The organism is Acinetobacter sp. GD03645, from assembly GCF_029845285.1.
Lineage (GTDB): Bacteria > Pseudomonadota > Gammaproteobacteria > Pseudomonadales > Moraxellaceae > Acinetobacter > Acinetobacter corruptisaponis.
Window position 1 is genome coordinate 1 of the sequence record NZ_JAOCLL010000023.1, and the last position, 57,671, is coordinate 57,671.

56 protein-coding genes and 1 pseudogene (1 of these 57 running past the window's edge) are annotated in these 57,671 nt (G+C 41.1%); 27 read left to right on the forward strand and 30 right to left on the reverse strand.

Annotated elements, in window-relative coordinates; all coding sequences use genetic code 11:
- A pseudogene (locus tag N5J47_RS15740) lies at positions 1 to 236 on the forward strand (IS982 family transposase); the annotation flags it as partial.
- Here the strand turns inward: N5J47_RS15740 and N5J47_RS15745 are convergent.
- The 5 genes from N5J47_RS15745 to N5J47_RS15765 all read right to left on the reverse strand — a co-directional run bounded on the left by N5J47_RS15745 (position 233) and on the right by N5J47_RS15765 (position 6,849).
- Complete coding sequence (locus N5J47_RS15745; protein ID WP_279960822.1) at positions 233 to 1,372, reverse strand: DUF4365 domain-containing protein; 1,140 nt, start codon at positions 1,370 to 1,372, stop codon at positions 233 to 235. The pseudogene N5J47_RS15740 and the gene N5J47_RS15745 sit on opposite strands and share 4 nt — an antisense overlap.
- A gap of 73 nt (positions 1,373 to 1,445) precedes the next feature.
- Positions 1,446 to 4,076, reverse strand: a complete 2,631-nt coding sequence (acnD, locus tag N5J47_RS15750) for a Fe/S-dependent 2-methylisocitrate dehydratase AcnD (protein WP_279960823.1) — start codon at positions 4,074 to 4,076, stop codon at positions 1,446 to 1,448.
- Positions 4,076 to 5,233, reverse strand: a complete 1,158-nt coding sequence (gene prpC / locus N5J47_RS15755; RefSeq protein WP_279960824.1) for a 2-methylcitrate synthase — start codon at positions 5,231 to 5,233, stop codon at positions 4,076 to 4,078. Before prpC ends, acnD begins: the two co-directional genes overlap by 1 nt.
- Positions 5,234 to 5,264: 31 nt before the next feature.
- The gene (prpB, locus tag N5J47_RS15760) at positions 5,265 to 6,146 is read right to left on the reverse strand and encodes a methylisocitrate lyase (protein ID WP_279960825.1); all 882 of its coding nucleotides are present in this window, start codon (positions 6,144 to 6,146) and stop codon (positions 5,265 to 5,267) included.
- Positions 6,139 to 6,849, reverse strand: a complete 711-nt coding sequence (locus N5J47_RS15765; RefSeq protein ID WP_279960869.1) for a GntR family transcriptional regulator — start codon at positions 6,847 to 6,849, stop codon at positions 6,139 to 6,141. The genes prpB and N5J47_RS15765 overlap by 8 nt, the downstream gene beginning before the upstream one ends.
- Positions 6,850 to 7,290: 441 nt before the next feature.
- On the opposite strand from N5J47_RS15765, the gene N5J47_RS15770 reads away from it, so the two are divergent.
- Positions 7,291 to 8,496: an aspartate/tyrosine/aromatic aminotransferase gene (locus N5J47_RS15770; RefSeq protein WP_279960826.1), complete on the forward strand. Its 1,206-nt coding sequence runs from the start codon at positions 7,291 to 7,293 to the stop codon at positions 8,494 to 8,496.
- 189 nt (positions 8,497 to 8,685) lie between these two features.
- A complete protein-coding gene (locus N5J47_RS15775) occupies positions 8,686 to 10,056 on the forward strand; it encodes a phosphomannomutase CpsG (RefSeq protein ID WP_279960827.1) in 1,371 nt (456 codons plus the stop codon).
- A 56-nt stretch (positions 10,057 to 10,112) separates the two neighbouring features.
- Here N5J47_RS15775 and galE read toward each other — a convergent pair whose 3' ends face one another.
- Genes galE through rfbB form a run of 15 tightly spaced genes read right to left on the reverse strand, consistent with a single transcriptional unit; the run spans position 10,113 to position 25,376 of the window.
- On the reverse strand, positions 10,113 to 11,132 hold the full coding sequence (gene galE / locus N5J47_RS15780; protein WP_279960828.1) for a UDP-glucose 4-epimerase GalE: 1,020 nt from the start codon (positions 11,130 to 11,132) through the stop codon (positions 10,113 to 10,115).
- Entirely contained in the window at positions 11,125 to 12,798 is a 1,674-nt protein-coding gene (gene pgi, locus N5J47_RS15785; RefSeq protein ID WP_279960829.1) for a glucose-6-phosphate isomerase, read from the reverse strand. The genes galE and pgi overlap by 8 nt, the downstream gene beginning before the upstream one ends.
- A gap of 2 nt (positions 12,799 to 12,800) precedes the next feature.
- The gene (locus N5J47_RS15790; protein WP_279960830.1) at positions 12,801 to 14,060 is read right to left on the reverse strand and encodes a nucleotide sugar dehydrogenase; all 1,260 of its coding nucleotides are present in this window, start codon (positions 14,058 to 14,060) and stop codon (positions 12,801 to 12,803) included.
- Positions 14,061 to 14,080: 20 nt separating this feature from the next.
- Positions 14,081 to 14,956: a UTP--glucose-1-phosphate uridylyltransferase GalU gene (gene galU / locus N5J47_RS15795; RefSeq protein ID WP_279960831.1), complete on the reverse strand. Its 876-nt coding sequence runs from the start codon at positions 14,954 to 14,956 to the stop codon at positions 14,081 to 14,083.
- Between the two features lie 32 nt (positions 14,957 to 14,988).
- Positions 14,989 to 15,606, reverse strand: coding sequence for a sugar transferase (locus N5J47_RS15800; protein WP_279960832.1), 618 nt, complete (start codon positions 15,604 to 15,606; stop codon positions 14,989 to 14,991).
- A 28-nt stretch (positions 15,607 to 15,634) separates the two neighbouring features.
- Entirely contained in the window at positions 15,635 to 16,462 is an 828-nt protein-coding gene (locus tag N5J47_RS15805; protein WP_279960833.1) for a glycosyltransferase, read from the reverse strand.
- Complete coding sequence (locus N5J47_RS15810) at positions 16,462 to 17,508, reverse strand: glycosyltransferase family 4 protein (protein WP_279960834.1); 1,047 nt, start codon at positions 17,506 to 17,508, stop codon at positions 16,462 to 16,464. Before N5J47_RS15810 ends, N5J47_RS15805 begins: the two co-directional genes overlap by 1 nt.
- Positions 17,483 to 18,712, reverse strand: coding sequence for a hypothetical protein (locus N5J47_RS15815; protein ID WP_279960835.1), 1,230 nt, complete (start codon positions 18,710 to 18,712; stop codon positions 17,483 to 17,485). The genes N5J47_RS15810 and N5J47_RS15815 overlap by 26 nt, the downstream gene beginning before the upstream one ends.
- Positions 18,713 to 18,714: 2 nt before the next feature.
- Entirely contained in the window at positions 18,715 to 19,371 is a 657-nt protein-coding gene (locus N5J47_RS15820; protein ID WP_279960836.1) for a glycosyltransferase, read from the reverse strand.
- Positions 19,368 to 20,213: a glycosyltransferase gene (locus N5J47_RS15825; protein WP_279960837.1), complete on the reverse strand. Its 846-nt coding sequence runs from the start codon at positions 20,211 to 20,213 to the stop codon at positions 19,368 to 19,370. The genes N5J47_RS15820 and N5J47_RS15825 overlap by 4 nt, the downstream gene beginning before the upstream one ends.
- 2 nt (positions 20,214 to 20,215) lie before the next feature.
- Entirely contained in the window at positions 20,216 to 21,472 is a 1,257-nt protein-coding gene (locus N5J47_RS15830) for an O-antigen translocase (protein ID WP_279960838.1), read from the reverse strand.
- A 1-nt stretch (position 21,473) separates the two neighbouring features.
- Positions 21,474 to 22,589, reverse strand: coding sequence for a DegT/DnrJ/EryC1/StrS family aminotransferase (locus tag N5J47_RS15835; protein ID WP_279960839.1), 1,116 nt, complete (start codon positions 22,587 to 22,589; stop codon positions 21,474 to 21,476).
- Positions 22,586 to 23,446, reverse strand: a complete 861-nt coding sequence (locus tag N5J47_RS15840) for a WxcM-like domain-containing protein (protein ID WP_279960840.1) — start codon at positions 23,444 to 23,446, stop codon at positions 22,586 to 22,588. Before N5J47_RS15840 ends, N5J47_RS15835 begins: the two co-directional genes overlap by 4 nt.
- The gene (gene rfbA / locus N5J47_RS15845) at positions 23,443 to 24,318 is read right to left on the reverse strand and encodes a glucose-1-phosphate thymidylyltransferase RfbA (RefSeq protein ID WP_279960841.1); all 876 of its coding nucleotides are present in this window, start codon (positions 24,316 to 24,318) and stop codon (positions 23,443 to 23,445) included. Before rfbA ends, N5J47_RS15840 begins: the two co-directional genes overlap by 4 nt.
- A complete protein-coding gene (rfbB, locus tag N5J47_RS15850) occupies positions 24,318 to 25,376 on the reverse strand; it encodes a dTDP-glucose 4,6-dehydratase (protein WP_279960842.1) in 1,059 nt (352 codons plus the stop codon). Before rfbB ends, rfbA begins: the two co-directional genes overlap by 1 nt.
- Positions 25,377 to 25,866: 490 nt before the next feature.
- On the opposite strand from rfbB, the gene N5J47_RS15855 reads away from it, so the two are divergent.
- From N5J47_RS15855 to N5J47_RS15870, 4 genes are all read left to right on the forward strand, one after another.
- A complete protein-coding gene (locus tag N5J47_RS15855; RefSeq protein WP_279960843.1) occupies positions 25,867 to 26,964 on the forward strand; it encodes a polysaccharide biosynthesis/export family protein in 1,098 nt (365 codons plus the stop codon).
- A gap of 83 nt (positions 26,965 to 27,047) precedes the next feature.
- The gene (locus tag N5J47_RS15860; RefSeq protein WP_279960844.1) at positions 27,048 to 29,171 is read left to right on the forward strand and encodes a GNVR domain-containing protein; all 2,124 of its coding nucleotides are present in this window, start codon (positions 27,048 to 27,050) and stop codon (positions 29,169 to 29,171) included.
- 184 nt (positions 29,172 to 29,355) lie between these two features.
- Positions 29,356 to 30,063, forward strand: coding sequence for an FKBP-type peptidyl-prolyl cis-trans isomerase (locus tag N5J47_RS15865; RefSeq protein WP_267981869.1), 708 nt, complete (start codon positions 29,356 to 29,358; stop codon positions 30,061 to 30,063).
- A 47-nt stretch (positions 30,064 to 30,110) separates the two neighbouring features.
- Positions 30,111 to 30,794: an FKBP-type peptidyl-prolyl cis-trans isomerase gene (locus N5J47_RS15870; RefSeq protein WP_267981870.1), complete on the forward strand. Its 684-nt coding sequence runs from the start codon at positions 30,111 to 30,113 to the stop codon at positions 30,792 to 30,794.
- A 46-nt stretch (positions 30,795 to 30,840) separates the two neighbouring features.
- Here the strand turns inward: N5J47_RS15870 and murJ are convergent, their stop codons facing one another.
- Together murJ and ampD are read right to left on the reverse strand one after the other, a co-directional pair.
- The gene (murJ, locus tag N5J47_RS15875) at positions 30,841 to 32,391 is read right to left on the reverse strand and encodes a murein biosynthesis integral membrane protein MurJ (RefSeq protein WP_279960845.1); all 1,551 of its coding nucleotides are present in this window, start codon (positions 32,389 to 32,391) and stop codon (positions 30,841 to 30,843) included.
- A 61-nt stretch (positions 32,392 to 32,452) separates the two neighbouring features.
- The gene (gene ampD / locus N5J47_RS15880) at positions 32,453 to 33,031 is read right to left on the reverse strand and encodes a 1,6-anhydro-N-acetylmuramyl-L-alanine amidase AmpD (protein WP_279960846.1); all 579 of its coding nucleotides are present in this window, start codon (positions 33,029 to 33,031) and stop codon (positions 32,453 to 32,455) included.
- 144 nt (positions 33,032 to 33,175) lie between these two features.
- On the opposite strand from ampD, the gene nadC reads away from it, so the two are divergent.
- Positions 33,176 to 34,021: a carboxylating nicotinate-nucleotide diphosphorylase gene (nadC, locus tag N5J47_RS15885; RefSeq protein ID WP_279960847.1), complete on the forward strand. Its 846-nt coding sequence runs from the start codon at positions 33,176 to 33,178 to the stop codon at positions 34,019 to 34,021.
- Here nadC and N5J47_RS15890 read toward each other — a convergent pair.
- Complete coding sequence (locus N5J47_RS15890; protein WP_279960848.1) at positions 34,018 to 34,212, reverse strand: hypothetical protein; 195 nt, start codon at positions 34,210 to 34,212, stop codon at positions 34,018 to 34,020. The two genes, nadC and N5J47_RS15890, sit on opposite strands and share 4 nt — an antisense overlap.
- A gap of 198 nt (positions 34,213 to 34,410) precedes the next feature.
- Here N5J47_RS15890 and N5J47_RS15895 point away from each other — a divergent pair, with 198 nt between their 5' ends.
- Positions 34,411 to 34,650 (forward strand): hypothetical protein, encoded by a 240-nt coding sequence (locus N5J47_RS15895; RefSeq protein WP_279960849.1) that lies wholly within the window; start codon positions 34,411 to 34,413, stop codon positions 34,648 to 34,650.
- Positions 34,651 to 34,717: 67 nt separating this feature from the next.
- Here the strand turns inward: N5J47_RS15895 and rph are convergent, their stop codons facing one another.
- The 3 genes from rph to N5J47_RS15910 all read right to left on the reverse strand — a co-directional run bounded on the left by rph (position 34,718) and on the right by N5J47_RS15910 (position 37,717).
- On the reverse strand, positions 34,718 to 35,434 hold the full coding sequence (rph, locus tag N5J47_RS15900; RefSeq protein WP_279960850.1) for a ribonuclease PH: 717 nt from the start codon (positions 35,432 to 35,434) through the stop codon (positions 34,718 to 34,720).
- Between the two features lie 74 nt (positions 35,435 to 35,508).
- Positions 35,509 to 36,651 (reverse strand): acyl-CoA desaturase, encoded by a 1,143-nt coding sequence (locus N5J47_RS15905; protein ID WP_279960870.1) that lies wholly within the window; start codon positions 36,649 to 36,651, stop codon positions 35,509 to 35,511.
- 40 nt (positions 36,652 to 36,691) lie between these two features.
- Positions 36,692 to 37,717 carry a ferredoxin reductase gene (locus N5J47_RS15910; RefSeq protein ID WP_279960851.1) on the reverse strand — a complete coding sequence of 342 codons (1,026 nt, stop codon included), beginning with the start codon at positions 37,715 to 37,717 and terminating at the stop codon, positions 36,692 to 36,694.
- A gap of 312 nt (positions 37,718 to 38,029) precedes the next feature.
- On the opposite strand from N5J47_RS15910, the gene N5J47_RS15915 reads away from it, so the two are divergent.
- Positions 38,030 to 38,680, forward strand: a complete 651-nt coding sequence (locus N5J47_RS15915) for a TetR family transcriptional regulator (protein WP_267981879.1) — start codon at positions 38,030 to 38,032, stop codon at positions 38,678 to 38,680.
- Between the two features lie 105 nt (positions 38,681 to 38,785).
- Complete coding sequence (locus tag N5J47_RS15920) at positions 38,786 to 39,421, forward strand: TetR/AcrR family transcriptional regulator (protein WP_279960852.1); 636 nt, start codon at positions 38,786 to 38,788, stop codon at positions 39,419 to 39,421.
- A gap of 51 nt (positions 39,422 to 39,472) precedes the next feature.
- On the opposite strand, the gene N5J47_RS15925 is transcribed toward N5J47_RS15920, so the two are convergent.
- Complete coding sequence (locus N5J47_RS15925; protein WP_267981881.1) at positions 39,473 to 40,096, reverse strand: thiol:disulfide interchange protein DsbA/DsbL; 624 nt, start codon at positions 40,094 to 40,096, stop codon at positions 39,473 to 39,475.
- 181 nt (positions 40,097 to 40,277) lie between these two features.
- Between N5J47_RS15925 and ubiG the strand changes: the two genes are divergently transcribed.
- The 11 genes from ubiG to N5J47_RS15980 all read left to right on the forward strand — a co-directional run bounded on the left by ubiG (position 40,278) and on the right by N5J47_RS15980 (position 50,477).
- On the forward strand, positions 40,278 to 40,991 hold the full coding sequence (ubiG, locus tag N5J47_RS15930; protein WP_279960854.1) for a bifunctional 2-polyprenyl-6-hydroxyphenol methylase/3-demethylubiquinol 3-O-methyltransferase UbiG: 714 nt from the start codon (positions 40,278 to 40,280) through the stop codon (positions 40,989 to 40,991).
- Complete coding sequence (locus tag N5J47_RS15935) at positions 40,991 to 41,689, forward strand: HAD-IA family hydrolase (protein ID WP_279960855.1); 699 nt, start codon at positions 40,991 to 40,993, stop codon at positions 41,687 to 41,689. Before ubiG ends, N5J47_RS15935 begins: the two co-directional genes overlap by 1 nt.
- A gap of 30 nt (positions 41,690 to 41,719) precedes the next feature.
- Entirely contained in the window at positions 41,720 to 42,466 is a 747-nt protein-coding gene (locus N5J47_RS15940) for a YciK family oxidoreductase (protein ID WP_267981884.1), read from the forward strand.
- Positions 42,467 to 42,633: 167 nt separating this feature from the next.
- The gene (locus tag N5J47_RS15945; protein ID WP_279960856.1) at positions 42,634 to 43,047 is read left to right on the forward strand and encodes an RcnB family protein; all 414 of its coding nucleotides are present in this window, start codon (positions 42,634 to 42,636) and stop codon (positions 43,045 to 43,047) included.
- A 111-nt stretch (positions 43,048 to 43,158) separates the two neighbouring features.
- A complete protein-coding gene (argA, locus tag N5J47_RS15950; protein ID WP_279960857.1) occupies positions 43,159 to 44,514 on the forward strand; it encodes an amino-acid N-acetyltransferase in 1,356 nt (451 codons plus the stop codon).
- 291 nt (positions 44,515 to 44,805) lie between these two features.
- Positions 44,806 to 45,798 (forward strand): sulfonate ABC transporter substrate-binding protein, encoded by a 993-nt coding sequence (locus tag N5J47_RS15955; RefSeq protein ID WP_279960858.1) that lies wholly within the window; start codon positions 44,806 to 44,808, stop codon positions 45,796 to 45,798.
- A 14-nt stretch (positions 45,799 to 45,812) separates the two neighbouring features.
- On the forward strand, positions 45,813 to 46,799 hold the full coding sequence (locus N5J47_RS15960; protein ID WP_279960859.1) for an aliphatic sulfonate ABC transporter substrate-binding protein: 987 nt from the start codon (positions 45,813 to 45,815) through the stop codon (positions 46,797 to 46,799).
- Between the two features lie 30 nt (positions 46,800 to 46,829).
- Positions 46,830 to 48,005: an FMNH2-dependent alkanesulfonate monooxygenase gene (ssuD, locus tag N5J47_RS15965; RefSeq protein WP_279960860.1), complete on the forward strand. Its 1,176-nt coding sequence runs from the start codon at positions 46,830 to 46,832 to the stop codon at positions 48,003 to 48,005.
- A complete protein-coding gene (gene ssuC, locus N5J47_RS15970; RefSeq protein WP_279960861.1) occupies positions 48,002 to 48,805 on the forward strand; it encodes an aliphatic sulfonate ABC transporter permease SsuC in 804 nt (267 codons plus the stop codon). The genes ssuD and ssuC overlap by 4 nt, the downstream gene beginning before the upstream one ends.
- A 15-nt stretch (positions 48,806 to 48,820) precedes the next feature.
- On the forward strand, positions 48,821 to 49,621 hold the full coding sequence (locus tag N5J47_RS15975) for an ATP-binding cassette domain-containing protein (protein ID WP_279960862.1): 801 nt from the start codon (positions 48,821 to 48,823) through the stop codon (positions 49,619 to 49,621).
- Between the two features lie 244 nt (positions 49,622 to 49,865).
- Positions 49,866 to 50,477, forward strand: a complete 612-nt coding sequence (locus N5J47_RS15980; RefSeq protein ID WP_267981892.1) for a TetR/AcrR family transcriptional regulator — start codon at positions 49,866 to 49,868, stop codon at positions 50,475 to 50,477.
- A gap of 48 nt (positions 50,478 to 50,525) precedes the next feature.
- Here N5J47_RS15980 and N5J47_RS15985 read toward each other — a convergent pair whose 3' ends face one another.
- The gene (locus tag N5J47_RS15985; protein ID WP_279960863.1) at positions 50,526 to 51,092 is read right to left on the reverse strand and encodes a 5'-nucleosidase; all 567 of its coding nucleotides are present in this window, start codon (positions 51,090 to 51,092) and stop codon (positions 50,526 to 50,528) included.
- A 184-nt stretch (positions 51,093 to 51,276) separates the two neighbouring features.
- Here N5J47_RS15985 and ribF point away from each other — a divergent pair, with 184 nt between their 5' ends.
- The 5 genes from ribF to N5J47_RS16010 all read left to right on the forward strand — a co-directional run bounded on the left by ribF (position 51,277) and on the right by N5J47_RS16010 (position 56,851).
- On the forward strand, positions 51,277 to 52,278 hold the full coding sequence (gene ribF, locus N5J47_RS15990; RefSeq protein ID WP_279960864.1) for a bifunctional riboflavin kinase/FAD synthetase: 1,002 nt from the start codon (positions 51,277 to 51,279) through the stop codon (positions 52,276 to 52,278).
- 60 nt (positions 52,279 to 52,338) lie between these two features.
- The gene (ileS, locus tag N5J47_RS15995) at positions 52,339 to 55,176 is read left to right on the forward strand and encodes an isoleucine--tRNA ligase (protein ID WP_279960865.1); all 2,838 of its coding nucleotides are present in this window, start codon (positions 52,339 to 52,341) and stop codon (positions 55,174 to 55,176) included.
- Positions 55,177 to 55,180: 4 nt separating this feature from the next.
- Positions 55,181 to 55,711, forward strand: a complete 531-nt coding sequence (gene lspA, locus N5J47_RS16000; protein ID WP_267981906.1) for a signal peptidase II — start codon at positions 55,181 to 55,183, stop codon at positions 55,709 to 55,711.
- A gap of 1 nt (position 55,712) precedes the next feature.
- Complete coding sequence (locus tag N5J47_RS16005; protein ID WP_004758661.1) at positions 55,713 to 56,195, forward strand: peptidylprolyl isomerase; 483 nt, start codon at positions 55,713 to 55,715, stop codon at positions 56,193 to 56,195.
- 113 nt (positions 56,196 to 56,308) lie between these two features.
- Positions 56,309 to 56,851 carry an NAD(P)H-dependent oxidoreductase gene (locus tag N5J47_RS16010; protein WP_279960866.1) on the forward strand — a complete coding sequence of 181 codons (543 nt, stop codon included), beginning with the start codon at positions 56,309 to 56,311 and terminating at the stop codon, positions 56,849 to 56,851.
- 220 nt (positions 56,852 to 57,071) lie between these two features.
- Here N5J47_RS16010 and N5J47_RS16015 read toward each other — a convergent pair whose 3' ends face one another.
- Together N5J47_RS16015 and N5J47_RS16020 are read right to left on the reverse strand one after the other, a co-directional pair.
- Positions 57,072 to 57,383, reverse strand: a complete 312-nt coding sequence (locus tag N5J47_RS16015; RefSeq protein ID WP_279960867.1) for an ankyrin repeat domain-containing protein — start codon at positions 57,381 to 57,383, stop codon at positions 57,072 to 57,074.
- A gap of 240 nt (positions 57,384 to 57,623) precedes the next feature.
- Positions 57,624 to 57,671 carry the 3' end of a hypothetical protein gene (locus N5J47_RS16020; protein WP_279960868.1) on the reverse strand. The gene runs 282 nt beyond the window's last position, so only the last 48 of its 330 coding nucleotides appear in the window; its start codon lies off the right edge, out of view — the gene reads right to left on this strand; its stop codon occupies positions 57,624 to 57,626.

The following is a 57,671-nucleotide window of genomic DNA, read 5'->3' on the forward strand; positions in this document are numbered from 1 at the left end:
CTTATCACCGTAAAAATATGCAGGCAGTTCAATTATCAGAAGAAGATGAATATCATCTCAAACAACGCAACAAGATTGAAACTTTATTCAGCTTGCTTAAGGGAACATACCATTTAGTAACGACTAAAGCCCGAAGTGTTGCAGGCTATTTAGCAGGTATCTATGCTTCTTTATGTGCTTATCAACTCTGTCATCAAAATAAGCCAACGATTCAGGTTTATGAATCGAGGGCTTAAACAGGATTGGGGTTATCTAACAATTCATCAAATATTTTCAAATCTCTTTTACAAAATTGGCTTTTAAAATCAAACTTTAAAAGATCAAACCCCTCTATTTCCAACTCAATAATAGCCTTTTGATTATCTCTACTCATTAGATTTATTAGAGCAATAGCATCTTTTAATTTTTTTAGTTCAAACCGTCTATTGTCACCTAAAGTAAAACTATAATTGGCTTTACTCACATATGGCTCAAAGGTCATATCAAAGAAATCACAAACAAGTCTAAACTTTGCAAATTTCCTAAATTCCTTAAAGCTAAAAGGCGAATTATAAAAATCTATATCAAAAACTAAACCACTTGATAAATGGTCTTCTTTAAATCTGATTTTTCCCTTTTTAGGGGATAACCTCCCCAAACTTAGTTTTGCATTAGGTATTTCAAAATTAGACTTTTTAGATGGGATACCAAATCGCTTTTCAATATTAGTTAAATTTTGGACATCTAAATCTTCTTCCAATCCTAATGAAACATCAATAATCTTCCTGATACCATCTTCACCACCAATAGAGAATTGGACTGTTCCATATCCATCTTCAAAACCACACTCTTTTAAGTACTTATTTTTATTAACTATGTAATCAGAATAGTTTTCACCAATATATTTCAACAAAGTTTTTTTAAGATTTTCACCATCTAATTTTTCAAGCCTGTGCTTCTCGCTATAATCAAGAGTAATTGTTCTTTTATTTAAATCTTTTTTATTTTCACTTTGTTCTATTTGATGGACTCTTTTAAGAATTTTATAAACCAATTCATTATCTATATGTAAAACAAATGCATTCTGTGCTTCATTTTTACCATCAAATTCTAGAAAAATGTAAAACGCTGGCATTTGTAAAGTTGCCATCCGTCTAAGATTTGAAACAGTAACAGGGAGTTTTCTATCTTGCTTATCCGTTGCTTTAACTTGGACTTTACATTCAAAAGCTGATTTATGTAATTCATGAGTAGTTATATTGGGAGATATTGGGAATTCTACATAGTAATCCCATCCAGTTTTATCAATTGCTGAACCATTCGCAATTAAACCAACTTGAGCACACCACATTGCAAAAGTGCTTTCACCTAACTGCCCTAAATAATCTCGCATATATACTCAAAAAATAAAACCCCACTCTAAAGTAGGGCTTTTATTAAAGATAATCAACAAAATTAGTACATTATCAAGCCACTTGACCTTCTAAAAAGTCTTGCGCAAAACGCTGCAATACACCGCCAGCTTCATATACAGAAACTTCTTCTTCTGTATCTAAACGACATGTTACAGGCACTTCAAGAATTTCTTCTTTACCATCCGCTGTGGCGCGTTCAATTACTAAAGTTAAAGTCGAACGAGGTGAGATATTACCAATCACGCTATAAAGCTCGGTACCATCTAACTTCAACGTCTTACGATTCACACCTGGTTTAAACTCAAGCGGTAACACGCCCATACCCACCAAGTTAGTACGGTGAATACGCTCAAAACCTTCAGCCACAATCGCTTCAACGCCTGCAAGACGAACACCTTTGGCAGCCCAGTCACGACTTGAACCCTGACCATAATCCGCACCCGCCACAATGATCAACGGTTGCTTACGGTTCATATAGGTTTCAATCGCTTCCCACATGCGCATCACTTCGCCTTCTGGCTCTACACGCGCTTTTGAACCTTGTTTAATAGTGCCGTCTGAACGAACCACCATTTCATTAAACAATTTCGGGTTGGCAAATGTTGCACGTTGTGCAGTCAAATGATCGCCACGGTGCGTTGCATATGAGTTGAAGTCTTCTTCAGGTACACCCATTTTGTGTAGATATTCACCCGCAGCCGAATCCATCATAATCGCATTGGATGGTGACAAATGGTCAGTGGTGATGTTATCACCCAAGATTGCAAGCGGACGCATGTTCGACAAAGTACGCGGTGCAGCCAACGCCCCTTCCCAATACGGCGGACGGCGGATATAGGTACTCATTGGTCGCCAATCGTACAATGGGCTTTCCGCTTCTTCGGTCACACCCAAGTCAAACATTGGAATATAGACTTTACGGAATTGTTCAGGCTTAACCGCTTCTTTTACCAGCGCATCAATTTCGGCATCAGACGGCCAGATGTCTTTCAGGTAAATCGGGTTACCGTCTTTGTCTGTACCCAGTGCATCTTTTTCGATGTCAAAACGAATGGTTCCTGCAATCGCATAGGCCACAACGAGTGGCGGAGATGCCAAGAATGCCTGTTTTGCATATGGATGGATACGACCATCGAAGTTACGGTTACCTGAAAGTACCGCAGTGGCATACAAGTCACGATCAATGATTTCTTGTTGAATCACTGGGTCTAGCGCACCCGACATACCGTTACAGGTGGTACATGCATACGCCACGATACCAAAGCCAAGTTGCTCAAGGTCTTTGAGTACGCCTGCTTCTTCAAGATACAATGCAGCCGCTTTAGAACCAGGTGCAAAAGACGATTTCACCCAAGGTTTACGCACTAAACCAAGTTCATTGGCTTTACGTGCCAATAAACCTGCCGCAACGGTATTACGTGGGTTTGAGGTATTGGTACAAGACGTAATCGCCGCGATAATGATCGCACCATCAGGCATTAAGCCTTCTGCTTCTTGTGCTTTAGCCGCTTCTAAATTTCCTGCAATACCTTTTGCCGCCAAATCAGCCGTAGATACACGTGCATGTGGGTTTGATGGGCCAGCAATATTACGGGTTACAGTTGAAAGATCGAAACGTAGTACACGTGGGTACTCAGCCTTGATCATATCAGATGCCCAAAGACCGATTTCTTTCGCGTATTGCTCAACCAATGCCACTTGTGCATCTTCACGACCTGTGAGGCGTAAATAGTCAATGGTGTTCTGGTCGATATAGAACATGGCTGCGGTTGCGCCATATTCAGGGGTCATATTGGAGATGGTTGCACGGTCACCAATTGACATGGTGTCTGCACCTTCACCGAAGAACTCAAGGTATGCGCCAACTACACGCTCTTTACGCAAAAATTCGGTTAAGGCTAACACGATGTCGGTTGCAGTAATCCCTGCTTGACGCTGACCCACTAGCTCAACACCAATGATGTCTGGAAGACGCATCCACGATGCGCGACCAAGCATTACGTTTTCAGCTTCTAAACCACCTACACCCACAGAAATCACGCCAAGCGCATCGGTATGGGGGGTATGTGAATCTGTACCAACACAGGTATCAGGGAACGCCAAGCCATCACGGTTTTGAATCACTGGAGACATTTTCTCCAAGTTGATTTGGTGCATGATGCCGTTGCCCGCAGGAATCACATCAACATTCTTAAAAGCGGTCTTGGTCCATTCAATGAAATGGAAACGGTCTTCGTTACGACGGTCTTCCACTGCACGGTTTTTCTCAAACGCGTCAGGATCAAAACCGCCATATTCCACTGCCAATGAGTGGTCTACGATCAACTGTGTTGGAACCACTGGGTTGACTTTAGATGGATCACCGCCTTTATCGGCAATCGCATCACGTAGGCCAGCAAGGTCAACCAATGCGGTTTGACCCAAGATGTCGTGACACACCACACGTGCAGGATACCAAGGAAAATCCATGTCCTGACGGCGTTCGATCAGTTGTTTTAAATAATCAGTTAAGTTTTCTGCATCAGCTTTACGCACAAGCTGCTCAGCTAACACTTTAGAGGTGTATGGCAAAGTTGCATATGCGCCTGGCTGAATATCTTCAACAGCTTGACGCACGTCATAGTATTCGAGCTGGGTATTGCCATTATAATTTGGCAGCGGTTTACGGTATTGATTTGTCATTAACCACGCTCCGCCAATGGTTTAAATTCCAGGTTTTCAGGACCTGTGTAGTTTGCACTTGGACGAATGATCTTGCCATCCTGACGTTGTTCAATCACGTGCGCAGACCAACCCGCAGTACGTGCAATCACGAATAATGGTGTAAACATTGCAGTTGGAACACCCATCAAGTGATAGCTTACAGCACTAAACCAATCGAGGTTCGGAAACATATTCTTCACTTCTTTCATCACTGCTTCTAAACGCTCAGCGATCAAGTACATCTTGGTATTTTCTTGTGCATTGGCAAGATCACGCGCTACTTTCTTGATCACTTCATTACGTGGATCAGAGATGGTGTAAACAGGGTGACCAAAACCGATAATCACTTCTTTCTTCTCTACACGGCTACGAATGTCTGCTTCTGCTTCGTCAGCATTGTCATAACGTTGTTGAATCACAAACGCCACTTCGTTTGCGCCACCATGCTTTGGACCACGCAGTGCACCGATACCGCCAGTGATGGCTGAGTACATATCTGAACCTGTACCTGCAACAACACGTGAAGTAAATGTCGATGCGTTGAACTCATGCTCAGCATACAGAATCAAAGACGTATGCATTGCTTGAATCCATTCTTCAGATGGCGCTTCGCCATGAAGTAAATGGAGGAAATGCGCAGCAATTGAATCATCATTGGTTTCAACTTCGATACGACGACCATTGTTGCTAAAGTGGTACCAATACAACAACATTGAGCCTAAGCTTGCCATCAACTTATCAGCAATATCTTTTGCACCTGCCTCATTATGGTCTTCATGTTCAGGCGTTAAACAACCGAGAACTGAAACACCAGTACGCATCACATCCATTGGATGTGCAGATGGTGGAAGTTGTTCTAATGCAGTTTTCAATGCTGCTGGTAAACCACGAAGCGCTTTAAGTTTAGCTTTATAGGCTTTGAGTTCTGCTTTGTTTGGCAGTTTGCCATGTACCAGCAAGTGTGCAACTTCTTCAAATTCGCTGCCGACTGCAAGGTCAAGAATGTCATAACCACGGTAGTGCAAGTCATTACCGCTACGACCCACTGTACATAGCGCAGTGTTCCCTGCAACTTGACCGCTGAGTGCAACTGATTTCTTTGGCTTAAAGCCTACTGGGGTTTCATTAGAGCTCATAAGATTGTCCTTTTCTATCTATTAAGTTGGGTTATTTATTTTTTTCAAACGATGCGTCAAGATACTGTTCAAACGCATGGTAATTAATGCGCTCATACAACTCCTGACGGGTTTGCATGGTGTCAACAACGTTCTTTTGTGTGCCTTCCTGACGTAAAGTCACATATACATTTTCAGCCGCCTTATTCATAGCACGGAATGCTGAAAGTGGGTACAACGCAATGCTCACATCCGCAGAAGCCAGTTCTTCAGTGGTAAATAATGGCGTAGAACCAAATTCTGTGATGTTTGCTAAAACTGGAACTTTGGTCAGGTCAGCAAATTGCTTATACATTGCCAATTCAGTGATAGCTTCAGGGAACAGCATATCTGCACCCGCTTCAATGTATGCACCCGCACGGTCAATGGCAGCCTGTAAACCCTCAACCGCAAGTGCATCGGTACGCGCCATGATCACAAAGTTTTCATCGGTACGCGCATCGACTGCCGCTTTAATACGATCGACCATTTCTTGTTGTGTTACGATGGCTTTATTCGGACGATGACCACAACGCTTTGCACCAACCTGATCTTCGATGTGCATCGCAGCAGCACCAAACTTAATCATCGACTTGGTGGTACGTGCAATATTGAATGCTGACGCACCAAAACCTGTATCCACATCAACTAATAATGGTAAGTCACAGACATCGGTAATACGGCGCACATCAGTCAACACATCATCAAGGTTACTAATACCCAAATCAGGTAAACCTAACGAACCTGCGGCAACCCCACCACCTGACAAATAAATGGCTTTATAGCCTGCACGTTTTGCCAATAAGGCATGGTTGGCATTGATCGCCCCCACCACCTGTAATGGTTTTTCATTTGCGACCGCGTCGCGGAATAGCTGACCAGCAGATTTAGCCATGTTGATATTCTCCTTGAGTTTGCAGCAATGTTTGCTCAACAATTTTGTAGGATGCATTGATGTGACGATGCATCAGCATTTCGGCAAGCTCACCGTCACCATCAGCAATCGCATCTAAAATGCGGATATGTTCGTCCCAAGCCTTGCTTGGTCGATCTGGAGTATTTGAAAACTGGATTCGATACATACGGATGAGGTGATACAACTCATCACATAACATTTTTTCTAGGGTTTTATTGCCACTGCTTTTAATAATGCAGTAATGAAAATCGTCTTGACCTTCTTGTAGGTAATAACCCTTACCTGCTTTAAAATTTTCATCTTCGGCATGCATCCGCAACACGTCACGCAAGGCCAGAATTTGTTTTTTATCAATATGATGTGCCGCCAATTTACAGGCCAGACCCTCTAATGAAGCCCGAATCTGATACAACTCTTTAAACTGTTGTAATGAAAGCGAAACCACCCTAGCACCGACATGGGCAGTACGTTCAACCAGCTTCTGCCCTTCCAGACGATGAATCGCTTCCCGTAGTGGACCGCGACTAATACCATAAATCCGTGCCAACTCAGGTTCTGAAATCTTGCTACCTGCGGGAATTTGCCCCAATACAATCGCAGACTGAATTTGCTTAAATACGTGTTCCGTCAGTGTTCTTCCCTGACTTGCGCTGATGGCCTGTGGAACAAGGGTATCTTGCATATTGTCGACAATCTCTACCATTTTGATGATTTTATAACGATATAAAACAAAAATTGCAATAGAATTGTCGACAATAAACAAGACTAATCTGGTCAACCATATTCCCTTGAGGCACCATGAAAGCTAATTAAAACCAAATAGAAATTCACATTAAAACAATATAAAACAAATATTTATAATAATAAGTTTACTGTTTTCCATTTTAACTTATCTCTCTTTTTCATTATTTAGGCTTTCTATCTTACGACGATGGTATGACAGCCTGATTGTAAAAAATCCTTATCATGAGTCCATTCTCCACAAAATTTGTAAGTAAATACTGCACTAGAAATGCAAATAACAGCGTGCTTCATATTGGCTTTATTGGTACATTATTGGGCATCTGGAGCAACGCTCCTCAAGACACATCCATGCCCCTTGTTGAATAAAAGGACATTGTTAATGTTTCAACATATCCCACCTTATGCAGGCGATCCAATCCTCTCATTAATGGAACAGTTCAATGCTGATCCACGCACTGAAAAGGTTAATTTAAGTATTGGTTTGTACTACAACGAAGATAGTATCGTTCCACAACTTGATACCATTATCGAAGCACAGAAACGTATTGCGCCAAAAAATGATAAAACCAAGCTTTATCTTCCAATGGAGGGTTTCAAACCTTACCGTGAGGCGATTCAGGCGTTGTTGTTTGGTGCAAATAGTCCAGCAGTTCAGCAGGATCGTGCTGTAACAATTCAGACATTGGGTGGTTCAGGTGCATTAAAGGTCGGTGCTGACTTCTTAAAAACCTATTTTCCAAATTCAGAAGTTTGGGTCAGTCAGCCAACTTGGGATAACCACGTTGCTATTTTCAATGGTGCGGGAATCAAGAGCAATTTCTATCCGTACTTTGATGCTGAAACACGTGGTGTTGATTTTGATGGTATGTTGTCGACACTGAAAACATTGCCTGAGCAAAGCATTGTGTTATTGCACCCTTGCTGCCATAACCCAACAGGTGCAGATCTCAATCCAGCCCAATGGGATCAGGTCATCGCGGTATTAAAAGAACGCAACTTAATTCCATTCCTCGACATTGCCTACCAAGGTTTTGGTGATGGTATGGAGCAAGATGCCTATGCAATCCGTGCTTTAGACCAGGCAGGCTTAAACTTTATTGTCAGCAACTCATTCTCAAAAATCTTCTCACTTTACGGTGAGCGTGTAGGCGGCTTAACCTTTGTGTGTGACAATGCTGAAGCAGCACAGTGCACGTTCGGTCAGTTAAAGGCAACTGTACGCCGCAACTATTCTAGCCCACCAACCACTGGTGCATGGTTGGTTGATCAAGTCTTAAATGACACCGATTTAAACCAACAATGGCAAGGCGAAGTCAAAGAGATGCGTGAACGTATTATTAAAATGCGTAGTATCCTCAAAGATGAGTTGACTAAAGCATTACCAGATCGCGACTTTAGCTACCTTGTCAATCAAAAAGGTATGTTCAGCTACACAGGTTTGACTGGTGAGCAAGTGGATACATTACGTGAAGACTATGCGATTTACTTGGTACGCAGTGGTCGTATCTGTGTTGCGGGTTTAAACATGAATAATGTTTATAAAGTTGCGAAAGCTGTAGCAGAAGTTTTAGCAAAATCAGCTTAATACGATCCATCCCATAAACTCAAAAAGGTTGTTTCACGTGAAACAACCTTTTTCTATGATACCGAAGATATAAGTGCTTGAACTTATTGAGTCAGTTAAAAATGATGAAATCTGTATCTATGATTGTTCAATCCAGTCGAGTCTTTGTATACTGCAAAACATTTATAAACAACAACAGTGCTTTTAAATATGACTCAACTGACTTGCTTTAAAGCCTATGATATCCGCGGCAAATTAAGTACTGAACTTAACGAAGAAATTGCCTATAAGATCGGTCGTGCCTATGGACAAATCTATCAACCTAAAAAGGTCGTGATTGGTTGTGATATCCGTTTGAGTAGTGAGGGCTTAAAACAAGCAACGATTCGTGGTTTAAATGATGCAGGTGTCAATGTTTTAGATTTGGGTATGACTGGCACTGAAGAAGTCTATTTCGGGGCGTTCCATCTCGATGTACAAGGTGGGATTGAAGTGACCGCGAGCCATAATCCGATGGATTACAATGGTATGAAATTGGTACGTGAAAATGCCCGCCCAATTAGTGCAGATACAGGCTTAAAAGAAATACAAGCACTCGCTGAATCTGGTGAGTTTGCAGAGGTTGAGCAAAAAGGCTCAACTGAAAACTATAATATCTTGCCTGAGTTTGTTGAGCACCTACTGACTTATATTGATCCACAAAAAATTAAGCCCCTTAAACTGGTGGTGAATGCAGGCAATGGTGCAGCAGGTCATGTCATTGATGCGATTGAACACAAGTTCCAACAACTGAATATTCCTGTTGAGTTTATTAAAATTCATCACGAAGCGGATGGAACTTTCCCAAATGGGATTCCGAACCCAATCTTGATCGAAAATCGTGATAGTACTCGTAAGGCTGTGCTTGAGCACAACGCGGATATGGGTATTGCTTGGGATGGAGACTTCGACCGTTGCTTCCTGTTTGATGAAAAAGGACAATTCATTGAAGGTTATTACATTGTAGGTTTATTGGCACAGGCATTCCTGATCAAGCAATCAGGCGAAAAAATCGTACATGATCCGCGTCTCGTCTGGAATACCTTTGATATTGTTGAGCAATATCAGGGTATCGCGGTACAGTCAAAATCAGGACATGCCTTTATTAAGGATGTGATGCGTGAACATAATGCTGTTTACGGTGGAGAGATGAGCGCACATCACTATTTCCGTGATTTCGCTTATTGCGACAGCGGCATGATTCCTTGGTTGCTGACCATTGCTTTATTGTCAGAGACAGATCAAACACTTTCAACATTGGTTGAAAATATGATTGCCAAATTCCCATGTAGTGGTGAAATCAATTTTAAAGTAGAGAACACCCAAGCAACTGTACAAAAGATTTTTGATCATTATGCAGACCAGAATCCACAGATTGATCGTACTGATGGGGTTAGTCTTGATTTTGGTGCATGGCGTTTAAATGTACGGGCCTCGAATACCGAGCCTTTATTGCGTTTAAATATTGAAAGCCGTGCTGATCAGAATCCACAACCAATGCAACATTATGTAGATAAATTAACAGCTTTGATTCAAGCTTAATGCTCATCAATAAAAAAGGAGCATAAAGCTCCTTTTTTTATTCATATAAATTTAGTTTAACTGTTATATCCATTCGGGTTTTGCTTCTGCCAATTCCAGCTATCCGTCAACATATCTTCTAAGGTATATTGAGGTTTCCAGCCTAACTCACTCACTGCACGAACATTGTCTGCAAACGAAGTTGCAACATCACCCGCACGACGTGGTGCAAATTCAAAAGCAACAGGCACACCATTCACCTGTTCAAAGGTGTTTTTCACTTGTAGAACCGATGATCCATTGCCTGTCCCAATATTCCAGGCACGGCAGCCTTGTGCAGCAAGGCGATTATTCAACGCACATAAATGTGCATTGGCTAAATCTACGACATGAATATAATCACGTACACCTGTCCCATCTATCGTGTCATAGTCATTGCCATAAATGGATAATTTCTCACGACGACCAACAGCCACTTGTGTCACATATGGCATGAGATTGTTTGGAATCCCTTGAGGATCTTCCCCAATCTGACCACTTTTATGTGCGCCCACTGGATTAAAATAACGCAGTAATGCAATCGACCAGCGAGCATCTGCTTGCGCCAACTTTTGTAGCATCTGCTCAATAATCAGCTTGGTATAACCATAGTTATTACTTGGCATTCCTGTCGGCATATCTTCATTGAGTGGCGAAGTATTCGCTTCATCATAAACCGTTGCCGATGAACTAAACACCAGTGTAAATACACCTGCTTTTTCCATCGACTTCATTAACTGAATACTGCCAGCAATATTATGATCAAAATAAGTCAATGGAATCTGTTGACTCTCACCAACTGCTTTTAAACCTGCAAAATGAATCACGGCATCAATGTGATGATCCTGAAAGACTTGGTCTAATTCATCTTCATAACGAATATCACCTTGTACAAAAACCAAAGTTTTGTTGGTTAATTGCTGGACACGGTTTAATGACTCTTCAGAACTATTCGATAAATTATCAAATACAATGACTTCGTGTCCTGCATTCAGTAATTCGACACAAGTATGAGAACCGATATAGCCAGCACCACCTGCAACTAAAATCTTAGCCATCTGTTTTTCCTAATAATATTCGAAGTAGACCTTGCGTTGAGGTATCAAATGCAGATAAATCACCCTGTTCACCATTTAGAATTGGTAATAGTTGATTGGCGATTTCTTTACCTTTTTCAACGCCCCATTGGTCAAAGGGATTGATGTTCCATAAAACAGATTGCACAAAAACTTTATGTTCATACAATGCAATCAACATTCCTAAGCTATAGGGATTCAGCTCTTTTAATAGAATGGTTGAACTCGGTTGATTACCTTCATATTGCTTATAAGCTGGCAAATCTTCAAGCTCATCGGCTGCAAGTGCCTGATTACCAAATGCAAGCAAACGCGATTGTGCTAAACAATTTGATAATGCCAAATGATGTTGCTCAACTAAGGCCTCTGCATTTTCAGCATAGGTAAATTGGTTAGCATTATAACGTTTCACTGGTGCAATAAAATCGCAGCTGACTGAGTGCGTGCCTTGATGTAACAGTTGATAAAAGGCATGTTGTGCATTTGGACCCACTTCACCCCACACAATCGGACAAGTCGCCAAATTAACCTTTTCCCCATTACGCTGAATAGATTTGCCATTGGATTCCATTTCCAACTGTTGTAAATACGCGGCAAAATACTTTAATCGACCATCATAAGGTAAGATTGCGTGTGTCTGGATATCAAGAAAATTATTATTCCATGCACCTAATAAGCCCATGAGTACAGGAATATTCTGAGCAAATGGTGCGGTCTGGAAATGCTGATCAATCGCATAAGCGCCAGCCAATAATTGCTTAAAGCCCTCTACTCCAATACTCAGTGCAATCGGTAAGCCAATACAGGACCATAAGGAATAGCGACCACCGACCCAATCCCATAATAATAATTGGTTATCAGATGCAATACCCCACGCGGCCATCTTGTCTGGTTTCGTAGAAACCCCAATAAAATGATGTTTGAGAATATTATTGTCTACACCTAATGTCTTCTCTAACCATTGACGTGCTGTCTGGGCATTAGAAAGCGTATCAATCGTACCAAAAGACTTGGACGAAATAATAAATAAGGTGGTTTCTGGCCGTAATTGATGCAGCAAATCAGAAAGCTGACTGCCATCCATGGTCGAAACAAAGTGAATACCTAAAGGTTTACTTGTGGTTGTTTTATAGTCTGAGAGCGCATGAGTGACCATTAATGGACCTAAATCGGAACCACCCACACCAATATTTACCACATCATGAATGACTTCACCCGTCACGCCACGGTATTGTCCCGCATGAATTTTCTCAACCAAAGCATACATACGCTCTAACTGTGTATGCACCTGTTGGTTAATTTCAGAGCAACCCTGTTCAGATTTGGGCAAACGCAATGCCCAATGCATAGCAGCCCGATGTTCAGTGTAATTAATCTGCTCAATTGAAAACAGCTTTCTAATCCATTGCGCCAAATCTCGGGTCTGTGCTAGATCAACTAACCCATCTAAAATCTGCTGACTAATTCGATGCTTACTAAAATCTAAAACAAGTTGATCATATTCAACTGAAAATTTCTGGAAACGCAAAGGATCGGCTGCAAATAATTGATTAAGATGCGTCTCTTTAGATTGTTCCTGTAAAACGGACAAGTTTTCGATCACCGCTTGCTGATCTTTTAACAAAAATGGCTGGGTATTCTTGACCATAATTAACGCCCCACCCCCATATATGCAAAGCCCTGAGCTTTCACATAATACGGATCATAAATATTACGACCATCCAGAATCAAAGGGTGTGACATCAACTGTATTAGTTGCTTAAAGTCAGGGCTCCAGTACTGTTTCCATGCCGTCAAAATACATAAGCCATGTACACCTTGTACGGCTACATATTGGTCTTTACATAGAATAAGATCATCACGTTGTCCATACATCGCTTCGATTTCATCTAAAGCTTGTGGATCATGTAAACGTACTGTGACACCTTGAGCCCATAAAGCTGCCAACATGAGATGAATCGGTGACTGCTGAATACTTGAGGTATTTTCTTTAAATGAAGCTCCCCAGATCGCAACTGTCTTACCATGTAAGTCACCATGGTAATAATTCCACAGTTTGCGAAATAAGATTTCTTTCTGCTGTTCGTTAATGTCCCAAACTTGCGCCAGCAACTGACTTTTAACCCCTGTATTTGCCACAGTATTGGCAAGGGTTAAAATATCATGTGAGAAATTCTCACCGCCAAAACCTGCACCAGGAGATAAATAAGCAGTGCCAATACGGCTATCAGCAGCCATTCCCTGACGTACAGAAGCAATATCTATTCCTAGCTTCTCTGCAACCACAGCCAGATCATTAATATAGCTAATACGTGTCGCCAACATGCCAGAAATACTCAGCTTGGTAAATTCAGCATCCAGAATTGGCATAAACAAATAATGTTGTTCTAAAGGAAAGAAAGGCCGTAGCAATTCTTTAATTTTTGCTTGAACTTCAACTTGTGTACATCCAACAATGAGTTGCTTTGCCTGTGTCAAACTTTGTAGTGCATTACCTTCCTGAATCGTATCGGGTAAATACACCCAATCATCTTCAGATAATATCTGTTGAAGTTTTTCAGTCCCTTGTAAACCCAAAGTAGAAGCATTAATCATCAACTTAGGGTGAATGATTGGACGTTGCTTTAAATCATGTAGCAACTGAAAAACTTGCTGGTGCTGAGTCTGATTAAAACTAAAAAAATAGGCATCAATATCCAAGGGAATATTGGGAAAATCACAATAATGAAGAAAACCACTTTCTCGTTGTTTATCTAATAAACGACTGACATTTTCATCATGAAATGAGTATTGAAATGCACCTGGCTCAGCATTGAAATGAGAACACCAATATACAAAATGCCCAGACTCCGACAGTAGGGCAGACATTACCCCTGCATATAAGGTATTGCCAAAAATTGCAATTTTCATAACCGTTTGCCCTAACTTAACTATAGGGCTAATTCTTGAATTAAACCCTTAAACGCTTCACCCAGTTTTGGATGTTCAATACCATAGTGTAATACAGCTTTGAGATAACCAATTTTGCTACCACAATCAAAGGTTTGTCCTTTCATGCGATATGCTTCAACTGTTTCAGTTTGCTGTAAAGCTGCAATTGCATCGGTTAACTGAATTTCATTTCCTGCACCACGAGGCGTATTCTCCAATAGGCTCATAATCTCAGCAGGTAGAATATAACGTCCTACTACAGATAAATTCGAAGGTGCGGTTCCAACAGTTGGCTTTTCAACAATACCCTGCATCGCAATACTTTCACCCTCTTGTGGTGAAATGGTTACATCAACAATACCATATTGATCGACTAAATGATCAGGCACAGCTTCCACCATAATTTGTGCAGCTTGAGACTGCTCAAAACGCTGGATCATGAGGGATAAGTCATTTTCAGTAGATTGATTTTTTACCAGAACATCAGGGAGTAACACTGCAAATGCTTCATTACCCACAATATTTTTGGCACATAACACTGCATGACCTAAGCCTAAAGGTTGAGGTTGGCGTACACTCACCACACTCACATACTTAGGTAAAATATCAGTAATTTCCTTGAGTAAATCAAATTTCTTTTTTTGTTCTAAAGTTGTTTCTAGCTCAAAATTACGATCAAAATAATTCTCAATTGATGCTTTAGATGAATGAGTCACCAAAATAATTTGTTCGATACCAGCTTCAACCGCTTCTCGTACCACATATTCAATTGCAGGGCGATCCACAACTGTTACCATTTCCTTTGGAATAGATTTGCTTGCAGGTAAAAAACGCGTGCCTAAGCCAGCAACAGGTAAAATTGCTTTTTTGATCATGACATTACTCAATTATTTAGATAATAGGTAGATCAGGAATTAACCTTATCTTGTTCCTGCCGCATATTTCCCTTAAAAAGAGAAGGTCCCACATGCCCTGGTGCATTGATTCCCTCTCTTTTCAGCATCACCCCAACTGTCTGAAACATAATTTTAAAATCAACAAGCGTATTATGATGGTCGACATACCAAACATCACATTTAAAGCGCTCTTCATAGTCCAGTTCATTACGACCGCTCACTTGTGCCAAACCCGTCATTCCAGGTTTTACTTCCAGACGACGTGCCTGCTCGGGTGAGTATAGCTCAACAAACTCTTTCAGCATTGGTCGTGGACCAACAATACTCATATCACCTTTAAGCACATTAAATAGTTGTGGCATTTCATCTAGGCTAGTTGAACGTAATTTTTGCCCAAAAGGAGTAATTCTTAATTCATCAGGCAAGGGATTTCCATATTGGTCAATTCCATCTTTCATTGACCTAAATTTAATCATTTTAAATAACTTACCATTTTCTCCAGGTCTTTCTTGATAAAAAAAGATTGGTGATCCCAAGTTTTTTCTAACCTTATAAGCCACTAAAACAAATATTGGTGAAAGTAATAGAATTGCTATAGATGCAACAACAATGTCCACAAGCCTTTTCATCGTTTGAAAACCCATATATCAAAATAATTTAGACTTTCTTCCTAAGAAAATTATTATAAATTTTCCCCAACATCGTGGATGGTAGTAGTCGAAATATTGACCGTATTAAAAAGAGTATATTAGCATGAATTGGATGTTGTAACTTCAATTCTTTTTTTAAATCAAGTAATTTTTTTTCACTTTTAATATATTCCAATCCCTTACGTCTTGCATGCATACCATTTCCCACCCGAGCATACAAAATAACATCAGGTAAATTTGCAACTTCATACCCAGCAGCGATTACACGCAACCATAAATTATAGTCTTCCATAAATAAATGATGCTGATAACCGCCAAGCTCAATAATTACATCACGCCGATAAGCAACAGTCATGTGATTAAATGGACAACGTTTTTGAGCAAAAACCTTAATATTATCATGTTTCTCAGGTACAGCTTTTAATACCTGAGCATCTGAAATATCTTGGTTAAACTCTAAAACTTGTCCACCAAATAAGATAATGTTAGGATTATTTTCTATAAAATCAAATTGTTTAGCAAAACGATCTTCTGTACAAACATCATCTGTGTCCATACGAAAAACCCACTCATTCGTGCAGTGCTTTAAACCTTCATTTAAGGCTTTACCTAAACCTACATTTTCAGTGAGCGGAACTACTTTTAAAATATTACCTATTTTTTGTTGCCACTCTTCTACACATTTCGTAAGCTCTTTTCCAATAGGACCATCTAATACCAAGATAATTTCAGACGGTTTTAAAGTCTGGTGATCCCAGATACTTTCGAAGCATTGTGATAAATATATTGGATTCTCTTTATCATATAAGGATAACAATATAGAAGAGTTTATCATTAGTTTTCAACTACCTTTATCCATGCTTCTATAACTGTACGTTTTGAATAAACGATAGCATGCTCTTTCGCTCGCTTAGAAAACTGTTCACGTAATACGCTTGATTCTATTAAATTAAGCATTGCTCGTGCTAGTTCTTGAATATTATGATTTTCAACCAAATAACCTGTAACATTATTTTCTATAACTTCAGATGGTCCATGTGGGCAATCATAAGAGACTATTGGCAACCCTAAAGATTGGGCTTCTATTAACACCATAGGAAGCCCTTCAAAACGTGAAGACATAACATAAAATGCAGCCGAACAATAAATCTCTTCAACATTAGTTATTTCCCCTCTCAAATAGACATTCTTTAAGTTTCTTTCCCTAATGATATGTTCTAATTTATTCCTATCTTCTCCTTTACCATAAATAGATAAAGTCCATTCTTCTTTCTGATTTAAAACTAAATCCCAAGCTTTCAAGAGATCTTCAAAATTTTTTTGATACGTAAGCCTACCTATTGCAATAATATTTTTCGATTCAGAGTTATATACTGAATTAAAATCTTCAACATCAAAAGGAGAAATATTATTAATTTTTACAACATTATTATGAAATCTCTTATATGATAACGCATCATTATTTGTAAGTGTAACGACTTGACTAATGTTTTTATATAGTTTTTTAGATAGAAATTTTACCCATTGCGGTCTAATAGAAAAAGCAACGTGCTCCAGTGAAACCAATCTTAAACCTTTAATATCTAACATACTACATAAAAGAGAAAGCCTTCCCATATTATGAACAATAATTGTATCTGGTTTACTATTTTTAATATAGCTATTTAGTCCCATAAAAAAATCTAAATAACCACCACCAATAGCTAACACATTAACATCGTCGTTTAAAAAATATGCACTATCATCCTTTTTTGCATCTCTATTTATTATGCAAACAGAATAATACAATTCCTCAGAAAAAATATTAGCCATTAAGCAGGCTACTCGCTCCACCCCAGACTTGTTTTTTAAAGAGTTAATAATAAACAGTATTTTTTTCACTCTCACACCTTTTTATAGAATTACATGCATATACCAATAACATCAACAAAGAAATAAAAACAGTAATACCTTTAGCTAACAAAGCCAACAATAAAAATAAAAGTGCTATTTTAAATTTAAGATCAACAAATGAAGATTTTATTTCAAATATCAAATATATATTAAAAATCAAAAAAACACTAAGACCTAGCAAACCATTAGCAAAGATCACCCTAAAATAACCAACATCAGTATTCATATAATAACCATTTTTCAAGTTATACATATTATCCCCAACAATCCAAGTTTTATAACTTTCAGGAAATATTGAAAACATATTTAATAAAGTATTAAATGAGTTATTAGCATCCGAATTCCCATCATTCAAAAATAAACCAAAACCGAATTTAATCAATTGAAAATCAACAAATTTCTCTCCGTAAACAAAATATAAAATTACAGCAATAGATAGCAAGAATAACCCTGAAAAAAATATTTTGATTTGATTTATAGAAAAACTAGAAAATAACAATAAACATCCTATAGCAAATCCGACTAAAGTTGTTCTCGCACTCATCATTCCAACAATTGCTATCATAAAGTAAACAAACAACCAAAATATTATATGCTTTTTTTCATATTTTATAATTTGACTTAAACAAACCAGTATAAAACAATTAATAATTCCTGATGCAAAAAAGGAACGACCAACCCCGACAATTCGCTCAAGCTTCAAGTCATCAAGCCTAGATAAATCCGACAAATTGTTATAAATAATTGAATAAAATATTTTCTCAAAAGCAGGATAAAAGCTAATCAATGCAGACAACATAAGTTGAATTAACACAGCAATTGCACTAAGTTTAATTACTCTAACAAAATCCAAATGAGCATTACCTACCCTAAAAACACTAATTAAAGCTAAAAGCTGAAAATAAACAAACAAATAAACCTCATAATAGTAACTATAATCCAGATTATTATTAAACAAAGCAGACAGAGCATTTACAAAAAGCCCAAAAATTAAAAACAAAAAAATATGTAAATCAATTTTTCTAAATTTATTAAGTGAATTAAAAACAAAAAACAGGCCAAAAAGAGAGAATAAAAAAACCAAGAACCCAAATTTAAAAAAGACAGCTATATTAAATATATATATAAATAAAAAAAACACCCACATAAAACCAGCAAGGTACTTTCTATTCAGTTGAAGCAAAGCACTCAAAACTATAACCCCCTTATTATTCTTTTTAATTTATTCATTATTCTTTCGAAATAATTAAATTTCCACGAATATCCCCAGTGATGTATACCATAAGTATCTTCCTTAATATGCACATACATCAACTGCTTTACAGGTTTCTCTTCATCAAATGGATTATATGGATAAAATGATGTAGAAGGTAATATAATACAATCAGCACACGATAAAGATGTATATACCTTACCCAATATTTGAGGCATTGCAATATACAAATTGGGTTGATTATCATAATATTCTAGTATTTTCTTAACAATTAAGTGCTCTTTCTCACATCCTATTGCACCACAACTCACTTTACTATAATCAGAGTCTTCATATGCAGAAAAAAAACTATATGAAAGTAATAATGTAATATCTTTTATAATTTCCATATCTGTATCCAAATATACTCCACCATATTCATATAAGGCATAACAACGAACATAATCAGCAACAAAAGCATATTTCTTATCTTTTAATGCTTTTTTCACAAAAGCATGTTCTAAAGGTGAATTTTCCTCATTCCAGAGAATAAACTCCCAATCAGGTAGATACCTATGCCAACTTTTAATACATTCCTGTATCAAAGGAGACATCTCATTTCCACCAAACCAGCAATAATGAACAATTTTAGGGATCATAACATACCATTCAATTTTCTAATTAATTTTCTACTTAAGGTTTTTAAAACCATAATAGGATTAAAAAAGAACATATTTATTATTGCAAACAAATATATCTCTACCAAAAGCTGATTATATTCTCTCTCATGTGATTTAAAATAATCGGCAATTTGTAACTTACCAATAATCATTATATTTTTTTTCTTTGAAAGATTGTCCTCATGCAACCTATACTTCGTAAAAGTATAATTTAAATGTATACAATACCCGCCTTTCTCTAGGATTTTCAAATAAATATACCAGTCTTCAATTATAAATTTTTCATTAAAACCATTCACATCCTTTATATCTTTTAGTCTAAGTATCTGTGTAGGAGCTGGTAGGTATTCTGTATACTTGAACAAGTCTTTAAAAAAATATTTTTTTTCTTTTTTTATTATTTCCCCACATTTTTCATTCTGATCATTAATTAAAATCATATTACCAAAAACACCTTTACAAGCGTCATCAGCTTCAAGAATAGGAACTTGCACCATTAACTTTTCAGGTAACAGCATATCATCTGAAGCAATGGCTGAAAAATACTCACCATGACACCATTCCAACGCTTCATTTAACGTCGCACTTAAACCACGATTTGCTCGGTACCTGAACTCAAATCTAGTAAACCGCTCTTCGCAAACAGACAACATCTCTTCTATTTTTTCTATAGAATTATCTTTTGAACCATCATCAATAATAATCAACTCAATATTTTTATAAGTCTGATTAATCACACTTTGAATACAATCCTGAACATACTGTGAATGGTTATAGCATGGAATTACAATAGAAACTAAAGGCTGACTTTTTGATTGCATCTTTATACAACTCTCATTCGCAAATATTTAAAAACAAAAATACTTATCATACCCCAATATATTGCATAGTTTACTAAATGTGCAATCGAAACTCCTTCAAAACCAAACATCTGGGTACAGATATAAGTTAAAAGAATTGAGCTTATTGAAAATATAATTTCTGTCGTTACAAACAGTTTGGTCATTGCCTTACTCAACATTAAATAAGCAAGTATCCAACTACCAATTTTTAAAGTATCTCCAATTATTTGCCACAGAAATAGATCAGCCATAGGAAGAAATTTCTTACTAAAAAGTACAACAATAATCCAATCTTTCAATAAATAAGCAAATCCTCCTCCTAAAATAGCAAGTGGGAAGATAAACTTATAACCTAAATAGACTTCTTTTTTAATTTCAACTAGGCTTTTTAATTCAGATAATCTTGGTAAATAATAAACACCCAGCGTTGTGGTTACTAACATGAGATAGGCTGCACTTAAACGAATCATGGCTTCCCAATAACCTGCGTAATTTACACCAAATGCTTGACCTATATAAGTTCGTATCACGATTTGTGATAGAGGTACACAGACTGCGCTGACCAATGCCATCAAGGCAAACGCCATAAATTTTTTAGCAACCTCCTGATCTATTTTCCCCAAAAGGTAAGAAAATCTAAACCAGTCGGCTTTATAACACAGATATAACGTTACAAAGAAAGCCAATGACTGATAAATAGAAAGTGCAACCAATGCACCATATAAATGATATTTAATAGCAAGTATACTTGTGATAACTAAAGAAACGATGCTACCTGCTATATTGGCGAATACTAATTTTAAAATTTCTTTTTTGCCATTCAGTATCGCCAAGAACAACGTATTGAAGTTAAAGAAAATCAAAAATATAGCAAACCAAACAAAAATCGACTGATAGTCTAAACTATGAAAAATGTACAGTGAAAGCTGTTGTTGAAAAAGAATGATTAATAATGAAAAAAACAGACTTAAAACAAAAACCATGCTGCCTGCATTACGCCAGATATTGATCTGTTTCTTTTCATCTTCATAATACTCTGCTGTATATTTGGTGACAGCCGTATTAATCATACTTCCAGAAAAAGTGGTAATCATTTGAATAAAATTCTGAAATTGACCGATGACAGCATAACCTGCTGGCCCAACATAAACTGCCAAAATCTTATTTAAAATAAATAAAGTAGCTGTTTTAATTAAAACAGCTACTCCATTTAAAGCACTGGTTTTGAATAGGTTCATATCACAAACTGAATCGATTACATACATCAACGATGTGTTGAGCATCTTCAAGGCTTAATACAGGACTAATAGGTAAGCTCATCACTGTAGTATGAATTTTTTCAGAAATTGGCAAACTCAAATCTTTCCATTCTTGATATGCTTGTTGGTGATGTGGCGGTATAGGATAGTGAATTAAAGTTTGTATCCCTTGCTCTGTCAGATACTGTTGTAAAGCCTCACGATGTTCAGTACAAATGACAAATAAATGCCAAACATGTTGTTGGTTATCAATGGCTTCACCCTGTATTTTTGGGAGCTCAATCAATGGATTATTGATACCGTTGAAATAAACTTGGGCAATCTGACGGCGATGTTGCGTTTCTTGAGCTAAAAATTGAAGTTTCACATCAAGCATAGCTGCTTGTATTTCATCTAAACGACTATTGAAACCTTTCACGAGATTTTTATATTTTTCATGTGAACCATAATTACGTAATGCTTTCAGCATATTGGCAAGTTCAGAATCATTTGTCGTGATTGCGCCTGCATCCCCTAAAGCACCTAAGTTTTTACCAGGGTAGAAACTAAAACCTGATGCATCGCCCCAATTTCCTGCTTTTTTACCCTCAATTTCAGCACCATGACTTTGTGCAGAATCTTCTAAAACCAATAGGTCATATTTTTTTGCAATCGCCATAATTTCAGGCATTGCTGCAAGCTGTCCATATAAATGTACGGGTAAAATCACTTTAGTTTTATCTGTAATCACGGCTTCAATTTTTGCAGGATCAAGATTAAAAGTATCTGGATTTGGCTCAACAAGTACAGGTTTGAGCTGGTTAGCGCTAATGGCTAGAATACTCGCAATATAAGTATTAGAAGGCACAATAACTTCATCACCATCCTGTAACTTTCCAAGCTCTTTCCAAGCTCTTAAAGTCAGAATCAAGGCATCTAAACCATTTGCTACACCAATTGCATATTGTGTACCACAATACTTTGCAAAATTCTGTTCGAATTGTTCAAGTTCAGTACCACCAATATACCAACCTGAGTCAATTACTCGTGTGCAGGCTTCAATCAGTTGTTGACGGTATTGTTGATTAATATTTTTAAGATCAAGAAAAGGAATCATTGTTCAATATAACCTTTAATTTTAGCTGGATTACCAACCACAATTGCATTTTCTGGAACATCCTTGGTTACCACTGCACCTGCACCAATCAATGCATTCTTTCCAATACGGATACCAGGTAAAATCGTAGCATTAGCGCCTATACTAGCACCTTGTTCTACAATGGTTTTCGCAAAAATTTCAGGATACTGCTTAGAGCGTGGCTTTTTATCATTGGTAAAAGCCACACAAGGACCAATAAATACATTATCTTCTAAAGTAATACCATCCCAGATATAAACCCCCGATTTAACAGTAACATTATTGCCAATACATACATCATTTTCGATTAAAGTATGAGCACAAATATTACATCCAGTACCAATCACTGCATCTTTTAATATGACACTATATTGCCAAACTCGAGTATTTTGACCAATATTCTTAGATTGCACATCAGATAGTGGATGAATAAAAGGACGATTCACGACAGTTAAAAACTCGTCATAATCTCGAATATAGTCACTTTCATCATAGTGCTCACTGGCTAATACCAACAATACGCAATCTTCTGAAAAATCGTGCATTTCATGCCAAACCAGTGGAGGAATGATTAACCCTTTATTGGCTTGATTTATCCATACTTCTTGTTTTTCAGTGCCATTCTCCATAATCATCCTACATTTCCCTTTTATGCAGAATGCAATCTGATGTAATGCTTTATGTGCATGAAAACCACGTGGAATATCTGGCTTTGCATCAAAAATATAGTAGATACGATTTACTTTAAAAGGAATATTTTTGCTTACCTCAGCAACAACTAGACTGCCTCGCTCATCACCTAAATTTGGTAAGTCAATCCAATCAATTAGTTTCATACTTCATTCACCAAAGAAATCAAATATTGACCATAATCATTTTTATTCATGCTTTGACCAATTTTCAGTACTTGCGCTTTGGTTAGCCAACCATTATTAAAGGCAATTTCTTCTAAACAAGCGACTTTATAGCCCTGTCGTTTCTCAATTGTTTCAACGAATTGTGCTGCTTCCAGCAAGCTCGCATGTGTACCTGTATCTAACCAAGCAAAACCGCGTCCAAGCAATTCAACATTTAAATCGCCACGCTCAAGATACATCTGGTTCACCGTCGTAATTTCTAGTTCACCGCGTTCAGATGGTTTGACTTGTTTAGCGATCTCGACAACATCATTGTCATAAAAATAAAGACCCGTTACCGCAAAATGCGATTTTGGATGCTTTGGTTTTTCTTCCAATGAAACAGCACGTTTTTGTTCATCGAATTCTACCACACCAAATCGCTCTGGGTCTTTTACCTGATATCCAAACACCGTTGCACCTTTTTGACGGGCCACTGCCTGACGTAACATCGGTGTAAAGCCTTGACCATAAAATATATTATCACCAAGCACCAGACACACATTACTATTGCCAATAAACGCTTCACCAATAATAAAGGCTTGTGCCAATCCATCTGGGCTGGGTTGAATGGCGTAGTTCAACTCAACGCCAAATTGTGAACCATCACCCAGTAGACGCTGAAAACCATCAATATCATCAGGCGTACTGATAATTAAGACTTCACGAATGCCTGCCAACATGAGAACAGATAAGGGATAATACACCATTGGTTTATCATAGATTGGCAGTAACTGCTTAGATACACCTTTAGTAATGGGGTATAAACGTGTGCCAGAACCACCAGCAAGAATAATACCTTTTGTTGACATTAAACATTTACCCCTAATCTTTCACGTTGATAGCTGCCATCTTGTACTCGACGACACCAATCCAAATTATTTAAGTACCATTCAACCGTTTTACGGATACCTGTTTCAAACGTTTCCTGAGGTTTCCAGCCAAGCTCTCGTTCAATTTTCGCAGCATCAATTGCATAGCGCAAATCATGGCCAGGACGATCTTTCACAAAAGTAATTAAACTTTCATAGGTTTGAGAATTGGTTTGCGGTCTTAGCTCATCCAAAATCCTGCAAATTGTTTTGACCACTTCAATATTCTGTTTCTCATTATGCCCGCCAATATTATAGGTTTCGCCAACCGCACCTTGAGTGACGACCTGATACAATGCTCGCGCGTGGTCTTCAACGAATAGCCAATCTCGAATCTGGTCACCTTTACCATAAATTGGTAAAGCTTTACCATCCAAAGCATTTAAAATTACTAAAGGAATCAGCTTTTCAGGGAAGTGGTAAGGGCCATAATTATTTGAGCAGTTGGTCACGATTGTTGGTAGACCATAAGTACGTTGCCAAGCGCGAACCAAGTGATCTGAACTCGCCTTACTTGCTGAATAAGGTGAACTTGGTGCATAGGAGGTTGTCTCAGTAAATAATTCGGTTGTCCCCTCAAGGTCACCATAGACTTCATCAGTTGAGATATGGTGAAAACGGAAAGCCTCTTTTTTAGTGTTATCCAGACTCTGCCAATATTTACGTGCAACTTCTAATAAAGTGTATGTGCCCACAATATTAGTTTGAATAAATGCAGCAGGACCATCAATAGAACGGTCAACATGCGACTCGGCAGCCAAGTGCATGACCACGTCTGGTTGAAACTGCTCAAAAGCCTGTTCCAGTTTTAAGGCGTCACAAATATCAACCTGTTGAAATTGATATCGAGGGTTTTGATCAACCTCTTTTAATGATTCCAAGTTACCCGCATAGGTTAATTTATCTATGTTTAAAACAATATCATTTGTTGTCTGTATAATGTGGCGAACCACAGCAGAACCAATAAATCCAGCACCACCAGTTAATAATATTTTCATATTTTTACCACACTTATTCATTCAACCATTTTGCTTACTCCAATACATGCTCATTGAACTTAAAAAACAATAAAAGCTATGAAAACTTAATTAAAGTTTTATAGTTTATTGAAAACAAAGATAAATCGAACTAATTATGAATACATTCCATCATCACAGCACGACCTAGCTTAAAATGTTCAATAAGCTTGAAGCATTCAATTTTTCAGCGAATTGGGAGATTACGATGCGGCATAATATAACAAAACCCATCAATTTGTTAGTATGTTTTCATTTCTAAAGACTTAGCTATGATTTAAAAGTTTTAAACTATTTTTTACACAATCTAACCTATCGTTATAAAATACATAGGCTAAAAGAAGTTATGTTTTTCTTGGTTTTTAGGATAAAATCACTACAATTTAGCTTTCTGTCTGTTTTTTCATTCATGAAGATATCAGAAAAATATGACGAAAGATTGAGTTTCAATACCACTGAATAAGGTTTCTTTGTGAAGTATTACCAACTTTTTTCTATTCTTACAATAAGTATCAGTGCTGCAAGCTGTGCAATCACTTCAGGGCTTCAAACACATGATTTACCTGCGGAAGGAAGTTTTCGTACTGAACAAGGTGCAGATATTACGGTTATGCAACTTACCCAGGAAAATTTACCTGTCCTTAACTTAATGTTAGCCTCAACAATAAATAGTAATTTAAATAATTTATTTAATACCTCACACCATCAATATCGCTTAAGCTCAGGAGATATCCTGTCGATCCAGTTATGGGCTTATCCAGAAATAACGCCTCCACTTCAGGATGGAAACAATACAAAAGGCATTGGATATCCAATTGACAGTAATGGCAATATACAACTCCCGCTAATAGGTCAAGTCCATATTGCAGGTAAAACCCTTGCAGAAACCAACCGTTATTTGCGTAATCAATTTGCCAAATATTTAAAAACACCAGATGTCATTGTTCGCATCTTATCCTATGAAGGAAACCGCTACTTTGTAAACGGTCAAGTTATGAAGAGTGGGCAATATACACTTAACGATCAACCTGTGAGTCTATACACAGCTTTAAGTATGGCTGGTGGCATTAATCCTGAGAATGGCGACAACACCTCTGTACAATTAATTCGCAGAGGAATCACCTATGATCTGAACCTAGTAGCTTTAGAAAAAAGTGGCTTGTCACCCCATAAATTGTTGATCCAGCCCAACGATACTGTTTTCGTAAATACCAAACAAAATCAAAAAATTTATATTCTTGGTGAATCCAGTAAAAATCTGGCGCTTGCTTTACGTGACCAAGGAATGACCTTAAGTGATGTACTAGGTGAAAGTGAAGGCATTAATCCTTATACAGCAAGCGCGGCACGTATTTATGTGATGCGTACTAATCTAAATGATCGTCATTCAACCATTTATCAACTCAACCTTAGTAGTTTGGGCAATCTTGCTTTAGCCAACCAGTTTGCTATGCAAAAAAATGACATTGTTTATATTGATGCAACTGGCCTGACTCGCTGGCAACGTATGATTAATCAGATTATACCATTCTCGAATGCACTTTATAGCTTTGACCAATTAGGTAAATAGACATAGATTGGTCTATTGAATAGTTTAAATACCGCGCAAAGCGACAAGTAATTTCTTTAAAGTTTAAGATAGTTGTTTCCCTTATGAATCAAAATACACAACTGACCGATGATACAATTGATCTCAGAGAATTATTGTTTACACTGCTGACCCAATGGAAACTTATTGTTTTTTGCACAGTGCTCGCCCTCGTGTGTGCAGCGACCTATCTTAAAGTAGCAAAAAAGACATATTCTGTTGATGCAAAAGTTCAGATGATTGATAACAAACAAAATGGACTTGCTGGACTAAACTCTCAACTTGCTGCTTTGGGTAGTTTAGCTGGCATGAGTCTTGGTAGTTTAGGTAACCAGCAATCCATCCAAACTGAGATTGAAATTTTACAGTCTCGTTCGATCTTGGCAAAAACCATTCAGGACTTAAATTTGGATATTCAAATTCAGCCTGAACAATCATTACTTAATAAATTACTCAGTACAGATCAATTTCAAACGAATTATACGATTGATGAAGTACAAGTTAAAAATCATAAAGCTAAATTTTCTATTCATCAATTTAATATTCCAAAACAGTATCTCGACCATAACCTGATTTTAAATTTTCATGGACAAAGCTTTAGTCTTATTTCAGAAAAAACTGGACTAGAAGTATTTAAAGGGACGGTGAATCAAAAAGCGAAACCTACCACTCTCCAAACCACATGGGCAATTGACATCACCAGCCATCAGCCGCTTGAAGGGCGATACATTGTTCAAAAACAATCAACGATTGCTGCAACTAAAGCAATACTAGAGGATTTTCAAGCAGCCGAACTTGCCAAACAAACAGGGATCATCACGATCAATTATGAAGGCACAGATAAAGCCCATATTATGAAAGTGCTAAATCATATTCTGGAAATTTATCAGGAACAGAATCTAGCAACTAAATCCGCTGAAAAGGAAAAATCTTTAACCTTTTTAAATCAGCAATTACCTCAACTTAAAAATAACTTAGAACAAGCCGAAAGAAAATTTAATACTTTCCGTGAAACCCATGGCACAATTGATATTCAGCAAGAATCAGCGCTTTATTTAAAACAGAGTGTCGAGCTGGAAACCCAAAAAGTTCAATTGGAACAAAAACAGGCTGAGCTAGCGGCACAATATACACCACAGCATCCAATGATGCAGGAAATTAATGCACAAATTGGCGTGTTTAATAAAAAGATTAATGAGCTCAATGGTGCTTTAAAGAAATTGCCTAATACTCAAAGCCAATATCTGCAATATTATCGCGATGTACAGGTTCAAACCCAGCTTTACACAAGTTTATTGGGCACTTACCAGTCTTTAAATCTCGCCAAAGCAGGTGAAACAGGCAATTTACGTGTTTTAGATTATCCTGTAGAACCTACTAAACCAATCAAACCACGTAAACTTATTATTTTGATCCTCTCCATGTTTGTTGGAGGATTTATTGGTGTGCTGATTGGCCTGATGCGTAATATGTTAAAAACTGGTGTACGCAACCGAGATGAGATTGAACAAACTATAGGGGTGAAAACCTACGCCGAGTTATCAGAAATCAGCAAAAAAAGTAATGCGTCATTACAGTCACTTAAAACGTTTATTCCAACCCTGACTTTCAAATTACAGCAAAGACAGCATAATGTGACACTTATCTCCAGTATTACCCCTGATCAAAACCAGAGCATTATCGTTCAACACTTGGCACTTTATCTCAGCCAAACAGGGAAAAAGGTATTGCTTGTTGATAGTGATCTTTATCGTGGTCAACTCGATCAACTTTTCAATAGTTCTACAAAGACTGGTTTATTCGAATATTTAAGAGGCCAAGCCAATCTGGATCAGGTTATCGTAAATACGACATCTCCGAATTTAAGCTTGATTGGTCGTGGTCAAAGCAGTGATGAGATTTCCATATCCTCTCATCAAACGCATATGGCTCAGTTGATCCAGCAGGTCCGAGCCCAATATGATTACATCATTTTAAGCGCAGCCCCCGTTTTGGCAACATCAGATAGCTTGACCCTTGCTCAGTTTACAGGCTTTAACCTGTGTTTAGTGCAATATGCTCAAACCCAACTCAAAGATATTGAGTTGGCAAAATCTTATTTTGAAAATGCAGGGCTCGAGATTGATGGTCTGATTCTGGATCAGGTACCCGCCTATCAAACCAAGCAGTATCAATATCAGCCAAATTAACCCTATTTGCTGATTATGCTTACAAAACAGGAAGAACCTACCAGCTTCCTGTTTTTTTATTTGAGCAAAACACAAAATCCTCATATAAAAAGCCTGCATTTTTACTGTTCATTATTCTAGCGACTACGCAAGCATGGTAAGATCATTGCCAGGTTTTTATGAAGATTTCATTCTGGATAGTTCAATGAGTAAAGCTTTACCTGTTGTGGTTGCAGTTGTTTTAGCTGGTGCAGCCCTTGTTCCAATTTATTATGCAACTCAACACCCAGCGACTGAGCTAGGCACAAAAGCAGATAAAAATGCGGCACCTGTTGCAAAAATCAGTTATGCGCTAGGTTATGAAGTTGCAAAGCAGACTCCACCTGAATTGGAAACAGGTGCATTTATTACAGGTTTCCGTGATGCACATGCACAAAAGCCTGCTGCCTATACTGAAGAGGAATTACAAGCCGCGTATATGGAATTCCAAAAAGAATTACAACAAAAGCAATTGAACGAGACAAAGAAAGCAGAGGCAACAAGTAATTCATTCCTCACTGAAAATGCTAAAAAAGACGGCGTTAAAACCACTGCTTCAGGTTTGCAGTATAAAATCATTACTGAAGGTACGGGCAAGCAGCCTACTGCCACTTCTGTGGTGAAAGTTCACTATAAGGGACAGCTCACTGATGGCAAGGTGTTTGACAGTTCCTACGACCGTGGTGAGCCCATTGAATTCCCATTGAATCAAGTCATTCCAGGCTGGACCGAGGGTCTACAGCTTATGAAAGAGGGTGGTAAAGCCACATTCTATATCCCAGCAAACCTGGGTTACGGTGCTCAGGGTGTACCTGGTTCTATTCCACCAAATAGTACCTTAATCTTTGATGTAGAACTCATTGCTGTAAAATAACTGATTAATAGGGAGAGCATGTGCTCTCCTTTATTTTGGAAGAAATAATGAAAAAATTAAGCCTTATTTTAATAGCTTCAACTTTTGGTACAGTCCACGCTGCACCAATTACGCTAAAAAGCCCACAAAAAGATCAACTGGGCTATAGTTACGGTTACTTAATGGGCAAAGGCAACGCCGAAACCCTAAAAGATCTGAATATTGAAACTTTTGTTCAGGGATTACAGGAAGCTGTTCAAGGAAAAGCCGCGTCTTTGACTGATGAAGACATGGCAAAGGTACTCAACCAATATAAAAAACGTTTAGAGGCGAAACAGCTGATTGAGTTTCAGGAAGTTGGCCAGAAAAATGAACTTGCTGGTAAAACATTCCTCGCTGAAAATGGTCAAAAGACAGGCATCGTAACCACCAAGTCAGGCTTGCAGTACCAGATTTTGCAGGAAGGCAAAGGGAAATCTCCAAAGGCAACCTCTACAGTTAAAGTAAACTACGAAGGTCGTTTACTGGATGGCACTGTGTTTGACAGCTCAATTGCCCGCAACCATCCAATTGAGTTTAAACTGAACCAAGTGATTGCTGGTTGGACTGAGGGTGTGCAAACCATGAAAGAGGGTGGTAAAAGCCGTTTCTTTATTCCAGCCAATTTGGCCTATGGAGATGTTGGTGCAGGTGATGCAATCGGCCCCAACAGTACCCTGATTTTTGATATTGAATTACTTGAAGTTAAATAGTAAAAAAACCCTCCATCAGGAGGGTTTAGTTTTTTTTAGAGAGGTATTAGGCCCTTAAATGTCTTGGGCGAAAACCTGTTGCCAACAATCCTACAGCATAAGCCACTACCCCAACAACACACAACCCAACCACTTCAGCAATCCGTAACCACTGTGAAATATCGCCCTGATACCAAGTCAGTGCATACCAAAGCGCAGCAATCATGGTCAGGTTGGCAATGGTAAATTGCATTGCCAGTTTTTTCCAGTGAGTTCCAAAGCGATAGATATTGCGTTTATGCAAATAGAAATACAGCATGCCTGCATTGACCAAGGCAGAACCTGAAGAAGCCAGCGCCAAAGCCATATGTTCTGCATGCCAGTCAATCAGCTTAAAGAAACCGATAAACACCACATTTAAAATGGCATTCGCCGCAACCGCCATTAACCCCACACGGACAGGGGTTTTGGTATCTTGCTGAGCATAGAAGCCTGGTGCAAACACCTTAATCAACATGAAAGAAATCACACCAGCACTCATACACTGCAACGCCAATGCTGTCATGTGTGTATCTTCAAGAGTAAATTCACCACGCTGGAACAATGCCTGAATAATCGGCGTAGACAACATAAATAGGGCAATACTTGCAGGAATGCCCACCAACATAATGATCTTGGCTGCCCAATCAATCATGCTCCTAAATTTGGCTTGGTCCTGTTCGGCATGGCGGGCCGAAAGTGATGGCAGAATCACTGTGCCAATCGCCACACCGATCAAGCCCAAAGGCAGTTCAGTCATCCGTTCTGCGCTATAGAGCCAGGAAACCGAACCATCCTGCATAAATGATGCCCAGATAGTATTCAGCAATAGGTTGATCTGTGTGACTGACACACCAAACAATGCTGGCAGCATCAGCTTTAAAATACGGTCGACACCCTCGTGTTTAAAATCAACCTTGGGTGGAATCAGCAGGTTCTTTTTCCATAATTCTGGAATCTGGATGGCAAGCTGCAAAATACCCGCAGCCACCACTGCCCAGCCTAACGCCATGATCGGTTCGGCCATATATGGCGTTAACCACCACGCCCCTGCAATCATGGCTACATTTAGCAATACAGGTGAAAACGCAGGTGAGGCAAATGAACCATAACTGTTCAGGATACTGCTGGCAAATGCTGTCAATGACATAAACATCAGATAAGGAATGGTCAGACGGAACATACTGACCGCAAGATCGAATTTCTCAGGATCATTGTGGAAACCAGGCGCATACAGATAAATAATTGCAGGTGCGGCAACCATCGCCACAAAGGTCAGCAAGGTCATTGCGGTGAGTAGACAACCAAAGACACGACTAATCAGGATCTGAACTTCGGCATGGGCACGACTGGTCTTATATTCTGTCAGGACAGGAATAAAGGCCTGGGAAAATGCCCCCTCAGCAAACAGGCGCCGAAAAAAATTGGGAATACGAAAGGCAACGACAAAGGTGTCAAAGTCCTTACCCGCACCAAATACGTTGAGCAGCACCACATCGCGCACCAAACCCAAAATTCTGGATAACATCGTCATTGCACTGACAATTACAGTCGATCGCCACAATGCCATCGCACTCACCTACGGCTTATCTTTAAAAAGCGTTATTGTAATGAAAGTTAAAATAGATTTCGTTGTGAAATCATAAATCGGTTGATGTTTTTTCAGATAACAACTGACGGAACAATTGCCAGTCAAAATACAAGCCTGGGTCGGTCTTACGTTTTGGTGCAATATCTGAGTGCCCTGCAATATGGTTCTGAATTTTTGGATAGACTTGGCGCAGTGTTTTTACCACTTCTGCCAATGATTGATATTGTTCTGGCTCAAAGGGCAAGTCATCACTACCCTCAAGCTCAATTCCAATTGAGTAGTCATTACATTCTTTCTGGGCAAGATAGCTGGAACGTCCTGCATGCCATGAACGGTCATTAAAGTTGACGAACTGGATGACCTCTCCTGTACGCAAGATCAACAGATGGGCGGAAACCTGCATGCCCTCAATGGTCTGAAAATAAGGATGGATTGACCAATCCAGTTGATTCTGAAAAAACTGCTGGATATAACCTTCCCCAAACTGTGACGGTGGCAAGCTAATGTTGTGGATCACAATCAACTGAATTTCAGCATCAACAGGGCGGGCATTAAAATTGGGGGATGCAATCTGTGTTGCGCCTTGTAATATTCCATCTTGCACTTGAGCAAATCTAGATTGTTGCATTGTGACCCGAATCAGCAATTTAATATTTATCCGCCACATTCTGACATGCTTTATCATGAATAATCGAGATCAAATACTTATTTTTTACGAGGACAATGCTAAGATAAGCCCCAAGTTTTTTGGTCAACATCTACTGGAAATCGTATGAGTATCCCACAATCTTTGCTTGAACAATCTATTCAAATCAATATTCAGCAAGCATTACAGGAAGATATTGGGGACGGCGACATCACTGCCCTGCTCACACCAGCGGATGAACAGGCCACTGCGACCATTATTAGCCGTGAAGAGATGGTGTTGGCAGGACAACCTTGGGTCAATGCATTGATTCAGGCTTATGACAATACCGTTCAAGTCATCTGGTTAAAACAAGAGGGTGAAGTGGTTGCAGCCAATGAAGCATTTTTAAAGCTTGCTGGTTCTGCCCGTAGTCTTTTGACAGTAGAACGCCCTGCATTGAACTTCATCCAAACCCTGTCTGCGGTGGCAACCAAAACCGCAAGTTATGTAAAACAACTGAATGGTTTACATACCAAACTATTGGATACTCGTAAAACATTACCAGGCCTGCGTATTGCGCAAAAATATGCTGTGGCTGTGGGTGGTGGCCAAAATCATCGTCTGGGTTTATTTGATGCATTCCTGATCAAGGAAAACCATATTATGGCGGCAGGCGGAATTGCTCAGGCAATTGCCAAAGCCCATGAGATTGCCCCAGGAAAAGCTGTTGAGGTTGAGGTTGAAACCTGGGATGAACTGAATCAGGCACTGGAAGCGGGTGCGGATATTGTGATGCTGGATAATTTTAGCCAAAAGCAAATGATTGATGCCGTGAAACACGTTGCAGGACGTTGCAAACTGGAAGCATCAGGCAATATCACCATTGAGAACCTACGTGAAGTTGCCACCACAGGGGTTGACTATATTTCGATGGGCGTATTGACCAAGGATGTGAGAGCTGTTGATTTATCCATGCGTTTTAACGGCTAAACCTGTTCGGAATCATCTTCCTCTATAGTTGTTTTATCTTTAGCCGAAGCATCTACAACCTTTGGGGTTTCAGATGTTTTGAGCTGTTCAGTCCAGGCTGACTTGGCTTCAGTTGAATCAGTTGGACGTGGATCAGCTGCCATGAGAACGAAAGTCACTGCGGTAAGAAATACTAAAAAAACCTGTAACATGATTATCCCTATTTATTGTTCCTGTTTGATTTGCTTAATCTAACAGGGCAAAGTGAGATGAATTTGCTGGCTTTGTTACAACATACGCAGACTAAGTGAATTTATGTTGAGGATGATGTCTTTCTGTCCATTTTTATTCCCTATGTAAATATACAATCCAAGTCATTCAATTTATGAAAAGAATAAATACCTGTAACGATGGAAATTATTTTTGAAGTTGGTTTTCATATTATCAGTGCTATCTTTCGCTTTATTCTGGTGAATATCGTCTTAGACATCATTGTTGAAATTGTAGTTCGTGCGACAGGCTATGGAATTGTTTACTGTTATCGCTTTGGGCAAAATGTCGATATAGACAGTTTTGAAGTCATTTTGATGGGATTTCTCTTTTGGCTTGGGCTTATTCCATTCAGCCTTTATATTTTTGTATTCAAATAGCAATAATCAATTGGACAAAAAAAAGGCGGTCTAAAGTAGCCAGACCGCCTGCACTATCAACTGGAAATTACCAACCGAGAGCCTGCTGTTGTTTCTGAATCAGTTCTGCGATTCCTTTTTCTGCAAGCTCCAACATGGCATTGCACTGGCTACGGGTAAACGGCTTGTCTTCTGCCGTTCCCTGAATCTCAATAAATTCACCAGCCTGTGTCATCACCACGTTTAAATCCGTTTGGCAATTTGAATCTTCTTCGTAGCAGAGGTCGAGTAAAACCTCGTCCTGATACATCCCCACCGAGATGGCAGCCACCAGACCTTTTAACGGGTCCTGTTTAATTTTCTTGTTGCTGAGCAACACATTCATTGCATCAACCAAGGCAACCGCCGCCCCTGTAATTGCTGCGGTACGCGTACCACCATCCGCCTGAATCACATCACAGTCGATGGTGATGGTGTTTTCACCGAGCTTTTTCAGGTCAACCATTGCTCGTAAACTACGACCAATTAAACGCTGGATTTCCTGGGTACGGCCTGTCTGTTTTCCCCGTGCCGCCTCACGATCACTTCGTGTATGCGTTGAACGCGGTAACATTCCATATTCCGCAGTGACCCAGCCTTGCCCTTGTCCTTTCAAAAAGCGTGGTACTGAGTTGTCAATACTCGCTGTACACAACACCTTGGTATGACCAAATTCAACCAAAACTGAACCCTCTGCATAGCGGGTATAGTTACGGGTAATTTTTACCTCACGTAACTGGTCTAATGTTCGTTGGTCAATACGCATAACAATTCCTCAATCCTATGGCACAATATGTATTGCGCCATAGTATAAGGCTTTTCAGCTCAAGGATTGTGTATTTAAGCGAATTTAAACTTAGCTTTAAACTTACTAACTGCCTGACTCAAGTGTCCACGTACATCATTTGGCAATGAACATTTCGCCAACGCCACCCACACAGTACCAAACTGTTTCATAAAGTTGGCTTCGTTATAGTTGATGCCATATTCAGCACATAAAGCACGGATTTGTGGCGCAACTTGTTCATAACGATTGGCAGGCATATCAGGGAATAAATGGTGTTCAATCTGGTGGCTCAAATTACCACTCATAAAGTGCATCCATTTACCGCCCGTAAAGTTACTTGAGCCACGAATCTGACGTAAATACCACTCTGCTTTGGTTTCCGTTGCAGTATTGTCAGGCTCAAAAATTTCTGCGTCTTCAGTAAAGTGACCATTAAAAATCACCGCAGAAGCCCAAAGATTACGCATAATATTTGCGACTGCATTGCCCGCCAATACAGGAATAAAGTTGATGGTCGCAATCGCAGGGAAGAACACATAATCCTTTAAAGTTTGACGAGTTGCCTTTTTACGGAACTCCGCCGCATCTGCCCACACTTGTTTCCAGCTTTTGGTTTTATGGATAATCGCATCTTCCAAATGCAGGTTTTGCACGCCTACATACCACTGGAAGAAGAACATCAATTGTAATGCCAACGGAATATTCAATAAGTTTAATGGCATCCATTCCTGTTTTTCACTGACACGCAGGATGCCATAACCAACATCATGGTCTTGCCCAATAATATTGGTATAAGTGTGGTGCATATAGTTATGGGTATAACGCCAGTCATTACCTGAACAGGTATTGTCCCAATCGTAGTTTTCGCCACGCAAACTTGGGTCATTGAGCCAGTCAAACTGACCGTGCATCACATTATGTCCAAGTTCCATATTTTCCACGATTTTAGACACACCTAGCATGGCTGTCCCCACCAGCCATACAGGTGGAATCCAACCACCAAACATCAACATGCCACGAGATGCGATTTCGGTATAACGCACAAAGTTACGTACTTTGTAGATATATTTTGAGTCTTCTTCACCCAGATTCTTCATCACGTTTAAACGGATTTCTTCGACACGGCGACCAAATTCCTGAACTTGTTCAGGGCTTAAATGTGCTGATTTTGATGCTGATTTTAATTCTACTGCCATATTCATAATCGTATTCCTTTAATTCTGAGTAACGCTTGATTTATAGGTCAATGGTCACAGGACTAAGTGCCTGACTGACGCACAATTTAATGGCTTGGTTAGGTTGATCATCAATTTCACCTGTAAGCAGGTTTTTGGTGACACCACTGACCTTGGTACAACTACAGCGATTACATACCCCCATACGGCAACCGTGTTGCGGACGTAATCCTGCTTCTTCTGCGCTACTCAATAAATTTGTGGTCGCAATAAACTCTTGTTGCGCTCTGCGGAAACTAATTGGTTGCGCTTCACTGCTCTGCTCAATTTGAACAGGCTGGAAAAATTCCTGATGAAAATTCGATGCAGAATTGCATTGTTGATAAATCTCCTGCGCCTGACGCATCATGGCATGGTGACCACAGGCATAGGCTTGCATGGTTTGAAAGTCAGGCACTCGCTCCGCCAAAAGTTCAACCGTTAAATGCTGCTTCTGTTGTGTGGTATTAAAAAAGTGATACTTCACCTGCGGATGCTGCTCTGCCAAAGCCAACATTTCGCTATGGAAGATTTCATCACGGTTAAAATACACTACGTGAACTTCTTTTAAATTCTGTGCAACAGCTTGTTGTAACAGTGAATAAATCGCTGTAATCCCCGAGCCTGATGCAATTAACAGTGCAGGTTGTGATCCTTGATGCAGAACAAAATCACCTTGCGCCTGTGAAATCTCAATACTGTCACCCACATGCAAAAGTTGCGCTGCGCTTGACACCAAGCCCTGTACTTTAATGCCCAGACGAATTTCGCCTTGTGCGGTAACATCAATAATTGAGTAGCTACGTTGATGATAAACCCCGTGAATCATCAAGGTGAGCAAAATACTTTGACCTGCACGTACCGCAGCGATATCAAAGTTTTTGTTTGGTTTTAAAGTCAATAAAACCATATCTTTACTTAAAGACTGTACCCCAGTCACTTCAGCAAGGATGCGTTTCCATGCAAAAGTCGGCTTGATTTTCTGTAAGATAAAATCAACAAAATCTTCTCTAACCCAATGTGGCTGATAGCTTAACTGTGCGTTCATAAGTTCCTCGTTTTGTATCTGGCTATTTATCTTGAGTGAACGTATGTTCATGTAGTGAACATATGTACACTATATTTATTTGTGTTCACTGAGTCAACACCTGTTCACTAATTTTTTGAATATTTTTTATTCTTTTTTATAAATGGCTAAAAATCATGAAAAAATAAGTGATTTAAACCTAATGCTTTTTGCCCAGCCACAATGCCCTGGTTTTGGACAAGCAGGAATCTCTCTTATTTAGCAATGGTTGGGACTAAAAAAGTTTTGTTTTTTTTGCTAGACTCTGCTGTATGGTTTTAATGGAACTTATTCATGTCGATTAGAGATGAACGAAAACAACAGAGTCGGCAGGCTCTACTGGATGCAGCACTTCATCTCAGTACCTCTGGGCGCTCATTTAGTAGCATCAGTTTGCGCGAGGTGGCTCGCGAAGTTGGGTTGGTGCCAACGGCGTTCTATCGTCATTTTCAGGACATGGATACATTGGGACAGGAACTGGTTGACCAAGTGTCACTCCATTTAAAAAGCCTGATCCACCAGTTGGGGCAAAGCTATCTACAGCATGGCGGAAGCGCCAAAACCCGTACCAGCATTGAACTGTTTGTACAGGCAGTCAACCATAGCCCGCAGCAGTGGCAATTCATGATTGCTGAACGCTGGGGCGGTTCGGAGACAGTGCGTATCGCTATCGCACGGGAAATTGAGTTTTTGATTGAGGACCTTGCCATTGACTTGTGCAAGCTTGAAACCTTTAAGCACATTAAAGAGTCCAAGGACCTGCAAGTGCTATCCACCATCCTGATCAATATGTCATTTACATGGGCCATGACCTGGATCAACCTCCCGAAACAGTTCACGATTGATCATTTACTCGAACAACAGAACCTGTTTATTGACAATGCGGCAACTCAGGTACGCTTATTATTCCGTGGCATCTCCAACTGGGAACCACAAAACGCCTGATCATATCTAGGCCATGGTTTGATATATAAAAGCATTGTCTAACGTTGTTATGCATTAGACAATAGTGCGATGCCGTTTAGAACACTATGAGGAGCTATAAGCACCATGAATCCTGATCGTCATACCCAGTTCTTAATTCGTAAAGAAAAAATTTTGCAGGTTGCGGAAAAGCTATTACTCGAAAACAACCAAGAAATGACCCTAGATGAACTGGTTGCCGAACTGGATATTGCCAAAGGCACCTTGTACAAACATTTCCGCAGCAAGAATGAGTTGCTACTGGAACTGATTATTCAGAATGAAAAGGAAATTTTAAAAATTTCAGAAAAATATAACACTGATGTCAAGGAATATGCGCCTCGTTATATGCTTTATCATTTAACGTCACCGAGTCGTACGATTTTACTGCATCAGTTAGAAGAACATCTGACTATGACTGAGTCCAAGCTCAAACATTTGTTCGATGAGCTGTATGCGATCCGTCAACAGCGTATTGTTTCACTAAAAGATATGACTGAAAAATATTTAAAATCACAGAATTATGATATGTCGATTCGTGATTATCTTTCTTATATCTGGTCACTCACTTACGGCGCGGCTTTATTATTAAATTCAAGCTATTATCAACGTTCGATTGGTTCCCGCCAGAAGCTGATCAACCTCTATGTCAGTCAGGCGCTGTCACTACCGACCCAGACGGTACAGATTGACTTAAAAGAGTTTCAACTGGAACAGTCCTAAAATAAAAAGGACTGTATTGAACAGTCCTTTTTTACGCTACAAACCAGTAAATTACTTACCGCCCTTACGTTCTTTTTCAAGCAGATAGTCAACTACCTGGGTGACCTTGCCATCTTCACCCTGCACCACATATTTGCCCGCGACCACTACGGCTGGCACACCCGTCAACTGGTATTGCTGTGCCAACTGATTAGATTCAGCCACTTTTGCAGTGATCGGGAATGAGTTAAACATGCTGTTGAACTTCTGCTCAGGCACACCATAGTTTGCAAAGAATTTTGCCTGTGAAGCCTGATCAAAAATCTGCTGACCACCATCATGGATGGCGTGGAACAGTGGAATATGGGTTTTCTTACGCACACCCAGTGCCTCTGACACATAGTAGCCACGGGCACCCTGTTCCCATACCTTGTTCATTGCCGCTGGGGTACGCAGGAAATAGACATCTTTTGGAATTTTCTTTAACCATGCCTGCATGTGCGGTTCAAGCTTGAAGCAGTGCGGGCATCCATACCAGAAGAATTCACGTACTTCGATTTGGCCTGCTGGCGCCGCGGTCTTACCTGGGTTGGCCACCACGGTATAGTCCTTGCCAGCAACAAAATCCGCAGCCATTGCATTCATTGAAAACGCCATTACAACTGCACTTAAACCACTTAATACTAACTTTTTCATTGAGTTTGCTTTTCCTCTAAGCATTTTTCGTAAGTTTATATGCTAAATATAAAACAAACACGACCAATTCGTTTTGCTTCTGTGAAGTTTTTTATTGGATTTATCGCTTTTTTTTCCAGAATCGCTACACTACCAACAGATTAAACCAAAATAATCATCCTAATATGAATGAGGTGACACCATGTCGCAGTTGAATGTTGATCCACAGGAAATCGCAAAATTTGAGGCCTTGGCTGCCAAATGGTGGGATCAGCATTCCGAGTTTCGCCCCCTGCATCAAATCAATCCGTTGCGCTTAAACTGGATTGATGAGCGGGTTGGTGGGCTGGCGGGCAAGAAAGTGCTGGATGTGGGCTGTGGTGGTGGTATTCTGGCGGAAAGCATGGCACGCCGTGGTGCCAATGTGCTGGGCATTGATATGGGCGAGGCACCACTTGCGGTGGGCCGTCTGCATGCACAGCAGGACAATGTACAGAATATTGAATATCGTCAGATTCCCGTTGAGCAACTGGCTCAGGAACAGGCAGGACAATACGATGTGGTGACCTGTATGGAAATGATGGAGCATGTGCCTGATCCCGCTTCCATCGTCAAGGCTTGCCAAAGTTTAGTTAAACCAGGTGGTCATGTGTTCTTCTCCACCATCAACCGTAATCCCAAATCCTACTTGTTTGCGATTATCGGTGCGGAATATGTGCTGCGCCTACTGCCAAAAGGCACCCATGACTATCATAAATTCATTCGTCCTTCTGAAATGGCACATGATATCCGCAATGCGGGCTTAACCCTGAAAGAAATGACGGGCCTGCATTACAATCCGATCACCAAGCATTACTGGCTGGCACCCAATGTTGATGTCAATTACATGGTTCATACAGTCAATACAGGTGCCTAATGAAAGCGGTTTTATTTGATCTTGATGGTACCCTGATTGACACAGCGGCGGACTTTGTCCGTATTATCCAGCAAATGTGCCGTGATGAGCAGCGTCCTGTGGTGGAGGCGGAAATCATCCGAACCCAGGTGTCTGAAGGTGCACGTGCGATGGTCAAACTGGTTTATCCTGAAATGGATGTAACAGACCCAGTATTTTTGGCGCATCGTCAGCGTTTTTTGGATATCTACGGCGATAAAATCGTAGTGGATACTGATTTATTTACAGGCATGTATCCTTTGCTTGAGGAACTCGAAGCCCGTCAAATCCCCTGGGGTATTGTCACCAATAAACCGCGTGGTTTAAGTGAATTGCTACTGGCCGCCCTAAACCTGACCGAACGCTGCGCGGTACTGGTGTGTCCAGAGGATGTCAGCAAAACCAAGCCTGACCCTGAACCGATGTATTTGGCGGCGAAACAGCTGAATCTGGAGGCCAAGGACATTATCTATGTGGGGGATCACCCACGTGATATTGATGCAGGGCGCAATGCGGAGATGTACACGATTTTGGCGGCCTATGGTTACTTGCCTGTTGAGTCCCGTGATGACCTGCTGGCATGGCAGGCCGATGCGATTATTCAAAGCGTGCCTGAACTTCACCAACTGTTAAAAAATAAAATCGCGGTTTTAGCCGAAAATCAGGGTATGATGGGCTAAGCATACAAGATAACAATAGGAGGTATAACAATGAAATATTCAGAATATCAACCTCGTCCAGACCTGCTCAAGGATCGCATTATCCTGATTACAGGTGCAGGTGATGGAATTGGGCGTGCCGCTGCTATTAGTTATGCCTTACATGGCGCTACGGTTGTGCTTCATGGTCGTACCCTGAACAAACTCGAAGTCATCTATGATGAAATTGAGGGGCTGGGTGCACCACAGCCTGCCATTCTGCCCTTACAGCTTTCAACCGCCTCCAGCCATGACTATGAGCTTCTGGTCAATACACTGGAACAGCAGTTTGGCCGTTTAGACGGTATCCTGCACAATGCGGGCATGCTGGGTGACCGTGTTGAACTGGCGCATTATCCAATTGATGTCTGGGATGACGTGCTGTCCGTCAACCTGCGTGCGCCTTTTGCCATGACACAGGCACTGCTTCCACTGCTGCAAAAATCGGCACACGCCTCGGTGGTGTTTACCAGTTCCAGTGTGGGACGTGAACCACGTGCGCTGTGGGGTGCCTATTCAGTCTCCAAGGTGGCTACGGAAGCCATGAGCAAGATTTTTGCCGCGGAGAATAGCTATCCAAATATCCGTTTTAACTGCATCAATCCAGGGGGCACACGCACCGCCATGCGCGCCAAGGCCTATCCTGATGAAGACCCGAAAGTGCTGCCAACAGCTGACGAGATTATGCCTGCCTATCTTTACCTCATGGGTGATGATAGTCTTGACATGAATGGTCAGAGCATTGATGCGCAGGCCTAGGTTTTCAGCATCAACCAACAATGGGCCTGCGTGTCACAGCCCATCGTTTTTAAAGGGGAACTGGGGAGAATCTCCATCTTTTTAATGGAATAATGAATTGATCTTCACAGTTTCTCTGCATTTTTAGAGTACAGTTTTCCCATGAGAGACATCCGCCTAGGTGCATCATGAAAAAAATTTTCATCATCTTGATATTAGGTTCAACCACCCTTTTCAGCAGTATGGGTAGTTTTGCAGGCCCGCATTTTGACCGTGACGATTCCCGTGGCGGTGGTTGGCAGGGCCGCAACCTTGAACGTGATGATGATCCGCGCGGCAACTGGCAGGGTCGTCCAGGAGAGGAAAACCGTGATCGTGAGCGCCGCATGCGTCAGGAACGCGGTGTTGAACGCCTGAAGCAGCATCGCTGGCAGGCTGGCTATGTCATGCCACAGCACTACCGTGGTAACAGCTACAAGGTTGACTACAAGGACAATAATCTGCCAAAACCAGGCCGTAACGAGCAATGGTACAAAATCAACAATGACTACATCCTGGTCAACTCGGATGACAATAGCATTGTGCGCATCATGGGATTCTAGGCATTTTCCCATGTGCAGGTTCAATAAACTTGGGCCGTTGTTTTAGGAATAGATTTATCTTTTCATTTTTTTCGTTAGAATCAGATCAATTGATAGCGATCTGAGATCAACATGGCGAACCAAATCACTGAAATATCACAGAGTAGCACACAGGATTATGTGCATTGGTTTCGCCATTCCGCACCCTATATCAATGCACACCGCCATAAAACCTTTGTGCTGATGTTTGGTGGTGAGGCGGTTCAGCATAAAAATTTCCAGCACATCATCCATGATATTGCCCTGTTGCATTCGCTCGGCATCCGCCTGATTCTGGTACACGGCGCACGACCACAGATTAACCAGAACCTTACTGAACGAAATATTGAAACACCTTTCCACCAAAACCGCCGCATTACCACACGTGAGTCACTGCGTGGGGTGATGAATGCCGTGGGTTCAATTCGCCTGGAAATTGAGGCGCTGCTTTCGATGGGACTTGCCAACTCACCCATGTACGGCGCTCGCATTGATGTGGTTTCGGGCAATTTTGTCACCGCCAAGCCCTATGGCATCCGTGACGGCGTTGACTTCCAGCTTACAGGCGATGTCCGCTCAATTGACACCGATGCCATCCATCGTCATCTGGATAATCACAACATTGTGCTGTTGGGGCCAACGGGTTACTCGACCACAGGTGAAGTGTTTAATTTGCTGGCTGAGGAAGTGGCCACCAAAACAGCAACCATGTTAAAGGCGGATAAGCTAATTTTTCTGGGTGAACAGCAAGGTTTAATGGATGCCAAACAGCAGTTGCTACGTGAACTCAGCCCACGTCAGCTTGATCCCTATATTCAGCAATACCAAAACCAGTCTCCTGAATTTGCCCTACATTTAAAACAGGCGCAACAGGCTTCCCTGTCAGGCGTGCACCGCGTACACCTGATTTCCTATGCCTATGATGGCGCACTGATTGAGGAACTGTTCACCCGTGATGGCATTGGCACCATGATTACCGATGCCCATTATGAGGAGGTACGGATTGCCAATATCCATGACGTGGGCGGCCTGATGAACCTGCTGCGTCCACTGGAGCAGGAAGGTATTCTGGTGTATCGCTCCCGCGAACGCCTTGAAAGTGAGATTGAGCAGTTTGCCGTGATTGAACGTGATGGCATGATTCTGGCCTGTGCCGCACTCTATCCGATTCCAGCGGAAGCCAATGAAAAACGTTCTGCCGAAATCGCCTGTGTTGCTGTCGACTCCAGTTACCGTAAGTCCAATCGTGGTAGCCAGATTTTGCAGTTTCTGGAAAGCAGGGCCAAACAGCAAGGTATTCAGCAACTGTTTGTCCTCACCACACGCACGGCGCACTGGTTTCTGGAACATGGCTTTAGCCCTGCCAGCGTGGATGACCTGCCAAATGCACGTCAGGCACTTTATAACTATCAACGTAATTCTTTGGTATTTAAAAAATCCCTTGGCTAATGCCTCTGGAGATATTGTTATTTTTGATAATGATATCTCCGCATCCTGTCTTTTTATTATATCTGCCCTGAGCAAAACGATAGCCTTAAAATAGAAAAATATTAAAAACAATAATTTATAAAAATGAAGCCCCTTTTTGACATCTATACCCACGATAAGCATATCCAATATTCTGTTTTGCACTTTTTTAGATAAACAAAGCCTGATTAGTTATTTTTTATGCAATAAAAAAAGTTTTAGTTTGATTGCTCAGCTTATTTCATCTTTTAATTTTCGGGGAGCACAACCAGCATGGCCATTTCTATCAATCGTTTATGGACACAACCTATCCTGATTACAGCAATGCTTGCCAGCTTGGTTAATATCACAGGTTGTGCAAAACAGACTGAGCAGCAAGAGGCCAAACCACAAGAAACCACAACATTAAATATCGGCTTTCAGAAGTATGGGATTTTGCCGATTGTTAAAGCAAAAGGGGAACTAGAAAAAAACCTGGCTGCTCAAGGTGTAAATGTCAAATGGGTGGAGTTTCCAGCGGGTCCACAACTTCTGGAAGGCTTGAATGTTGGCAGTGTCTCTTTGGGTGAGGCGGGTGAAGCCCCACCTATTTTCGCTCAGGCAGCCAATCCCAATTTGGTCTATGTGGCCAACCAGCCAGCAGCACCTACTGCTGAAGCCCTGATTGTACAAAAAGATTCCCCAATTCAATCCGTACAAGACCTGAAAGGCAAACGTATTGCACTGAACAAAGGTTCAAATGTTCACTATTTATTATTGAAACTGTTAGAAGCCAACAACCTCACCCTCAATGACATCCAGCCTGTCTATCTACCACCCTCAGATGCCCGTGCCGCCTTTGAAAAGGGCGCAGTTGATGCCTGGGTGATTTGGGACCCGTTCCTGGCTGCGGCGGAACATCAGGTACATGCGCGTGTCATTGCCAATGGCGAGCATTTGGTCAGCAATTACCAGTTCTATTTAGCGGACCGTAAATTTGCTGAAAACCATCCTGAAATTTTAAAGACCGTTGTTCAAACCTTGAACCAGACCACCGACTGGGTCAAGACCCATCCAGATGATGCCGCGAAACTACTGGAAAAACCAACCGCACTGGAATTTGAGGTGTTAAAAGCGTCGATTTCACGCATGGGCTTCGGAGTTCAGCCCATCTCTGAAAAGGTTGCCAAGGAACAGCAATATGTTGCTGATGCATTCTACGCGCAAAAACTGATTCCAAAACAGTTGGTGATTCAGGACGCGTTACTTAAGAACGAAATCAGGTAACAGGAGGAACGGGTATGAAAGTATGGTCTCAGATTTCGCTCACCAGTCTGGTCATCAGTACTCTTTTCCTGAATGGTTGTCACAAACCTGAAGCATCGGCACAGGAAACAGCTTCATCCCCTGCAAGCCAGACTGTCAAAACGCTTTCAATTGGTTTCCAGAAATCATCGCTCAACTTACTGGTTGCAAGACAACAAAAACTATTCGAGCAGGAATTTCCAAATGCCAAAATTGAATGGCGTGAGTTTCCTGCTGGCCCACAAATGCTGGAGGCACTGGCGGTAGGTGCGGTTGATTTTGGCTATGTGGGCAATACGCCGCCGATCTTCGCACAGGCTGCGGCAAAGCCATTGAGCTATGTTGCCTATGAAGTGGTTGCTCCAGATGCACAGGCAATTTTGGTACATGCCGATGGCAAGGTTAAGGTGCTGCAAGACCTAAAGGGTAAACGGATTGCAGTACAAAAAGGTTCAAGTGCCCATGAGCTATTGGCAAAGACCCTACAGAAAGCAGGCCTGTCGTGGCAGGACATTCAACCCATCTGGCTGCCTCCAGCAGATGCCCGCGCCGCTTTTGATAAACAGGCGGTTGATGCCTGGGTGATTTGGGAACCCTATCTGGGGACGGCGGAAATACAGGGCCATACCCGTACCCTCATTGATGGGTCCGCCTTTCCAACCACCTATTCATTTTATATTGGCAGCCCTGATTTTATTAAGCAGCATCCTGAGGCTGCACAAAAATTTATCAATAGCGTCAATGTGGCCGACCAGTGGATTGTGAAATATCAGGATCAGGCTTTACAGATTTACGCACAAAGCACAGGACTGAATACCCAGATCGCACAGCGGGTTTTAGACAAGCGCCCAAAACCCTCGCCTGTACATGCACTCACGGCCGAGGTGATCAACAATCAGCAACAGATCGCCGATCTATTTAAACAGGAACAGCTTATCCCTGTACAGATCGACATTCAGCAAAGTGTCTGGTCTGCCAAATAAATTTTTTACTTTTTCATAAGGAACATCGACATGAATATTTTCTGGTTTATCCCCACTCACGGTGACAGTCGTTATCTAGGCACCAGCAAGGGTGCGCGTCAGGTCGATCATGCCTATATGAAACAGATTGCGGTGGCAGTCGACAACCTGGGCTATGATGGCGTACTGATTCCAACAGGCCGTTCCTGTGAAGACCCGTGGATTACCGCTGCCAGCCTGATTGATGCCACCCGACAACTTAAGTTTTTGGTGGCCCTCCGTCCAGGCATCACCACGCCTGCGCTCGCCGCCCGCATGGCGGCGACCTTTGACCGTCTTTCCAATGGTCGTATCCTGCTCAACCTTGTCACAGGTGGAGATGAGCAGGAACTCAAAGGCGATGGCCTGTATGAGGACCACAGCACCCGTTATCAGACTGCTTCTGAATATGTCAAAATCTGGCGTGAAATCCTGACCCGCTCGCATACAGGTGAACCTTTCACTTTTCATGGCGAACGCTTAAGCGTCGATGATGCCAAACTGCTCTACCCACCTGTGCAACAGCCTTATCCCCCGTTATGGTTTGGTGGCTCATCCGAAGCGGCGACTGAGCTGGCAGCAGAACAGGTTGATACCTATCTGACTTGGGGTGAACCACCTGCCGCAGTCAAGGAAAAAATCCAACATTTACGTGCCAAAGCTGCCGCTAAAGGCAGAACCCTAAATTACGGCATTCGCCTGCATGTGATTGTACGTGAAACCAATGAACAGGCCTGGGCAGCAGGGGATGAACTGATCCAGTATCTGGATGATGCCACCATTGCTGCGGCACAAAAGAAATTTGCGCAAATGGATTCAGTGGGCCAGCAACGCATGGCTGCACTGCATGGTGGACGTAAGGATCAACTGGAAGTTTCACCTAACCTCTGGGCAGGCATTGGTCTGGTTCGTGGTGGTGCGGGTACGGCATTGGTAGGAGACCCTGAAACAGTGGCTGCACGAATTCAGGAATATGCAGATTTAGGCATTGATACCTTTATTTTCTCAGGCTATCCACATCTGGAAGAATCAATTCGTTTTGCAGAACTGGTGTTTCCACTCTTGCCACTAAAAACTCAAAAGAAATTAGTACAACCGCACTTAACAGGACCATTTGGGGAGATCATTGCCAACAACTACGTCCCTGAGACCATAGAAGCAAAAAATCTGGTCAAGGAGACAGCATGAGTGCAAAAGTTTTCTTAAATAACGTTTCACGTGGAACACAGCAGCTCGGCAAAGGCCTGTTACCGTGGCTGTTTCCGATCTTATTGATCGCCATCTGGCAAATTGCTTCAAGTACAGGCTTACTGCAAAGTCGGGTTCTGCCCGCCCCCACTGCTGTGGTCAGTGCCTTTTGGCACCTGCTCATCAGTGGTGAGCTTTGGCAGCATGTCAAGGTCAGTGCTGGACGGGCTTTACTCGGCTTATTGGTAGGTGGGGGGCTGGGGCTAGTTCTCGGCTTGCTGAATGGCTCATCCCGTGTTGCATCGACCTTGCTGGACACCACTTTGCAAATGATCCGCAACATCCCTGCACTCGCCCTGATTCCACTGGTGATCTTATGGTTTGGCATTGATGAAACAGCCAAGTTGTTTCTAGTGGCAGTCGGGGTGTTTTTCCCAATCTATATCAATACCTATCATGGCATCCGTTCAGTTGATCCGCAGCTGATTGAAATGGGTAAAAGCTATGGGCTGAACCGCTGGCAACTGTATAAAGACATTATTTTACCAGGTGCCATGCCCTCCATTTTAGTGGGGCTACGTTTCTCTCTCGGTTTGGTGTGGGTATTGCTGATCGTTGCTGAAACCATTTCTGCCCAGTCAGGCATTGGTTATATGACCATGAATGCACGGGAGTTTTTACAAACTGATATCGTACTGGTGGGTATCCTGCTGTATGCCTTGCTGGGGAAACTGGCCGATGTCTTTGCACAACTGCTGGAACGTTATTTATTACGCTGGCATTCAGGTTATCAAAAATAATAAAGGAAAATAAACATGAGCAACCTCAATCTAAACCTATATGAAAATAATTTCATCCAGCCCATTATTGAGCCAGAAACCACAAGCGCCCCAGCCAATGGTGCAGATATCCTGATTGAGCAACTGTATAAGTTCTATGGCGAGGTCAAGGTGCTTGAGGATCTTGATTTAAACATTCAGGCAGGCGAGTTTGTTGCCATTGTCGGGCGCAGTGGCTGTGGTAAAAGCACCCTGCTACGCCTAATCGCGCAATTGGAAAAGACCAGCTATGGTGAAATCAAGTTCCAGTCCGCACGCAACTTCCGTGAGGGCATCACCAGTGACGACATTCGGGTGATGTTTCAGGATCCACGCCTGCTACCCTGGAAAAGTGTCTTGCAAAATGTGCAACTGGGATTGGCCAAAAGTCAGCATGGGCTTGCAGAGCAACTTCTGGAAAAAGTCGGCCTAAAGGAAAAAGCCACACAATGGCCTGCCCAGCTATCAGGCGGTCAGCGTCAACGTGCCGCACTGGCTCGGGCATTGTCACATGCGCCGCGTATCCTGTTGCTGGATGAACCACTTGGTGCACTGGACGCACTTACCCGTCTGGAAATGCAGAACCTGATTGAACGCCTCTGGAAAGAACAGGGCTTTACCGCAATTCTGGTGACACATGATGTCAGTGAAGCAGTACAGCTTGCTGACCGAATTATTCTGCTGGATCAGGGGCATATTGCGCATAATTTTCAGGTCAATCTTCCGCGTCCACGCAAAAAAAGTATTGCTTTTGCCCAGTTGGAACAACAGGTCCTTGATGCGGTTTTAGCCACCTAAAACCGCTTTTGCCCATCTCAAAAAACACATTTCAAGAACAACAACCACTCGACAATTTCTCGCAATGACTGAGAAATTATTTACAAAATATGTCTTACCCATTTTAGATTTCAATAATTATCAAACACATCGTGACTACTGGTCTGGCAATCCCTGCTTTTTCGATAAAAAAATGCGGTTATTTTGCACAAATCTGCCAATTTATCTTACAATGTCAATGACATTTTTTGAATCAAGCTCGCAGATGGAACAGAAAAAGAGTACACAAAAGCGCAATCAACTGCTGAATGCTGCCCTGGATGTTTTTTCCGTCTATGGATTTAGTGGTGCAAGTCTGGATGAAATTGCACAACTGGCAAATATGCATAAATCCAATATCTTTTATTATTATGAAAACAAAGAGTCACTGTATGTTGAAGTGCTCACCACCGTGCTGCAAAAATGGCTGGCACCTTTACAAATATTGGAAGTCGAACTTGAGCCAACTGAGGCCTTAACTCATTATTTGATGCAAAAAATCGAAAGTTCAAAAGATCAGCCCAAAGCTTCTCGTTTATTTGCATTGGAAATCATTCAGGGTGCACCACATATTTTACCGATTTTAAAAGGTCCATTGAAAAAGCTGTTTAAACGCAAAACCAAAGTGATTGAGACTTGGCAGGAACAAGGCAAATTATCCAAAGAAATTGATGCAGAATTATTAATTATCAATATTTGGGCGATCACCCAAAACTATGCGGATTTTTCTACTCAAATGGAAATGGTCACAGGCAAGACCCTGCGCAACCGCAGTATGTATCAACGCACCATTGAGCATACGGTACACTTGATGCTGTATGGTGTGTTGCCACGTTAAAACCAGAAAGCATTGAACAGGCCTATCTCAACAGATAGGCTTTTTTATTTAAAAATGTGTCTGGTATAAGGCCAATAATTTCTGTGCCCCCACCAGCAGATTTTCCTCCCAGTCCAGATGCGCAGTATCGTTGGCGCCATCGGTAATATACTTGACTGAAATCAGGCGCACCCCCAGCTTCTGACACACTTTAGCGAGGGCATAGGCTTCCATGTCTACCAGATTACAGGATACTTTTGGTTGCCCTATTTCAAAAGAGTCGCCTGTACCACAAATGCCTTTAGGCAAATGTTCAAAATGCGGCTGGGCATGAATTTCGGCAGGAATGTCTTCATCCATTGGTGTCACGCCCACGGCAAACCCCAGTGGTGAAACGTCCATGTCCCGTTGCACAAAGGTGATCACCTCAACCAGACTGTGTGCATCAAAGTGCGAGCTACCCGCACTGCCTAGATTGATCAGGGTTTTACAGCCAGTTTTCTGAATCACCTCAAAGGCTTTAAATGCCGCATTGATTTTGCCAATGCCACTATAGTGAACCTGAATGCCTGCCTGTTCAAACAGGCCCTTTGATTCATTCGGCAATGCCATAATTAAAGCAATCTCAGACTGCATCGTGATCACCCAACAATTTAAAATGCGTAGTGTAGCGGATTATCCAACAGAATGAAGCAGGGTCAGCAATTGCCCTAAAAACCCTTTCTCCGAATTTTTTGCTGATGAAAAACACAACAACAAGACGAAACGCCGAGAATATGGCAATATATAGCCTTTGCAAAATTCACTGTATTTAACGCCCATGAAGTTGCTTCGTCTCAACGCATTATCGCCAGATTTTCAGTTAGCCCCAACTGCGGTCACGATTGGCAATTTTGATGGTGTCCATTTGGGACATCAGGCGATGATTGCCCAGCTTAAAATGCTGGCAAGCGCCAAAGGCTTAAAAACACTGGTGATGATTTTTGAGCCACAGCCACTCGAATTCTTTCAGGGCTATGATGCTCCACCACGCATCAACTCCCTACGTGAAAAAGTAGAATATTTAACAGAGCTGGGCGTGGACTACATTGCTGTGGCAAAGTTTGACCAGCACTTTAGAAGCATGAATGCCACCGCCTTTGCCGATTTGCTCAAGAACAAACTGAACGCACAAAGTCTGGTGCTGGGCGATGACTTCCATTTTGGCAAGGACCGTCAGGGCAACAGCGAGTTTCTACGCGAATATGGCTTTGATGTCACCAATTTAAATACAGTGGCATTGAATGGAGAACGGGTCAGTTCAACCCGTATCCGTCAGGTTCTACAGCAGGGCGACCTTGCTTTGGCGGCAAAGCTGCTGGGCCGTCCCTACAGCATCACGGGACGGGTGCAATATGGCGACCAGATTGGACGCACCCTTGATTTTCCAACCATCAATGTCCGTTTAAACCGTCACAAACCCTGTTTAAATGGTATTTATGCGGTGGATGTGTTGTGTGAAAACGCCTCACTGACCGCAAAGATCAAACATGCGGATGCGACACGAAATGGCATCAAAGGCTATCAAAATGACAGCCTGTTTGGCGCGGGTCATGTAGGAACCCGACCAGCCATCAAGCAGCAACAGCCTGAATGGCGATTAGAGGTACATTTCCCTGATGTTTCTGCTAATCTGTATGGCTTGTTGATGCGGGTAACTTTTCTTCACTATTTGCATGGTGAACTGAATTACCCTTCGCTTGAGGCACTCAAAGCTGGAATTGATGATGACGTGCAGAAATTACGGGACTACCGTAAGCGCACAGCAGAATTTCCTTTTTAAATTTAATTTTCATTTGTAATACATGTCAGTTTAGACTGATAAAACTGGAAGAAAACTTGCATGAGCGATAAGCAAACTCCTGAAAATGCAGTGGATTATAAAGCCACACTCAATTTGCCAGACACTGAATTTGCCATGAAAGCAAACTTGGCTGTGCGTGAAGCCAAATGGCTGGAAGAGTGGTATGCCGACAACATTTATCAGCAGATTCGCGCATCGCGTATTGGCAAGAAAAAATACATTTTGCACGATGGCCCTCCCTATGCCAATGGTCAAATCCATTTAGGTCATGCGGTGAATAAAGTCTTGAAAGACATCATTGTCAAAAGCCGTGTGATGGATGGCTTTGATGCACCTTATGTACCTGGTTGGGACTGTCACGGCTTACCGATTGAACTGAAAGTCGAAGAAAAAGTGGGTAAGGTTGGTGTAAAAGTAGATGCATCTACGTTCCGCAAAGCCTGCCGTGAATATGCTTACACCCAGGTTGAATTACAAAAGAAAGACTTCGTGCGTATGGGCGTATTTGGGGATTGGGATAATCCATATCTTACGATGAATTTTAAGCAAGAAGCAGACATCGTTCGTTCACTGGGTGCAATTGCCAAGGCAGGTCACATCGAACCTGGCCTGAAACCTGTGAACTGGTGCTTGGACTGTGGTTCTGCGCTAGCAGAGGCAGAAGTTGAATACGAAGATAAAAAATCTGATGCGATTGATGTTGGCTTCACCGTGGTTGATCTCAAAAATTTAAGCGCACGCTTGAATGTTGATGTTCAAGATGTGACTGATATTGTGATTTGGACAACTACACCGTGGACTTTACCTGCCAACCAGGCAGTTGCGGTACATGCCGACATTGACTATCAACTCGTACAAGTCTCGACTGATCGTGGCTCGCAAAACTTTATTCTTGCCAAAGATCTGGTTGAATCAGCAATCGAACGTTATCAGCTTGAAGATCCAGTGGTACTGGCTGATTTTAAAGGCTCAGCAATCGAAAATTTATTATTACAACATCCATTAATTACTGATCGTCAGGTCCCAGTGATTGTCGGTGAACACGTTATTGCCAGCAGTGGTACAGGCGCTGTACACACTGCACCTGGACATGGTGTGGACGATTATAAAGTCGGTTTACAGTACAATCTAAGAGTGGATAACCCCGTCGGCGGTAATGGCGTATATTTACCAACTGCACCGATTTTTGCAGGCGAGCACATCTATAAAGCCAATCCAAAAATTATCGAAGCATTAGGTGCTGTGGGTCGTTTATGGGCACATCAGCCGATCAAACACAGCTACCCACATTGCTGGCGTCACAAAACACCCATTATTTTCCGTGCAACACCACAATGGTTTATTAGCATGGATGCCAAAGGGTTACGTCAGACAGCCTTGAATGCGATTGAAAATGACATCGAGTTTGTTCCTGATTGGGGTAAAAATCGTATTCAGTCGATGATTGAAGGCCGTCCTGACTGGTGTATTTCACGCCAACGTACCTGGGGTGTACCGATCCCATTCTTTGTACACAAAGATACGAATGCTTTGCATCCACGTACACCAGAACTCATTGAAGAAGTTGCAAAACTGATCGAACAAGAAGGGATTGATGGTTGGTATAACCGTGAGGCCAGCGACTTCATTGGTGCAGATGCTGAACAATATAACGCAGTCCGCGATACATTAGACGTTTGGTTTGACTCTGGAACAACACACTACGCAGTACTACGTGAACGTGAAGAGTTACAAGATCCTGCTGATCTGTATCTTGAAGGTTCAGACCAACACCGTGGCTGGTTCCAATCTTCATTGTTAACTTCAATTGCGATCAATGAACGTGCGCCATATAAAGGTCTACTCACCCACGGTTTCGTCGTGGATGAGAAAGGTCGTAAGATGTCTAAGTCATTAGGCAACATCATCACCCCACAAGACATCATCAAAGATATGGGTGCAGATGGCTTACGCTTTTGGATCGCTTCTGCTGACTATCGTTATGAAATGACGGCTGGTAAAGAAATCTTTAGCCGTGCCTCTGATGGTTATCGTCGTATTCGAAATACCTTACGTTTCTTGTTGGCAAACCTGAATGGCTTCAAACCATCAACAGATGTTTTACCTGTAAACGAATTGATCGCATTAGACCAATACATCTTGCAACGTGCTGCTGAAGTGCAGAAAATAATTCAGCAAGCCTACGAAGAGATGAATTTCCATATTGTGACCAATGCATTGACCAACTTCTGTATTAATGACTTAGGTGGCTTCTATCTCGACATCATCAAAGATCGTCAGTACACCACCAAAGCCAACTCACAAGCACGTCGTTCTGCTCAAACAGCGCTGTATCATATAGTCCAAGCTTTTGTTCGCTGGATGGCACCTATCTTGAGCTTTACCGCGCAAGAAGCCTGGCCATTGATTCCTGAACAAACTGACAAATATGTATTCACGGCTGAATGGTATAACATCCCAACCGCATCAACAGCAAACTTACTTTCTGAAGCAGATTGGCAAACATTGATTAGCGTAAAATCAGCAGTAAATAAACAGATTGAAGCCGCACGTAACGCTAAACTGGTCGGTAGTAACTTATCTGCTAAAGTTGAACTTTGGGCAGATGAAGCTTTACAAAAATTATTAAACCAATTGGCTGATGAATTACGTTTTGTCTTGATCACCTCTCAAGTCATCGTTCATCCATATGCTGAACAAGGCGAAAGCACAGACCTCGCAGGTTTACGTGTGAAAGTTTCAGCAGCAGATGGTGAAAAATGTGTACGTTGCTGGCATGTGTTGCCAGATGTCAATACGCACATTGGCCATGCTGGTTTATGCGCTCGTTGTATTGTCAACGTCACAGGCAGTGGCGAAGTGAGAAAATATGCATAATTCTGTGCAATCAAGCCCAGCAAAGAAAAGCTTATTTCAATTTTATCCGCATAACCTACTTTGGCTTGGACTTTCTGTCCTTGCCATTGTATTGGATCAATGGACCAAATGGATTGCCAGCTCGCATTTAAATTATGCTGATCCTGTTCCAGTGCTGCCTTTTTTAAACTGGACCTTACTACATAATCATGGCGCAGCATTCAGCTTTCTGTCAGATGCGGGTGGTTGGCAACGTTACCTGTTCACCTCTTTAGCAGGCGTGGTCTCGGTTATTTTCATTTTCTGGCTGATGCGTATGCCTAAGAAAATGATCGTTCTACCTATGGCAATTGCCTTGATTCTAGGTGGTGCAATTGGCAATCTGATTGACCGTGTCAGTCTAGGTTATGTGGTTGATTTTATCCATGTTTACTACCAAAACAGCCATTTCCCAGCATTCAACCTTGCCGATAGTGCGATTACCCTAGGCACAATTTTGCTGCTGATCGATACGTTCTTCCTTGAGAAGAAACGCAACCAAAACGCGGATGCATAAGATGACTGAAATTATCCAACCAAACGAAGAAATTCGTATTCAAGATGGCTCAAAAGTCGACTTGCATTTTTCTGTATCTATTGAGAATGGTGTTGAAATCGACAACACCCGTAACCGTGAAGAGCCTGTAAGTCTGGTCATGGGCGATGGCAGCTTATTACCAGGATTTGAAAAGGCTTTATTTGGTTTACGTGCAGGTGATCGCCGTACCGTACATTTACCCCCTGAAGATGCTTTTGGTCCGTGGAATCCTGAAAACATCCAGACGTTCGATACAGTCAAGTTTGAACAACGCCCTATTGTTGGTCATATGATTGAGTTTGAAGACAAGGCCAAGGCAACGCTGTTTGGCGTGGTTAAATCGGTTAATGATGACATTACCGAAATTGATTTTAACCACCCGCTTGCAGGTAAAAACATTACCTTTGAGGTTGAAATCTTTAAGGTCACCCCTGCTGGACAGCAAGGCGTTCAATTGATGTAACACAAAAGCTCTCAAATGAGAGCTTTTTTAATCAATAAACAATTATAAAATCATTTAGATTTATTCAATTGCATTAAAAATCAATCCAACATCAGAAATATAGGAATCCACCCATGCTTATTTATATTATCGTTGGCAGCGTCCGTGAAAACCGAACCGCAATTAAGGTTGCCAATTGGCTACATCAAGAGGTTGGCAATTTTTCCTTAAAAGACATCCAAACAGAAATTATTGACTTAAAGGAATGGGATTTACCAATTTTTGCAGGTGCCCACCCACCCGCGACTGGAATCTATGATCAACCGAAGCAACAGCAATGGGCGGATAAAATTTCCGCGGCAGATGCGTTTATCCTCATCAGCCCTGAATATAATCATGGCTACAGTCCAGCCCTTAAAAATGCACTAGATTACATTGGGAAAGAATGGCAGGGTAAACCCGCAGCCTATATCGGCTATGGTTCAACCAATGGTTCACGTTCGATTGATCAAATCCGTCAGGTAGGCACACAACTTGGACTGATTGATTCCAACGCAGTTCTTGAAATCCGAGATATTTTTAAACGAAACCAAACGGAAACTTTTGAGGCAAATGAATTTGAAATTAAGGCACTCAAGGTCATTATTGAAAAATTACAGAAATATGATGTTAGATAAATGTAAGCTTAAACTTACAGTAATCAGGGTCATTAACGAATATACGGCTCTCAACTTTAGTTTTAATATACGAATCATAGAGAGACAGGAAGTCTCATTCAGAACAACAAGATGCACAGGATGTGGTTGTTTATAGGAAATAAACGACAATAAACTGAATATAAAGGTAGCTCTGTCAGGATGATGGGGCTTCTTTTTATTTATAATTTTTATGCATGACTTAAAGACTTTTAAGATACGCAACCACTTCGCCATGCTCTGCCATTTCAGCAAGCTGTAGGGCGGTATATTCGCCTTTATAAGCGACATTCGCGCCTTTACTCACCAAAATCTTCACTACGGCTAAATGATCGTTCTCAGCAGCAGCCTGTAATGCACTATAACCTTCATCATCGGTTTGGTTAGGATCTGTACCCTCTGCCAATAATTGCTCGACTTGTTCCACATCACCTAGAGATGCCCAATAGACAAGTTCAGGCAGACGCAGCTCGTCATCATCCTCAGGGAGCGGAGAGAAAGAGTTGAGTTTCATAGTTTAATTATCCAATTTTTGAGATTCTAAAATTAACTCCTCAAGCTTCAACCTTATAATACGTTGATTATAAAAATAAAAGGCATCTTGAAATTCTATAATAGAAAGCTTTCTATCAGATATACTTATTTTTGCTATTTTGATAATGCTGTAAGTCTGAATATCCATTTAAAAAATCAGATGTCACTTGAATAATAATCTAAGCTAGATATAGGCTTAACTATACATCCTACACATTTATTATTTTTGTTGCTTAAGATACTCAATCATTTCCTCAAGCACCTGTTG

What these genes read in the sequence shown, in the direction of transcription:
- N5J47_RS15870 (WP_267981870.1), top strand. Translation starts at nt 30,111, where the DNA reads ATGAAAAAATTAAGCCTTATTTTAATAGCTTCAACTTTTGGTACAGTC.
- nadC (WP_279960847.1), top strand. Translation starts at nt 33,176, where the DNA reads ATGAGTATCCCACAATCTTTGCTTGAACAATCTATTCAAATCAATATT.
- N5J47_RS15820 (WP_279960836.1), bottom strand. Translation starts at nt 19,371, where the DNA reads ATGATCCCTAAAATTGTTCATTATTGCTGGTTTGGTGGAAATGAGATG.
- N5J47_RS15825 (WP_279960837.1), bottom strand. Translation starts at nt 20,213, where the DNA reads ATGCAATCAAAAAGTCAGCCTTTAGTTTCTATTGTAATTCCATGCTAT.
- N5J47_RS16015 (WP_279960867.1), bottom strand. Translation starts at nt 57,383, where the DNA reads ATGAAACTCAACTCTTTCTCTCCGCTCCCTGAGGATGATGACGAGCTG.
- ampD (WP_279960846.1), bottom strand. Translation starts at nt 33,031, where the DNA reads ATGCAACAATCTAGATTTGCTCAAGTGCAAGATGGAATATTACAAGGC.
- pgi (WP_279960829.1), bottom strand. Translation starts at nt 12,798, where the DNA reads ATGGTCAAGAATACCCAGCCATTTTTGTTAAAAGATCAGCAAGCGGTG.
- N5J47_RS15915 (WP_267981879.1), top strand. Translation starts at nt 38,030, where the DNA reads ATGTCGATTAGAGATGAACGAAAACAACAGAGTCGGCAGGCTCTACTG.
- rfbB (WP_279960842.1), bottom strand. Translation starts at nt 25,376, where the DNA reads ATGAAAATATTATTAACTGGTGGTGCTGGATTTATTGGTTCTGCTGTG.
- ileS (WP_279960865.1), top strand. Translation starts at nt 52,339, where the DNA reads ATGAGCGATAAGCAAACTCCTGAAAATGCAGTGGATTATAAAGCCACA.
- N5J47_RS15865 (WP_267981869.1), top strand. Translation starts at nt 29,356, where the DNA reads ATGAGTAAAGCTTTACCTGTTGTGGTTGCAGTTGTTTTAGCTGGTGCA.
- galU (WP_279960831.1), bottom strand. Translation starts at nt 14,956, where the DNA reads ATGATCAAAAAAGCAATTTTACCTGTTGCTGGCTTAGGCACGCGTTTT.
- N5J47_RS15910 (WP_279960851.1), bottom strand. Translation starts at nt 37,717, where the DNA reads ATGAACGCACAGTTAAGCTATCAGCCACATTGGGTTAGAGAAGATTTT.
- N5J47_RS15905 (WP_279960870.1), bottom strand. Translation starts at nt 36,651, where the DNA reads ATGGCAGTAGAATTAAAATCAGCATCAAAATCAGCACATTTAAGCCCT.
- N5J47_RS15945 (WP_279960856.1), top strand. Translation starts at nt 42,634, where the DNA reads ATGAAAAAAATTTTCATCATCTTGATATTAGGTTCAACCACCCTTTTC.
- N5J47_RS15805 (WP_279960833.1), bottom strand. Translation starts at nt 16,462, where the DNA reads ATGATAAACTCTTCTATATTGTTATCCTTATATGATAAAGAGAATCCA.
- acnD (WP_279960823.1), bottom strand. Translation starts at nt 4,076, where the DNA reads ATGACAAATCAATACCGTAAACCGCTGCCAAATTATAATGGCAATACC.
- N5J47_RS15775 (WP_279960827.1), top strand. Translation starts at nt 8,686, where the DNA reads ATGACTCAACTGACTTGCTTTAAAGCCTATGATATCCGCGGCAAATTA.
- ribF (WP_279960864.1), top strand. Translation starts at nt 51,277, where the DNA reads ATGAAGTTGCTTCGTCTCAACGCATTATCGCCAGATTTTCAGTTAGCC.
- ssuD (WP_279960860.1), top strand. Translation starts at nt 46,830, where the DNA reads ATGAATATTTTCTGGTTTATCCCCACTCACGGTGACAGTCGTTATCTA.
- N5J47_RS15925 (WP_267981881.1), bottom strand. Translation starts at nt 40,096, where the DNA reads ATGAAAAAGTTAGTATTAAGTGGTTTAAGTGCAGTTGTAATGGCGTTT.
- N5J47_RS15770 (WP_279960826.1), top strand. Translation starts at nt 7,291, where the DNA reads ATGTTTCAACATATCCCACCTTATGCAGGCGATCCAATCCTCTCATTA.
- N5J47_RS15935 (WP_279960855.1), top strand. Translation starts at nt 40,991, where the DNA reads ATGAAAGCGGTTTTATTTGATCTTGATGGTACCCTGATTGACACAGCG.
- N5J47_RS15895 (WP_279960849.1), top strand. Translation starts at nt 34,411, where the DNA reads ATGGAAATTATTTTTGAAGTTGGTTTTCATATTATCAGTGCTATCTTT.
- N5J47_RS15790 (WP_279960830.1), bottom strand. Translation starts at nt 14,060, where the DNA reads ATGAAAATTGCAATTTTTGGCAATACCTTATATGCAGGGGTAATGTCT.
- argA (WP_279960857.1), top strand. Translation starts at nt 43,159, where the DNA reads ATGGCGAACCAAATCACTGAAATATCACAGAGTAGCACACAGGATTAT.
- rph (WP_279960850.1), bottom strand. Translation starts at nt 35,434, where the DNA reads ATGCGTATTGACCAACGAACATTAGACCAGTTACGTGAGGTAAAAATT.
- N5J47_RS15985 (WP_279960863.1), bottom strand. Translation starts at nt 51,092, where the DNA reads ATGCAGTCTGAGATTGCTTTAATTATGGCATTGCCGAATGAATCAAAG.
- N5J47_RS15980 (WP_267981892.1), top strand. Translation starts at nt 49,866, where the DNA reads ATGGAACAGAAAAAGAGTACACAAAAGCGCAATCAACTGCTGAATGCT.
- N5J47_RS15765 (WP_279960869.1), bottom strand. Translation starts at nt 6,849, where the DNA reads ATGCAAGATACCCTTGTTCCACAGGCCATCAGCGCAAGTCAGGGAAGA.
- N5J47_RS15955 (WP_279960858.1), top strand. Translation starts at nt 44,806, where the DNA reads ATGGCCATTTCTATCAATCGTTTATGGACACAACCTATCCTGATTACA.
- N5J47_RS15940 (WP_267981884.1), top strand. Translation starts at nt 41,720, where the DNA reads ATGAAATATTCAGAATATCAACCTCGTCCAGACCTGCTCAAGGATCGC.
- N5J47_RS15920 (WP_279960852.1), top strand. Translation starts at nt 38,786, where the DNA reads ATGAATCCTGATCGTCATACCCAGTTCTTAATTCGTAAAGAAAAAATT.
- ubiG (WP_279960854.1), top strand. Translation starts at nt 40,278, where the DNA reads ATGTCGCAGTTGAATGTTGATCCACAGGAAATCGCAAAATTTGAGGCC.
- N5J47_RS15975 (WP_279960862.1), top strand. Translation starts at nt 48,821, where the DNA reads ATGAGCAACCTCAATCTAAACCTATATGAAAATAATTTCATCCAGCCC.
- ssuC (WP_279960861.1), top strand. Translation starts at nt 48,002, where the DNA reads ATGAGTGCAAAAGTTTTCTTAAATAACGTTTCACGTGGAACACAGCAG.
- N5J47_RS15890 (WP_279960848.1), bottom strand. Translation starts at nt 34,212, where the DNA reads ATGTTACAGGTTTTTTTAGTATTTCTTACCGCAGTGACTTTCGTTCTC.
- N5J47_RS16005 (WP_004758661.1), top strand. Translation starts at nt 55,713, where the DNA reads ATGACTGAAATTATCCAACCAAACGAAGAAATTCGTATTCAAGATGGC.
- prpC (WP_279960824.1), bottom strand. Translation starts at nt 5,233, where the DNA reads ATGAGCTCTAATGAAACCCCAGTAGGCTTTAAGCCAAAGAAATCAGTT.
- rfbA (WP_279960841.1), bottom strand. Translation starts at nt 24,318, where the DNA reads ATGTCAACAAAAGGTATTATTCTTGCTGGTGGTTCTGGCACACGTTTA.
- N5J47_RS15800 (WP_279960832.1), bottom strand. Translation starts at nt 15,606, where the DNA reads ATGAAAAGGCTTGTGGACATTGTTGTTGCATCTATAGCAATTCTATTA.
- N5J47_RS15745 (WP_279960822.1), bottom strand. Translation starts at nt 1,372, where the DNA reads ATGCGAGATTATTTAGGGCAGTTAGGTGAAAGCACTTTTGCAATGTGG.
- N5J47_RS16010 (WP_279960866.1), top strand. Translation starts at nt 56,309, where the DNA reads ATGCTTATTTATATTATCGTTGGCAGCGTCCGTGAAAACCGAACCGCA.
- N5J47_RS15840 (WP_279960840.1), bottom strand. Translation starts at nt 23,446, where the DNA reads ATGAAACTAATTGATTGGATTGACTTACCAAATTTAGGTGATGAGCGA.
- N5J47_RS15960 (WP_279960859.1), top strand. Translation starts at nt 45,813, where the DNA reads ATGAAAGTATGGTCTCAGATTTCGCTCACCAGTCTGGTCATCAGTACT.
- N5J47_RS15830 (WP_279960838.1), bottom strand. Translation starts at nt 21,472, where the DNA reads ATGAACCTATTCAAAACCAGTGCTTTAAATGGAGTAGCTGTTTTAATT.
- N5J47_RS15860 (WP_279960844.1), top strand. Translation starts at nt 27,048, where the DNA reads ATGAATCAAAATACACAACTGACCGATGATACAATTGATCTCAGAGAA.
- prpB (WP_279960825.1), bottom strand. Translation starts at nt 6,146, where the DNA reads ATGGCTAAATCTGCTGGTCAGCTATTCCGCGACGCGGTCGCAAATGAA.
- galE (WP_279960828.1), bottom strand. Translation starts at nt 11,132, where the DNA reads ATGGCTAAGATTTTAGTTGCAGGTGGTGCTGGCTATATCGGTTCTCAT.
- N5J47_RS15835 (WP_279960839.1), bottom strand. Translation starts at nt 22,589, where the DNA reads ATGATTCCTTTTCTTGATCTTAAAAATATTAATCAACAATACCGTCAA.